At 62.0% G+C, this 54,473-nt stretch carries 62 protein-coding genes and 1 riboswitch (1 of these 63 cut by a window edge); of the genes, 28 read left to right on the top strand and 34 right to left on the bottom strand.

Annotated elements, in window-relative coordinates; genetic code table 11:
* The first annotated feature begins 149 nt into the window (after positions 1-149).
* Entirely contained in the window at positions 150-320 is a 171-nt protein-coding gene (locus BN32_RS26805) for a hypothetical protein (RefSeq protein WP_019198493.1), read from the top strand.
* Complete coding sequence (locus tag BN32_RS12245; protein ID WP_019198492.1) at positions 283-936, top strand: outer membrane protein; 654 nt, start codon at positions 283-285, stop codon at positions 934-936. The genes BN32_RS26805 and BN32_RS12245 overlap by 38 nt, the downstream gene beginning before the upstream one ends.
* Before the next feature lie 283 nt (positions 937-1,219).
* Here BN32_RS12245 and BN32_RS12240 read toward each other — a convergent pair whose 3' ends face one another.
* From BN32_RS12240 to BN32_RS26800, 3 genes are all read right to left on the bottom strand, one after another.
* The gene (locus tag BN32_RS12240; RefSeq protein WP_019198491.1) at positions 1,220-2,173 is read right to left on the bottom strand and encodes a D-2-hydroxyacid dehydrogenase family protein; all 954 of its coding nucleotides are present in this window, start codon (positions 2,171-2,173) and stop codon (positions 1,220-1,222) included.
* 292 nt (positions 2,174-2,465) lie between these two features.
* Positions 2,466-3,809 (bottom strand): NADP-specific glutamate dehydrogenase, encoded by a 1,344-nt coding sequence (gene gdhA, locus BN32_RS12235; RefSeq protein ID WP_019198490.1) that lies wholly within the window; start codon positions 3,807-3,809, stop codon positions 2,466-2,468.
* A 258-nt stretch (positions 3,810-4,067) separates the two neighbouring features.
* Positions 4,068-4,277, bottom strand: coding sequence for a hypothetical protein (locus BN32_RS26800; protein WP_040425670.1), 210 nt, complete (start codon positions 4,275-4,277; stop codon positions 4,068-4,070).
* Between the two features lie 279 nt (positions 4,278-4,556).
* Between BN32_RS26800 and ettA the strand changes: the two genes are divergently transcribed.
* The 8 genes from ettA (at position 4,557) to BN32_RS12190 (ending at position 11,393) form a co-directional block, all read left to right on the top strand.
* Positions 4,557-6,206, top strand: a complete 1,650-nt coding sequence (gene ettA, locus BN32_RS12225) for an energy-dependent translational throttle protein EttA (protein WP_019198488.1) — start codon at positions 4,557-4,559, stop codon at positions 6,204-6,206.
* Positions 6,203-6,640 (top strand): MarR family transcriptional regulator, encoded by a 438-nt coding sequence (locus BN32_RS12220; RefSeq protein ID WP_019198487.1) that lies wholly within the window; start codon positions 6,203-6,205, stop codon positions 6,638-6,640. The genes ettA and BN32_RS12220 overlap by 4 nt, the downstream gene beginning before the upstream one ends.
* 6 nt (positions 6,641-6,646) lie before the next feature.
* Complete coding sequence (locus BN32_RS12215) at positions 6,647-7,183, top strand: MarR family transcriptional regulator (protein ID WP_019198486.1); 537 nt, start codon at positions 6,647-6,649, stop codon at positions 7,181-7,183.
* A 123-nt stretch (positions 7,184-7,306) separates the two neighbouring features.
* Positions 7,307-7,834 (top strand): helix-turn-helix domain-containing protein, encoded by a 528-nt coding sequence (locus BN32_RS12210; protein WP_019198485.1) that lies wholly within the window; start codon positions 7,307-7,309, stop codon positions 7,832-7,834.
* A gap of 154 nt (positions 7,835-7,988) precedes the next feature.
* Complete coding sequence (locus BN32_RS12205) at positions 7,989-8,417, top strand: hypothetical protein (RefSeq protein WP_040426384.1); 429 nt, start codon at positions 7,989-7,991, stop codon at positions 8,415-8,417.
* A gap of 143 nt (positions 8,418-8,560) precedes the next feature.
* A complete protein-coding gene (gene tam, locus BN32_RS12200; protein WP_019198483.1) occupies positions 8,561-9,331 on the top strand; it encodes a trans-aconitate 2-methyltransferase in 771 nt (256 codons plus the stop codon).
* A gap of 141 nt (positions 9,332-9,472) precedes the next feature.
* Complete coding sequence (locus BN32_RS12195) at positions 9,473-10,093, top strand: TIGR00645 family protein (RefSeq protein ID WP_019198482.1); 621 nt, start codon at positions 9,473-9,475, stop codon at positions 10,091-10,093.
* Positions 10,094-10,184: 91 nt separating this feature from the next.
* Positions 10,185-11,393 carry a lytic murein transglycosylase gene (locus BN32_RS12190; RefSeq protein WP_040426382.1) on the top strand — a complete coding sequence of 403 codons (1,209 nt, stop codon included), beginning with the start codon at positions 10,185-10,187 and terminating at the stop codon, positions 11,391-11,393.
* Positions 11,394-11,461: 68 nt separating this feature from the next.
* Here the strand turns inward: BN32_RS12190 and BN32_RS12185 are convergent, their stop codons facing one another.
* The 6 genes from BN32_RS12185 to BN32_RS12160 all read right to left on the bottom strand — a co-directional run bounded on the left by BN32_RS12185 (position 11,462) and on the right by BN32_RS12160 (position 14,992).
* Entirely contained in the window at positions 11,462-11,752 is a 291-nt protein-coding gene (locus BN32_RS12185; protein WP_019198480.1) for a hypothetical protein, read from the bottom strand.
* 277 nt (positions 11,753-12,029) lie between these two features.
* Positions 12,030-12,350 (bottom strand): hypothetical protein, encoded by a 321-nt coding sequence (locus tag BN32_RS12180; RefSeq protein WP_019198479.1) that lies wholly within the window; start codon positions 12,348-12,350, stop codon positions 12,030-12,032.
* Positions 12,351-12,544: 194 nt separating this feature from the next.
* Positions 12,545-12,898, bottom strand: a complete 354-nt coding sequence (locus BN32_RS12175; RefSeq protein WP_244438136.1) for a hypothetical protein — start codon at positions 12,896-12,898, stop codon at positions 12,545-12,547.
* A 317-nt stretch (positions 12,899-13,215) separates the two neighbouring features.
* Complete coding sequence (locus BN32_RS12170) at positions 13,216-13,710, bottom strand: CinA family protein (RefSeq protein ID WP_019198477.1); 495 nt, start codon at positions 13,708-13,710, stop codon at positions 13,216-13,218.
* 57 nt (positions 13,711-13,767) lie between these two features.
* Positions 13,768-14,241: a carboxymuconolactone decarboxylase family protein gene (locus tag BN32_RS12165; protein WP_040425669.1), complete on the bottom strand. Its 474-nt coding sequence runs from the start codon at positions 14,239-14,241 to the stop codon at positions 13,768-13,770.
* 19 nt (positions 14,242-14,260) lie between these two features.
* Positions 14,261-14,992: an SDR family oxidoreductase gene (locus BN32_RS12160; protein ID WP_019198475.1), complete on the bottom strand. Its 732-nt coding sequence runs from the start codon at positions 14,990-14,992 to the stop codon at positions 14,261-14,263.
* Between the two features lie 156 nt (positions 14,993-15,148).
* Between BN32_RS12160 and BN32_RS12155 the strand changes: the two genes are divergently transcribed.
* On the top strand, positions 15,149-16,036 hold the full coding sequence (locus BN32_RS12155) for an AraC family transcriptional regulator (RefSeq protein WP_019198474.1): 888 nt from the start codon (positions 15,149-15,151) through the stop codon (positions 16,034-16,036).
* 8 nt (positions 16,037-16,044) lie between these two features.
* Here BN32_RS12155 and BN32_RS12150 read toward each other — a convergent pair whose 3' ends face one another.
* The gene (locus tag BN32_RS12150) at positions 16,045-16,650 is read right to left on the bottom strand and encodes an MSMEG_1061 family FMN-dependent PPOX-type flavoprotein (protein WP_040426378.1); all 606 of its coding nucleotides are present in this window, start codon (positions 16,648-16,650) and stop codon (positions 16,045-16,047) included.
* 248 nt (positions 16,651-16,898) lie between these two features.
* On the opposite strand from BN32_RS12150, the gene BN32_RS12145 reads away from it, so the two are divergent.
* The 4 genes from BN32_RS12145 (at position 16,899) to BN32_RS12130 (ending at position 20,116) form a co-directional block, all read left to right on the top strand.
* Complete coding sequence (locus tag BN32_RS12145; RefSeq protein ID WP_019198472.1) at positions 16,899-17,171, top strand: (2Fe-2S)-binding protein; 273 nt, start codon at positions 16,899-16,901, stop codon at positions 17,169-17,171.
* A gap of 135 nt (positions 17,172-17,306) precedes the next feature.
* Positions 17,307-17,792: a bacterioferritin gene (bfr, locus tag BN32_RS12140; protein WP_040426376.1), complete on the top strand. Its 486-nt coding sequence runs from the start codon at positions 17,307-17,309 to the stop codon at positions 17,790-17,792.
* A gap of 294 nt (positions 17,793-18,086) precedes the next feature.
* A complete protein-coding gene (locus tag BN32_RS12135) occupies positions 18,087-19,172 on the top strand; it encodes an IS5 family transposase (protein ID WP_040425825.1) in 1,086 nt (361 codons plus the stop codon).
* A gap of 173 nt (positions 19,173-19,345) precedes the next feature.
* On the top strand, positions 19,346-20,116 hold the full coding sequence (locus BN32_RS12130; protein ID WP_019198470.1) for a DUF169 domain-containing protein: 771 nt from the start codon (positions 19,346-19,348) through the stop codon (positions 20,114-20,116).
* Positions 20,117-20,243: 127 nt separating this feature from the next.
* Here the strand turns inward: BN32_RS12130 and BN32_RS12125 are convergent, their stop codons facing one another.
* The 5 genes from BN32_RS12125 to BN32_RS12105 form a co-directional block, all read right to left on the bottom strand.
* On the bottom strand, positions 20,244-20,597 hold the full coding sequence (locus tag BN32_RS12125; protein ID WP_040425668.1) for a hypothetical protein: 354 nt from the start codon (positions 20,595-20,597) through the stop codon (positions 20,244-20,246).
* A 135-nt stretch (positions 20,598-20,732) separates the two neighbouring features.
* Positions 20,733-21,425: a YoaK family protein gene (locus BN32_RS12120; protein WP_019198468.1), complete on the bottom strand. Its 693-nt coding sequence runs from the start codon at positions 21,423-21,425 to the stop codon at positions 20,733-20,735.
* 68 nt (positions 21,426-21,493) lie between these two features.
* Complete coding sequence (locus BN32_RS12115) at positions 21,494-22,432, bottom strand: hypothetical protein (protein WP_019198467.1); 939 nt, start codon at positions 22,430-22,432, stop codon at positions 21,494-21,496.
* 16 nt (positions 22,433-22,448) lie between these two features.
* Positions 22,449-22,676, bottom strand: coding sequence for a hypothetical protein (locus BN32_RS12110; RefSeq protein ID WP_051488459.1), 228 nt, complete (start codon positions 22,674-22,676; stop codon positions 22,449-22,451).
* Between the two features lie 137 nt (positions 22,677-22,813).
* A complete protein-coding gene (locus BN32_RS12105) occupies positions 22,814-23,068 on the bottom strand; it encodes a helix-turn-helix domain-containing protein (protein WP_040425667.1) in 255 nt (84 codons plus the stop codon).
* A 267-nt stretch (positions 23,069-23,335) separates the two neighbouring features.
* Here BN32_RS12105 and BN32_RS12100 point away from each other — a divergent pair, with 267 nt between their 5' ends.
* Positions 23,336-23,602 carry a DUF2277 domain-containing protein gene (locus tag BN32_RS12100; protein ID WP_019198464.1) on the top strand — a complete coding sequence of 89 codons (267 nt, stop codon included), beginning with the start codon at positions 23,336-23,338 and terminating at the stop codon, positions 23,600-23,602.
* 77 nt (positions 23,603-23,679) lie between these two features.
* On the opposite strand, the gene BN32_RS12095 is transcribed toward BN32_RS12100, so the two are convergent.
* The 3 genes from BN32_RS12095 to BN32_RS12085 form a co-directional block, all read right to left on the bottom strand.
* Positions 23,680-23,892, bottom strand: coding sequence for a hypothetical protein (locus BN32_RS12095; protein ID WP_040425666.1), 213 nt, complete (start codon positions 23,890-23,892; stop codon positions 23,680-23,682).
* 208 nt (positions 23,893-24,100) lie between these two features.
* On the bottom strand, positions 24,101-24,799 hold the full coding sequence (locus BN32_RS12090) for a class I SAM-dependent methyltransferase (protein WP_019198462.1): 699 nt from the start codon (positions 24,797-24,799) through the stop codon (positions 24,101-24,103).
* A gap of 89 nt (positions 24,800-24,888) precedes the next feature.
* Entirely contained in the window at positions 24,889-25,104 is a 216-nt protein-coding gene (locus tag BN32_RS12085) for a tRNA-specific adenosine deaminase (RefSeq protein WP_019198461.1), read from the bottom strand.
* 219 nt (positions 25,105-25,323) lie between these two features.
* Here BN32_RS12085 and BN32_RS12080 point away from each other — a divergent pair, with 219 nt between their 5' ends.
* Entirely contained in the window at positions 25,324-25,761 is a 438-nt protein-coding gene (locus BN32_RS12080) for a hypothetical protein (RefSeq protein ID WP_019198460.1), read from the top strand.
* Between the two features lie 43 nt (positions 25,762-25,804).
* Here the strand turns inward: BN32_RS12080 and BN32_RS12075 are convergent, their stop codons facing one another.
* The 10 genes from BN32_RS12075 to BN32_RS12040 all read right to left on the bottom strand — a co-directional run bounded on the left by BN32_RS12075 (position 25,805) and on the right by BN32_RS12040 (position 33,917).
* Positions 25,805-26,272, bottom strand: a complete 468-nt coding sequence (locus BN32_RS12075; protein ID WP_019198459.1) for a DUF6691 family protein — start codon at positions 26,270-26,272, stop codon at positions 25,805-25,807.
* 4 nt (positions 26,273-26,276) lie between these two features.
* Positions 26,277-26,705, bottom strand: a complete 429-nt coding sequence (locus BN32_RS12070; RefSeq protein WP_019198458.1) for a YeeE/YedE family protein — start codon at positions 26,703-26,705, stop codon at positions 26,277-26,279.
* Positions 26,706-26,759: 54 nt separating this feature from the next.
* The gene (locus tag BN32_RS26795; RefSeq protein WP_156946971.1) at positions 26,760-27,902 is read right to left on the bottom strand and encodes a hypothetical protein; all 1,143 of its coding nucleotides are present in this window, start codon (positions 27,900-27,902) and stop codon (positions 26,760-26,762) included.
* 283 nt (positions 27,903-28,185) lie between these two features.
* A complete protein-coding gene (locus BN32_RS26790) occupies positions 28,186-28,704 on the bottom strand; it encodes a hypothetical protein (protein WP_152343820.1) in 519 nt (172 codons plus the stop codon).
* A 245-nt stretch (positions 28,705-28,949) separates the two neighbouring features.
* Positions 28,950-30,881 carry a phosphomethylpyrimidine synthase ThiC gene (thiC, locus tag BN32_RS12065; protein ID WP_019198456.1) on the bottom strand — a complete coding sequence of 644 codons (1,932 nt, stop codon included), beginning with the start codon at positions 30,879-30,881 and terminating at the stop codon, positions 28,950-28,952.
* A gap of 33 nt (positions 30,882-30,914) precedes the next feature.
* Positions 30,915-31,298, bottom strand: coding sequence for a hypothetical protein (locus BN32_RS12060; protein WP_019198455.1), 384 nt, complete (start codon positions 31,296-31,298; stop codon positions 30,915-30,917).
* A 10-nt stretch (positions 31,299-31,308) separates the two neighbouring features.
* Positions 31,309-31,917: a thiamine phosphate synthase gene (locus BN32_RS12055; protein ID WP_019198454.1), complete on the bottom strand. Its 609-nt coding sequence runs from the start codon at positions 31,915-31,917 to the stop codon at positions 31,309-31,311.
* Entirely contained in the window at positions 31,904-32,698 is a 795-nt protein-coding gene (locus BN32_RS12050; protein WP_019198453.1) for a thiazole synthase, read from the bottom strand. Before BN32_RS12050 ends, BN32_RS12055 begins: the two co-directional genes overlap by 14 nt.
* Before the next feature lie 5 nt (positions 32,699-32,703).
* Positions 32,704-32,901, bottom strand: coding sequence for a sulfur carrier protein ThiS (thiS, locus tag BN32_RS12045; protein WP_019198452.1), 198 nt, complete (start codon positions 32,899-32,901; stop codon positions 32,704-32,706).
* Positions 32,892-33,917: an FAD-dependent oxidoreductase gene (locus BN32_RS12040; RefSeq protein WP_019198451.1), complete on the bottom strand. Its 1,026-nt coding sequence runs from the start codon at positions 33,915-33,917 to the stop codon at positions 32,892-32,894. Before BN32_RS12040 ends, thiS begins: the two co-directional genes overlap by 10 nt.
* Positions 33,906-34,015, bottom strand: a riboswitch (TPP riboswitch). (Overlaps the previous gene by 12 nt.)
* 263 nt (positions 34,016-34,278) lie before the next feature.
* Here BN32_RS12040 and BN32_RS12035 point away from each other — a divergent pair.
* Both BN32_RS12035 and BN32_RS12030 read left to right on the top strand, forming a co-directional pair.
* The gene (locus tag BN32_RS12035; protein WP_019198450.1) at positions 34,279-35,754 is read left to right on the top strand and encodes a hypothetical protein; all 1,476 of its coding nucleotides are present in this window, start codon (positions 34,279-34,281) and stop codon (positions 35,752-35,754) included.
* Positions 35,751-37,226 carry a hypothetical protein gene (locus BN32_RS12030; protein ID WP_019198449.1) on the top strand — a complete coding sequence of 492 codons (1,476 nt, stop codon included), beginning with the start codon at positions 35,751-35,753 and terminating at the stop codon, positions 37,224-37,226. The genes BN32_RS12035 and BN32_RS12030 overlap by 4 nt, the downstream gene beginning before the upstream one ends.
* Positions 37,227-37,258: 32 nt before the next feature.
* Here BN32_RS12030 and BN32_RS12025 read toward each other — a convergent pair whose 3' ends face one another.
* The 4 genes from BN32_RS12025 to BN32_RS12010 all read right to left on the bottom strand — a co-directional run bounded on the left by BN32_RS12025 (position 37,259) and on the right by BN32_RS12010 (position 42,415).
* Positions 37,259-37,750 (bottom strand): transglycosylase SLT domain-containing protein, encoded by a 492-nt coding sequence (locus BN32_RS12025; protein WP_019198448.1) that lies wholly within the window; start codon positions 37,748-37,750, stop codon positions 37,259-37,261.
* Positions 37,751-37,970: 220 nt separating this feature from the next.
* Positions 37,971-39,524: a DUF4403 family protein gene (locus BN32_RS12020; RefSeq protein ID WP_019198447.1), complete on the bottom strand. Its 1,554-nt coding sequence runs from the start codon at positions 39,522-39,524 to the stop codon at positions 37,971-37,973.
* 85 nt (positions 39,525-39,609) lie between these two features.
* Positions 39,610-41,166, bottom strand: coding sequence for a FecR domain-containing protein (locus BN32_RS12015; RefSeq protein ID WP_244438135.1), 1,557 nt, complete (start codon positions 41,164-41,166; stop codon positions 39,610-39,612).
* 205 nt (positions 41,167-41,371) lie between these two features.
* Positions 41,372-42,415 (bottom strand): MBL fold metallo-hydrolase, encoded by a 1,044-nt coding sequence (locus BN32_RS12010; protein ID WP_019198445.1) that lies wholly within the window; start codon positions 42,413-42,415, stop codon positions 41,372-41,374.
* Positions 42,416-42,420: 5 nt separating this feature from the next.
* Here BN32_RS12010 and BN32_RS26785 point away from each other — a divergent pair, with 5 nt between their 5' ends.
* Together BN32_RS26785 and BN32_RS12005 are read left to right on the top strand one after the other, a co-directional pair.
* The gene (locus BN32_RS26785; RefSeq protein WP_152343821.1) at positions 42,421-42,645 is read left to right on the top strand and encodes a hypothetical protein; all 225 of its coding nucleotides are present in this window, start codon (positions 42,421-42,423) and stop codon (positions 42,643-42,645) included.
* Between the two features lie 142 nt (positions 42,646-42,787).
* Positions 42,788-44,005 carry an extensin-like domain-containing protein gene (locus BN32_RS12005; RefSeq protein WP_040425665.1) on the top strand — a complete coding sequence of 406 codons (1,218 nt, stop codon included), beginning with the start codon at positions 42,788-42,790 and terminating at the stop codon, positions 44,003-44,005.
* 17 nt (positions 44,006-44,022) lie between these two features.
* On the opposite strand, the gene BN32_RS12000 is transcribed toward BN32_RS12005, so the two are convergent.
* A complete protein-coding gene (locus tag BN32_RS12000; RefSeq protein WP_019198443.1) occupies positions 44,023-44,664 on the bottom strand; it encodes a TetR/AcrR family transcriptional regulator in 642 nt (213 codons plus the stop codon).
* 259 nt (positions 44,665-44,923) lie between these two features.
* Between BN32_RS12000 and BN32_RS11995 the strand changes: the two genes are divergently transcribed.
* The 5 genes from BN32_RS11995 to BN32_RS11975 all read left to right on the top strand — a co-directional run bounded on the left by BN32_RS11995 (position 44,924) and on the right by BN32_RS11975 (position 51,591).
* On the top strand, positions 44,924-46,168 hold the full coding sequence (locus BN32_RS11995) for an HlyD family secretion protein (protein WP_040426368.1): 1,245 nt from the start codon (positions 44,924-44,926) through the stop codon (positions 46,166-46,168).
* 42 nt (positions 46,169-46,210) lie between these two features.
* Positions 46,211-47,803, top strand: coding sequence for a DHA2 family efflux MFS transporter permease subunit (locus BN32_RS11990; protein ID WP_019198441.1), 1,593 nt, complete (start codon positions 46,211-46,213; stop codon positions 47,801-47,803).
* A gap of 58 nt (positions 47,804-47,861) precedes the next feature.
* Complete coding sequence (locus BN32_RS11985) at positions 47,862-48,998, top strand: thiolase family protein (RefSeq protein ID WP_019198440.1); 1,137 nt, start codon at positions 47,862-47,864, stop codon at positions 48,996-48,998.
* Positions 48,995-49,357: a Zn-ribbon domain-containing OB-fold protein gene (locus BN32_RS11980; RefSeq protein WP_019198439.1), complete on the top strand. Its 363-nt coding sequence runs from the start codon at positions 48,995-48,997 to the stop codon at positions 49,355-49,357. Before BN32_RS11985 ends, BN32_RS11980 begins: the two co-directional genes overlap by 4 nt.
* A gap of 428 nt (positions 49,358-49,785) precedes the next feature.
* On the top strand, positions 49,786-51,591 hold the full coding sequence (locus tag BN32_RS11975; protein WP_040426366.1) for an ABC transporter ATP-binding protein: 1,806 nt from the start codon (positions 49,786-49,788) through the stop codon (positions 51,589-51,591).
* Positions 51,592-51,687: 96 nt separating this feature from the next.
* Here the strand turns inward: BN32_RS11975 and BN32_RS11970 are convergent, their stop codons facing one another.
* The gene (locus BN32_RS11970) at positions 51,688-52,896 is read right to left on the bottom strand and encodes a GGDEF domain-containing protein (RefSeq protein ID WP_019198437.1); all 1,209 of its coding nucleotides are present in this window, start codon (positions 52,894-52,896) and stop codon (positions 51,688-51,690) included.
* A 414-nt stretch (positions 52,897-53,310) separates the two neighbouring features.
* Here BN32_RS11970 and BN32_RS11965 point away from each other — a divergent pair, with 414 nt between their 5' ends.
* Together BN32_RS11965 and BN32_RS11960 are read left to right on the top strand one after the other, a co-directional pair.
* Positions 53,311-53,850, top strand: a complete 540-nt coding sequence (locus BN32_RS11965; protein ID WP_019198436.1) for a FecR domain-containing protein — start codon at positions 53,311-53,313, stop codon at positions 53,848-53,850.
* Between the two features lie 6 nt (positions 53,851-53,856).
* On the top strand, positions 53,857-54,473 hold the start of the coding sequence (locus BN32_RS11960) for a CHASE2 domain-containing protein (protein WP_019198435.1). Its footprint extends 1,288 nt past the window's final position; only the first 617 of its 1,905 coding nucleotides appear in the window; its start codon is at positions 53,857-53,859; its stop codon lies beyond the right edge, outside the window.

The following is a 54,473-nucleotide window of genomic DNA, read 5'->3' as shown; positions in this document are numbered from 1 at the left end:
TCGTTTGGGGTATCCCAGCATCGTTTGGAAAGGAGGGCTCTTCTGGCTAATGACCGGGGGTGTTGCCCGTGCGCTACATCATTGCTTTCAGACCCTCCGTAACCTGTTGCCAGTTTTTTGAGCGTTTATTTTTCTTGAGGAGGGATTTGATGAAGAGGCTTTTGATCGCTGCTGCCGTTGCAGTGCTCGGCGCAGCCAGCGCACGGGCTGCCGATATCTCCGCCCGGACGTATACGAAAGCGCCTGTCGCTCCGATCGTGAGCTACAACTGGACCGGCTGCTATGTCGGCGGCAACGTCGGCGGCGGCTGGCACCATTGAACAAAACGCCAATAGCAATACTGCGGGCGTTCCGTTCGTACCGCCGCTCGCGTTTGGCAGTTCCGAAGGAAGCGCTGTCATCGGCGGCGTGCAGGTCGGCTGCGATTATCAGTTCGCTGGAAACTGGGTCGTTGGCGTGCAAGGCATGTTCGACTTCGGCGACATCAACAGCAGTAATGTTTCCTCTGATCCGCGACTGACTCCGTTGAGGGTGTTTCAGCAGACGACCACGAGAGACGTCTATACCGGGACCGCTCGCCTGGGCTACCTGTTCGCTCCGCAGGTGCTCGGTTACGTAAAAGGCGGTGGCGCATGGACGCGCGTCGACACCGAGGTTTTCAGCACGATCCCATTTCTCTTTCTTTCGGAGACCGCGCGTAGCAATCGCGCGGGGTGGACGGTTGGCGGCGGCCTGGAATGGATGTTCGCTCCGAACTGGTCGGTGTTCGCTGAATACAGCTATATGGACTTCGGCCGAACGAACATTGCGTTCGCGAACGCGCCGGGCACTTTTGGCGCGCCAACACTGAACGAGACGCGCCTGACGCTGCAGACAGCCCTTGTCGGTGTGAACTACAAGTTCAACTGGGGCGGCCCGGTGCTCGCCAAGTATTGATCGCTTCTCGCTCCGGTTTTCAGACCTAAGCCCGGCCTTGCGCCGGGCTTTTTGCTGGCCGGGGTCAGTTGACTTTTCCGTTACTTGAATACCGTAACTTGTCCGGTGTTGTAATCGGGGTACAGCCATACCGCGGCCGATGTGGTGATATCCGGGGCAGCAGGAGGGCAATCTTGCCCTTCTCAATATGAACTCAGTTTATTTCGTCGGACTTCTACTGAAATTCGTTTTCCTCCCGGTAACTCAAGCCCGACCTCGCGCCGGGCTTTTTGTTTGTGCGGTGTTAGCTCATCACCCGCACCGGCGCGCCCTTGAGCCACGCGGCGATGTCTTCGACCATGTCGCCGTAGTAGCGGCGGTAGTTATTTTCCGTGACGTAACCGATGTGCGGCGTCAGAACGACATTGCCGAGCTTGCGCAGCGGATGATCGACCGGCAGCGGTTCCCGCGAAAATGTGTCGAGACCCGCGCCCGCGATCCTCTTGCGCTGAAGCGCATCCAGCAGCGCGGCTTCGTCCACGATCGGGCCGCGCGCAGCATTGACGAGATAGCTTGTCGGCTTCATGCGCGCGAGATCCTCGGCCGTGATCAGCCCGCGCGTGCGCTTGCTCAGAATGAGATGAATGCTGACGATGTCGGCGGTGGCGAACAGCTCGTCCTTGGTGGCGTAGGTTACGCCCGCGGCGGAGCAGGCGTCCGGCGTCAGGTTCTGGCTCCAGGCGATCACCTTCATGCCGAGCGCTTTCGCAATCGTCGCCACCTTCGTTCCCAGCTTGCCGAGGCCGACCACGCCGAGGGTCATGCCTTCGACATCCTGTCCCATGGTGGTCTGCCACGGCTCGCCCGCATGCATGCGGGCGTTCTCGAAACCGATTTTGCGGGTCAGTTCCAGCATCAGGCCGATGGTCAGTCCCGCGGTGGCGTTGCCGACGCCGCCGGTGCCGCACACCGTGATGCCGCACTCTTTCGCGGTCTCCAGATCGAACGCAGCATTGCGCATGCCGGATGTCAGAAGCAGTTTCAGCTTTGGCAGCGCGGTCAGCACCTCGCGGCTGAAAGCCGTGCGCTCGCGCATGGCGCAGACGATTTCGAAATCCTGCAAGGCGCGCACCGCCGCGTCGCTTGACGCGAACGGCTTGTCGAACACGGTGATGTCGATCTTATCCTTGAGCGGCGACCAGTCCGCGAATGTCAGTGCGACGTTCTGATAGTCGTCGAGTATCGCGCAGCGATGCATTCTGCCCTCGTGTTCCGTTCTTGTTGGGTGTCGATCGGGACCGATCATCCGCGAGGCGGATATGGTCGCGCGCAATCGGACTTGGTGCAAGCGACGACTGCACAATGCGGCGTCGTCCCGGCGAAGGCCGGGACCCATACTCCCTGTCGCCAGATTTTATGCGGGGTGCTGGTATCGCTGTTCACCGGAGAGGCCGGTGGTTATGGGTCCCGGCCTTCGCCGGGACGACTTGGCTAAATCCGACCTCTCCCCGCAAGCGGGGAGAGGTGAGTATCGTGCAAGCGTGCCGGTGTCAGACGATGCCGAGCGCGCGCATGGATTCGGCGACGCGGATGAAGCCCGCCACGTTGGCGCCCAGCACGTAGTTGCCCGGCGAGCCGTAGGTGTCGGCCATTTCCGCGCAGCGGTCGTGGATGCTGTGCATGATGGTGGCCAGACGTGCTTCGGTCGCCTCGAACGTCCAGGAGTCCCGCGACGCGTTCTGCTGCATCTCCAGCGCGCTGGTGGCGACGCCGCCGGCATTGGCGGCCTTGCCGGGCGCAAACAGAATGCCTGCGTCGAGGAACGTCCGGACTGCTTCCGGCGTGGAGGGCATGTTGGCGCCTTCGCCGACCGCGATCACGCCGTTCTTCACCAGCGTGCGCGCGTCCTGGCCGTTAAGCTCGTTCTGGGTCGCCGACGGCATCGCCACGTCAGCGGGCACATCCCAGATCCGTCCCGCCGGAACGAATGTCGCGCCGTTGCCGCGCGCCTTCGCGTAATCGGCCACGCGGCCGCGCTTGATTTCCTTGATCTCCTTGAGCAGGTCGAGATCGATGCCGGCCTGGTCGACGACGTAGCCGTCGGAATCCGAGCACGCGATGACACGGCCACCGAGTTCCGACACTTTCTCCATCGTGTAGATGGAGACGTTACCCGCACCCGATGCGATCACCTTCTTGCCGTCGAAGCTCTGGCCGCGCGTGCGCAGCATGCGCTCGACGAAATAGACCGCGCCATAACCGGTGGCCTCGGTGCGCACCTGCGAGCCGCCCCAAGTGAGGCCCTTGCCGGTGAGCACGCCGGATTCGTAACGGTTGGTGATGCGTTTGTACTGGCCGAACATGTAGCCGATTTCGCGCTGACCGACGCCGATGTCGCCGGCCGGCACGTCGGTGTATTCACCGAGATGACGATAGAGTTCGGTCACGAACGACTGGCAGAAGCGCATGATCTCGCCGGCGGAGCGGCCCTTCGGATCGAAGTCCGAGCCGCCCTTGCCGCCGCCGATCGGCATGCCGGTCAGTGCATTCTTGAACGTCTGCTCGAAGCCCAGAAACTTGATGGTGCCGAGATAGACGGTCGGATGAAAACGGATGCCGCCCTTGAACGGGCCGAGCGCCGAATTGAACTGGACGCGGAAGCCGCGATTGATCTGGACCTGACCCTTGTCGTCGACCCACGGCACGCGGAAAATGATCTGCCGCTCAGGTTCGCAGATGCGCTCGATCAGCGCGTCCTCTGCGTAGTGCGGATGCTTGGCGACGACGGCTCCGAGGCTGTCGAGCACTTCGCGTACGGCCTGGTGGAATTCTTCTTCGCCTGGATTGCGGCGTAGAACATCAGCGAAAATCGGCTGAAGCTTTTCATCGAGCATTTAATCTTACACCTATGGTTTTTAGGTACGACAACGCGTAACCGCAGGCGAAGAGGGGGCTCCTCTTCGCCTGCGGTTGAAAAACTGTCGTTTGCGCCCGGCGCGCGCTGATGTCCTACGAACCACGCGGGGCAGCGTCAATCCATGCGCTGCGCGAGGATTTAGCCGCTGTCGCGGCATAGCTCGCGAGGCGGGGAACTTCGCTGCCGGTGGTCAAGATGAGCAAATTTGTCGCAGTCTGCGACCGAACAGCGTCCGTCAGACGCGTTGCTGCTTCTGCTTGCTGGCGCAGGCCGGACCGGGGCCGCGCATGTAATGCTGTTCCGGGTGATAGGGGTGGAAGGCCGCCTTGATGAAGGTGCGCCAGAAATCGCTGATCTCCGCGAGCATACGCCGGGGGGAATGGGCCGGGAGCGGGGCGGGGATATCCGCGATGCGGGTTGTGATCGGTGTGCTGTGCGTCGTCATGGCTTCTGCTCGACGATCTGTAGTGCTGATTCTTGACGCCTGAATATCGGTCGCGGCGCGCCGGTCCGCGGTTCGAAATCACAACTTGCGAGGATTCGATTAAAAAGCCGTTTTCGTCGTGGCAACGGCCTGACGGCGCTGGAAATTCCGCTCCATAGCCTTTCCAAAACCCTACCTTTGGGAGGCTCGCCGGTTGCCCTTTGCGGTTCCCGCAGTTACATCAACGGCAGCAAATTTCCCGCGTATTCCCGCTCAAATCCGACGGTTCCAAGGATCACGATGGCTCGCCAGTTCGTCTATTTCATGCAGGGTCTGACCAAGGCCTATCCGACCCGCAAGGTGCTCGATAACGTCCATCTCTCGTTCTATCCGGACGCCAAGATCGGCGTGCTCGGCGTCAACGGCTCGGGCAAGTCGACGCTGCTCAAGATCATGGCCGGCCTCGACAAGGATTATAACGGCGAGGCCTGGGTCGCCGAGGGCGCGCGCGTCGGCTACCTCGAGCAGGAGCCGCAACTCGACCCCGCCCTGACGGTGCGCGAGAACGTGATGCTCGGCGTCGCCAAGCAGAAGGCGATCCTCGACCGCTACAACGAACTCGCGGTGAACTATTCCGAAGAGACCGCCGACGAGATGACCAAGCTGCAGGACGAGATCGAGGCCCAGGGCCTGTGGGATCTCGACAGCAAGGTCGATCAGGCGATGGACGCGCTGCGCTGTCCGCCGGACGATGCCGACATCTCCAAACTGTCAGGCGGTGAGAAACGCCGCGTGGCACTGTGCCGTCTGCTGCTGGACCAGCCGGACCTGCTGCTGCTGGACGAACCGACCAACCATCTCGACGCGGAATCCGTGTCGTGGCTGGAAGGCCATTTGCGCAACTATCCCGGCGCGATCCTGATCGTGACCCATGACCGCTACTTCCTCGACAACGTGACGAGCTGGATTCTCGAACTCGACCGCGGCAAGGGCATTCCTTACGAGGGCAACTATTCGCAGTGGCTTGTGCAGAAGCAAAAGCGTCTCGCGCAGGAAGGCCGCGAAGACGTCGCGCACCAGAAAACGCTGGAACGCGAGCAGGAATGGATCGCCTCGTCGCCGAAAGCACGTCAGGCCAAATCCAAGGCGCGTTACCAGCGCTATGAGGAGTTGCTCAAACAGGCCAGCGAGAAGCAGACCCAGACCGCGCAGATCACCATTCCTGTCGCCGAGCGTCTCGGCCAGAACGTGGTGGACTTCGAGGGCCTCAGCAAGGGATTCAACGACCGCCTGCTGATCGATAACCTGACCTTCAAGCTGCCGCCGGGCGGCATCGTCGGCGTGATCGGCGCCAACGGCGCGGGCAAGACCACGCTGTTCAAGATGATCACCAAGCAGGAGACGCCCGACGCCGGCACCATCACGGTGGGCGAGTCCGTGCATCTCGGCTACGTCGACCAGTCGCGCGATGCGCTCGACGGCAAGAAGACCGTGTGGGAGGAAATCTCCGGCGGCAACGACCAGATCCTGCTCGGCAAGCGCGAAGTGAATTCGCGCGGCTATTGTTCGTCGTTCAACTTCAAGGGCGCGGACCAGCAGAAGAAGGTCGGCGCGCTGTCGGGCGGCGAACGCAACCGCGTCCATCTCGCCAAGATGCTGAAGTCCGGGGCCAACGTTCTGCTGCTCGACGAACCGACCAACGATCTCGACGTCGATACGCTGCGCGCGCTGGAAGAGGCGCTCGAGGATTTTGCCGGCTGCGCCGTTATCATCAGCCATGACCGCTGGTTCCTTGACCGCATCGCGACCCACATGCTCGCGTTCGAAGGCGACAGCCATGTCGAATGGTTCGAAGGCAACTTCCAGGACTACGAGAAGGACAAGATGCGCCGTCTCGGCCAGGACTCGGTGATCCCGCATCGCGTGAAGTACAAGAAACTGACGCGGTGAATGCTCCACTGAACAGCGACCTCGATGAACAGGAGCGGGCGCTCCTGGCCATGGACGTTGCCTGGGTCCAGTGGCGCTCGGCGTTTCGACAGAAGCTTGTCGCCGGCGGCGACAGGCCGGTGCGAAGTATTTTCGAAGCGGACATGATCTTCGCCATCGTCGCGCACCACGCGCTGAAGGGGCGGCCGGTCACGCTCAAGGAGCTTGCGACCTATTTCGGATCGATCGCCACCGAGGCGACGGTGTCCCGGCATATCGATGACATGGTGACGAACGGTCTGGTCGAGCGCCGCCTCGACGCGAACGACCGCCGCCGCATGTTTCTGATTCCGACGCGGCGGCTCGAAGGCATCGGTCACGAATTCGAGCAGGCGCGGCTGCGCATCATGCGCGAGCACGGCTTTGTCTGGAATGGCGGCAACAAAGCGGGGTAAGGATTCGTGGGGGACGACGACAACAAGGTGACGTCCGAGGAAATCGGCGCGAGTCCAGCGGTCACATTCAATCTCGACGACTGCACGATCGATGCACAGGAGCGCGCCGCTCTCGGAATCGATGTCGCATACGTTCAGTGGCGCGCGGACTTTCGCCGCACGGTGATCGCCGCCAATGTGCTGAACCGGCCGTGGCGCAGTGTGTTCGAGGCCGACATGATGTTCAGCATCGTCGCGCATCGCTGGCTCGCAGGGCGCGCGATCACGCACAAGGAACTTGCGACTTATTTCGAGATCTTCGTGACCGAAGCAACAGTTTCGCGCCATCTCGATGACATGGAAGAAAGCGGCATGATCGTGCGTCAGACCGATCCCGATGACCGTCGCCGCATCTTCCTCTTGCCGACGCGGCGGCTGGAAACCATTGGTCACGGATATCTGCAGGCGCGTATTCGCATGATGCGTGAACACGGCTTTGTGTGGAATGGCGGTGAAGCAGCCGGTGGGGCGAAGGCGATTGATCCCGCCAGGGCGCCGGAATGATCGTCGCGTGAGGGCAGGGTAGCGCGTCAGAAGGTAGCAACGGCCATGCGTTGCAACCATGGTGCAATCGATGGGAATCCGGCTACGGCTATTGTCATGACGAATCGGCAGGCCAGGTAACGCATGACGTGGGTGCCCAAGAAACTATCACCCGAGACAATCGGGGCGGCATCGCCGGCGTCCTTGATCGAATGTCCCGACACCATTCTCGATGCACCGGAACGGGCTGTTCTCGCCTTGGACATGGCATGGGTGCAGTGGCGATCGGATTTCCGGCGCACCGTTGTCGCCTCCGGCATCCTGCGTCGCCCGTGGCGCAGCGCGTTCGAGGCGGACCTGATCTTCAGTATCGTCTCGCATCGGTGGCTGACGGGACGCCCGATCACGCTCAAGGAGCTTGCGAGCTACTTCGAGCAGTTCGCTACTGAGGCAACGGTCTCCCGCCATATCGACGACATGGAAGAGGCCGGCATGATGGTGCGGGCTGTGGATACAAATGATCGCCGCCGTTTTTTCCTGATGCCGACGGAGCGGCTTGAGGTCATCGGCCGCGAATTTTTGCAGGCCCGGGTTCGCACGATGCGGGATCACGGCTTTGTGTGGGTCGGCGCCGACACGATCGACCAAAAAACTGCAATCGATCCTGCGTGATCCCTGCGTGCGGTGTCGCTATAGGCCTCGGCCGAGAGAATGGATCACCATTCTCCGCCATCGGGATTGAAGCGCCTGCCTGTCGAACACGTAGCGCGCAAGCGCACCTTTTCGGTGCGTGATCCCGGTGGCCTTTCAGCCACCGGAGAAGATCATGATTATTCGTTTCGTTGCGTTTGCACTCACGCTCCTGTTGCTGACGCCGGGTTCGGTGCTGTCAGTGGTCGCCGACGATGTTGGTTTGTCGGCGGCGGAGAGGGCGACGAACATCAAGGCCTATGAGGCACGCAAGGCGCAGGGACGTGTCCCGGACAACGCGAACCAGCGCGGCGCGCGTGGTGCAGGTCAGCGGCAACAACAGCAAGAGCAGCAGGCGATGCAGCGTGCCAAGCGATGTCAGGATGCGATCAACGACGCGCAGAACACCGCGGTGGGAACGTCGGTCCTGTCGGGCGCCATCGGGTTCCTGCCGTTCGGCGGCGCTGCGTCCGGCGTGGCGAGTGCGGCGGCAGGCATGGGCGCGACGGCGGCTGGCGAAATCGCACGCCAGAAGGCTGCGGCTGCGGTTCAGGGAAATTGCTGAGACATCGCTGATACGGCTCGTGAAATCTGGCCATCGCTGATCGGCTGACGTAGAAGGGTCATCCGATACAGATCTGGCGCGTATTCTTTCCGCAAAACCGGTATCCACTTTTGCGGAATACGCGCGGGCGTTGGAGTTTCACGATGTCTGACTGGGATGCCCAGCAATACCTGAAGTTCGAGGACGAACGGACGCGCGGGGCGCGCGACCTGCTGGCGCAGATTCCGATCCAGGATGCGCGGGGCGTGGTGGACATCGGCTGCGGCCCCGGCAATTCCACCGAACTGCTGGCCAGACGATGGCCGCAAGCGCGTATCACCGGCATCGACACATCGGCGGATATGCTGCGTCAGGCGCGCGAGCGGTTGCCGCAGCATACGTTCATTGAAGCGAACATCTCGCACTGGGCACCGCCGGAAGGGACCGACGTGCTGTTCGCGAATGCGATTTTTCAGTGGGTTCCAAACCATCTCAAACAGCTCATGCGGCTGACCATGGCGCTGCCGCAGGGTGGTGCGCTGGCGGTGCAGATGCCCGACAACATGGACGAGCCGTCGCATGTCCTGATGCGCGAGGTCGCGCGCCTGCCGCAGTTTCACACCCAGCTCGCGCACGCACTGGAAGCGCGGGGCAGTCTGCCGAAGCCGGGCGTCTATTACGACGCGCTGCAGCCGCTGTGCAGTCGCATCGACATCTGGCATACGGTCTACAATCATGTGCTGGACGATGCATCCGCCATCGTCGAATGGGTCAAGGGCACGGGGCTGCGCCCGTTCCTCGATCCGCTCGAAATGCCCGAGCGCAAGGAATTCCTCGAGGCCTATCGGGCGCGCATCGCCGCGAGTTACCTGCCGCAGGCCGACGGCAAGGTGCTGCTGCGCTTCCCGCGAATTTTCATCGTCGCGGCGAAATAGCCCGGCGATCCGGCTTGCCGGGCAAATTGTCGCCATTGTGACGGGACAAGGGCTGTAGCTGCGACCGATGGATGCCGCGCGCGCCCGCGCCGAATCTGCCATGGTCCGCCATCAGTTTCTGTTCCGCCGGAGCCATTTGACATGAGTTTGACCCCCGAAACGCCCCTGCCGCCGCGCGGCGATGCTTCGCTGCGCCCGATCCCGATGCTGATCTTCGGATCGCGCTGGCTGCAGCTGCCGCTCTATGTCGGCCTGATCGTCGCCCAGGGCGTTTATGTCATTCTCTTTTTGAAGGAGCTCTGGCATCTCATCGCCCACTCGTTCGATTTTTCCGAGCAGCAAATCATGCTGGTGGTGCTCGGGCTGATCGATGTGGTGATGATCTCGAACCTTCTGGTGATGGTGATCGTCGGCGGCTACGAGACCTTCGTATCGCGGCTCCATCTGAAGGGGCATCCCGACGAGCCGGAATGGCTCAGTCATGTCAACGCCAGCGTGCTGAAGATCAAGCTGGCGATGGCCATCATCGGCATTTCCTCGATCCATCTGCTGCGCACCTTCATCGAGGCAGGCAACCTCGGCGGCGCCGGCCGCACCACGAATTACACCGAGGCGGGTGTGATGTGGCAGACCATCATCCACGGCATGTTCATCCTGTCGGCGATCGGCATCGCCTATGTCGATCGCATTTCGAACGGGCCGGTGCTCGTGCCGGAGGGGCACAACGGCCAAAATGGTCATAACGGGCACGGCAAGCATTGAAGCCGTAACGGGAAAGGCAACGTCATTGCGAGCGGAGCGAAGCCATCCAGAAGGAATGATCGTCAGGCGACGGCTGGATCGCATCGTCGCGATGCTCCTCGCAATGATTGTCTCGCTGGCGCCCGTGCAAATCCTCGCCGCCGACGCGGCGTTCACGCAGTTCGTCGCGTCGCTGTGGCCGGAAGCGCAACAGGCCGGCGTTTCGCGGGCGGTCTTCGATCGCGAAACCCGCGCGCTGGAGCCGGACTACAAGCTGCCGGATCTGCTGTTGCCCGGCCGTCCGTCCACCGGTGCGCCGTCGCAGGCGGAATTCGTGCAGGTGCCCGCGGACTACGTGAAGGAAGCGAGCATTGCGCGGCTTGCCGCCGAGGGACAGCGGCTGATGATCCAGCATCGCGCGACGCTCGCCGCCATCGAGCAGCGCTTCGGCGTCCCCGGTGCGATCATTCTGGCGATCTGGGGCCGCGAGACCGATTACGGACGCCATGCATTGCCCTATGACGGTCTCCGCGTGCTGGCGACGCAGGCCTATGTCGGCCGCCGCAAGGATCAGTACCGCGGCGAATTCATCGAGGCGCTGAAGCTGATCCAGAACGGCGATGTGACGCGCAAGAACCTGCGCACCTCATGGGGCGGCGCAACGGGGCTGACGCAGTTCCTGCCGTCGGAGCTTCACAAGCACGGCGTCGATTTCGACGGCGATGGCCATATCAACATCTGGACCTCCGTGCCGGATGCGCTGGCGTCCGCGGCTCAGCAGCTCAAGAACAAGGGCTGGCAGCCGGGTCTGCGCTGGGCCTATGAAGTGCTGGCGCCGCGCAACGCCGATTGCACGCAGGGCGTGCCCGAAGTGACCAAGCCGATCTCGCAATGGGCGCGCGAGGGATACATCCCGGTGCGGGGCTTGCGTCTCAGCGCAGCCGAGCAGGCGCAGAGCGCGTCGCTGCTGCAGCCGGAAGGAATCTACGGGCCGGCGTTCCTCACCACGAAGAATTACTTCGTTATCAAGGAATACAATTTCTCCGATCTCTACGTGCTGTTCGTCGGTCATCTCGCCGACCGCATGGCGAATGGCCCGCCGTTCGCGACGCCGTGGTCAGCCTCGACGCAAATGCGCAGCACGGATGTCGAGACGATGCAGAAACATCTGACGCAGATCGGCCTCTACAGTTCGAAACTCGATGGCAAGGCGGGCATGCAGACCCGTGCGGCGCTTGGCGCCTATCAGAAGAAAGCGGGGCTGAAGGTCGATTGCTGGCCGAGCGCCGACGTCCTGCGCGCGATGAGCGCGGGCCGATAAACAAAAACCCGGCCACGAGGCCGGGTTTTGAAATTCATGTCTCACGAAACAACCGTGAGAGATTCAGATCAATCGCAGACTTGAACGCGGCGGACGCGCCAGCCGTAGCCGTCCCAGAAGCGCTCGCGCACGAGGCGGCAGGCGGGTTCTTCGACGTACACCGGGCCGGGAGCATAGCCGTAGCCATATGCCGGACGGCTGTTGGCGATCGCGCCGCCAATAATGGCGCCGCCCAGAAGGCCGAGGCCCACGCCGGCAGCCACACGACCGCCGTCGTGGGCCTTGGCGGCGGGCACCGCAGTAGCAAGCGAGCCGGCGATCGTTGCGACCGCGAGGAACGCCGAAAGAACCTTCTTCATGTTTATCTCTCCTCAGATCACGCCAGAGCCTGGCGCAAGGCGATTGGTCTGCAAGGATCCAATGACGGAACTTAAGATATCCCGATTTGGCCCCTGTTTGAAAGGTCCGGCGCCATCCCGCACCGGCGATTCAGCGGATGTCCCGGCGCGAATATAGCGGATTCTGGCACCCGGCCTTCACAAAAAAATGCCCCGTAAGGGCGTTTTCGCCCTTCGGAGCGCTTCCTTGTTTCAAGCCGGGGCGGCTAAAAAATGGCCGCCCCGGCGGGGAGTTGTGTCAGTTGCAGACCTGAACACGGCGGACGCGCCAGCCGTAGCCGTCCCAGAAACGTTCGCGCTGCATGTAGCAGCCGCCACCGTAATAGGCCGGGCCTGCGCCGTAATAGCCGTAGCCGGGACCGTAGTAACCGCCGCTGTTGGCAATCGCCGCACCGGCGATGGCGCCACCGAGAAGGCCGAGGCCGATGGCGGCACCGGCGCCACCATGACCGTGGTGATGATGACCGTGGTAATATTGCGCCTGCGCGGCGGGCATCGCGGTTACCAGTGAACCAGCGATCGTTGCGACCGCAAGGAACGCCGAAAGCACCTTCTTCATAGCTTTCCCCTTTCATCGTCATCGACAACGAATGTCGACGACGATGGTTGCAGATGGGCCTTGAACGGGAACTGAATGGCGGGGCCGGATTTCCGCCATGATTAGGCGCGGCGCAACGAAGAACGGCGCCCGCAAGGTGCGAAGCGCCGGTGGAATTTTTCGAGAGCCGCGCGGAAAGTCCGCGTGGCGTGTGATCAGAACAGCGAAGCGTACTGCTGCAATCCGGCCTGCTGCACAAGGCTCATCGCGGTGCGCTTCTGGTCTTCGTCGAGGCGGGCGAACAGGGCGGACGCGGCCGGCGCGAAGCGGCGCACGGCGGCTTCGTTGACCTGCGGTTCGCGCGCGAGCACGCGGAGCGCGCTGGCAACGGCGGGCCAGTACTTCACCTGCTCTGCCTTCAGCTTCAGCGCTGTGCGATAGCGCAGGATGGCGACTTCGCTCATCGCCGACTGGTACATCGAAACCTTTTTCTGCGGGGCGGCGACTTCGGTGCCCACCGACGCGGTAAAGTCCTGGGCGGAGACCGGTGCACCGATGGAAATTGCCAACGTGGCAACAACAGATGCAATCGCGATTGGCAATTTTCGCATTTCTCTCACTTCGGTGTGTGGAATGATAGGCGCGGGGTACGTGCCATATGTGACCAAAATGCGATCCATTGGGTTAACAATTCCAGAAAATGCGGGGCAACGCCTTGTTAAGGTTTAGGGGCCGAATTTGTTCCGCAAAATCAGTGGTTTTTTTCCGCGTGTAATACTTGCTCACCAAAGGTGAAGCGGTTCCGTGGTTAATTCCGGAACCTCAATCGGTGAATCCGCCGATAAATGCTGGATAATTCACATCGGCGGGCGCGATGCAGTTTCGTTCAGTCGGCGGATTCGAGTGTTTGCGCCAGCAATTCGAGTGCGCGAAGCGAGAACGCGCGCATGTTGGCGACGCGATCGCTGCTGCCGGTTTCCAGCGTGATCACGCTCATTCGCGGTCCCGCGACCGCCATGCATGAATGTCCCGCGGCATCGCCGTAGCGATTGCCGGAGGGGCCGGTGGCGCCGGTCTCGCTCAGGCCCCATGTCGTGTTGAGAAGTTCGCGCGCGCGGTTCGCGAGCAGGGCGGCATAGGGCTCGGTCGCGCCGCGCAGGCCGATGTCTTCCATCTCTTCCTTCGTGATGTTCACCAATGCCGCCCGCGCACGCGGCGTGTAGATCACGCCGCCGCCGCGATAGTAGGCCGATGCGCCGGGCACCGCGAGCAGCGCCGCGGAAATCAATCCGCCAGTGGACGACTCCGCGACGGCGATAGTTTCCTTTCGCGCGATCAAGGACGCAGCGATTTTTTCCGCCAGCGGCAGCAGCTTTTTCATGAGATCATCCAATCTGTAGGCCGACGCACCACCTAGCACACTTCGATGCGCGCGCAGTTATTGACGGCTTTCCAGTCCGGCTCGGCGCTCCGCGAAAAGCGCGGACAGCGTCTGCGAAGCGGCAATCGCACGAGGAAAGCCGGCGAGAACGGTCACGGTGTAGACGATCTCCTTCAGTTCGTCCTCGGACACACCCAGATTGAGCGCATAGCCCGCATGAATTTTCAGGAAAGCCATGTCGCCCGTGGCGGCGAGCGCCGCAACCGCTGCGAGCTGTCGCGTCCGGCTGTCGAGCCCCGGACGCGACCACACCTCGCCGAGTGCATAGCTCTGGGTCGCGGTTGCAAGAAAGGGAAACTCCTGCCGCATGCGCTCGAGGGCGGGCTGCGCCTGACCCTTGTTAAGGTTTTGGATGACCGCATCGCCGCGTTCGAGACGATCGCCGGGCGCTTGCGCAGCGGCTGAAGCCGCCATGATCGCCTGCAGTGTGCAAGCCGCAATCAGTCGAAAGATAACGTGAGACGGTCTCATGATGCTCTTCTTTCCGTGTCTACACACTCGCCGTTGGACGCACGACGATCTCGCTGGTATCGACATCGGCAGGCTGGGCAATGACATGAGCGATCGCAGCGGCGATGGCCTCCGGCTTCAGGGCGATCTTTCGGTAAGCGATCATGGCGTCGGCGGCGACCGGATCGGTGATCGTATCGGCCAGTTCGGATTCCACGACGCCGGGGTAAACGCAGGTGACGCGGATTCTGTCGTTCTCCTGCCGCAGGCCGTCGGAGATCGCACGCACGGCATATTTCGTCGCGCAGTAAACCGCGGCGGTCGGCACCACGGAAAGCCCGCCGATCGAAGACACGTTGATGATTTGCCCTGAACCCTGCCGATTCATGACGGGCAGAACGGCGGCGACGCCGTAAAGAACACCCTTGATGTTGACGTCGATCATGCGGTCCCACTCGTCGACCTTCAGCGAATTCATCAGGGACAGTGGCATGATGCCGGCATTGTTGATGATGACGTCGATCCGCCCGAAGGCGGCAATCGCCGCGTCCACAAATGCGTTCACGCTGGCGCGATCCGTCACATCGAGCGCTTGCACATTTACGGTGCCGCCTCCGACGCGGATTTCGCTCGCCAGCGTTTGCAGCCGGTCGGTTCTGCGTGCGCCGATCATCAGCCCGGCGCCAGCCGCGCCAAGTTTGCGCGCGACGGCCTCGCCGATGCCGCTGCTCGCGCCGGTGATGAGGATGACCTTGTCCTTGATGCCTGACATTTTCGCTGTCCTTCCGCCCGAAGCCAGCCTCCGGGATGGTCCAAGATCGCTCCAGGTGGCGGCCGGGCGGTAGAACGGAAGTCCGGATGTCTTGCATGATCCTCCGGATCGGACGCTGCAGGCTTGCTGTGCGACGAGGATCGTGGATGATGGGATATGCTCGATTGCGATGATCTTGCCGCGCAAATCATAGGTCACGCGCCCGGCGACGGTGTGTTCGACACGCCGCTTGCGCGCGTGTTCCTTATCCGATCCTCGGCGCTGACGGAGCCGGTCCAGACGCTTTATGAGCCGTCCTTCTGCCTTGTCGCGCAGGGCCGGAAACACGCGACTATCGGTAACACCGCGCTGTCGTACGACCGCTCCAGCTTCCTTGTCGTAGGCATGGACCTGCCGCTGATCGGCGCGGTGGTGGAGGCAGAGCCGGATGCGCCGTATCTGTGCATGCAACTCGTGCTGGACCGCGCGGTGCTCGCCGATCTCATCGCGGGGCAGCTGGGGTGCACGGAGGCGCGCGAAAATGCGGCGCTGGGGACCAGCGTGGCCACTCCGGAACTGATTGACGCGGCGACGCGGCTTCTCAGGTTGATCGATGCACCAGACGATGCGCCGGTGCTCGCGCCGCTGATCGAGCGCGAGATCCTGCACCGGCTGTTGACCGGGCCGCGCGGCGCTATCCTGCGCCAGATCGGCAATGGTGAGAGCCGTCTCAGCCAGATTCACCGCGCGGTGAGCTATATCCGGCAATCCTATGCAGACGCCTTTACGGTGGAGGATCTTGCGGACATTGCGGGCATGAGCGCGTCTACGTTTCACGAGCGCTTCCGCGCGATCACGTCGATGAGCCCGCTGCAATTCCGCAACCTGATCCGCCTGCAGGAGGCGCGCAGGCTGATGGTGATGGAAGGCCTTACCGCAGCGGAGGCGGGATTCAAGGTCGGCTACGAAAGCCCCTCACAGTTCAGCCGGGACTTTGTGCGGGTTCACAAGGTGTCGCCCCGAAAACACGTCGAGGCGTTGCGCGCGTCAGGCGCAGTTGCCTGACAGGGCGATCAAAGCTGCGTCTCGAAGCGGGCTTCGACCTGTTCCTGGGTTTCGGGTGTGCCCTGGCCGGTCTGCTCGTGAATGACTTCGCTGATGCTCGGCTGCGCCGAGCGCGCGACGCGGGAGTCCGGCGACCACAGCCTGGAGCGCATCAGCGCCTTGCCGCAGTGGAAATAGGCTTCGCGGACAGCGATATCGAGCACGGCGCGGGGCGGCTTGCCGAACTCGATCATGCTGGCCAGCAGATCCGGATCGGCCGAGAGCTTTGCCTCGCCGCCGACGCGCAATGTTTCGTCGAGGCCCGGCACGAAGAAGATCAACTGTACATAGCCCGAGCCGGTCAGCAGGTTGCGGAAGCTGTCGATGCGGTTGTTGCCCGGACGGTCCGGCATCAGGAGGCGGGTCTCGTTCTCGATGTGCACGAAGCCGGGATTGCCGCCGCGCGGCGAGGCGTCAACGGTGCCGTCGGGGCCGGCGGTCGCCAGCACGCAGAACGGCGACATGCCGATGAAGTTCGCGGCGTGGCGGTCGATGCGTGGCAGTTGTTTCGCAATCACGCGCTCGGAGGGTGGCGCGTAGATGGTGCCGAGGTCGTCAGGTCCGATATGCGCCACGCCGTGCTCCCATTTCTCCCGATGCTGACGTTTAACCCAATCCGCCGCGTCGTGCATTTGCGGGTTTGCCATCAGTTGGCAATCGCTGATGCTGTCCATCTGCGGCACCAATTTAGATTGATTCCAGATTGTGCGCGAAGCCGTCCGGCCAGTTTGGAATAGCTTAAAAGTAGCTGTTTTCCTTTTGCATCGGGGGCGTTGCTCCAATACCTGTTGGTCAACAGTCCTTACAGGTTCTCTAGGCATCCATGATTGTTTGTTCCTGCAACGTCCTGACTGACCACGACGTGCGTGACGTTGTGACCCGGCCTACGGATTTTCCGCGCACGGCTGGGCAGGTCTATGGCTGTCTGGGCTGCAGCGCCGAATGCGGCCGCTGCGCGCGAACCATCAAGAAAATCATGGACGAAGCGCTGGGCGCCTGCGCCAAGGCTTGCTGCTCTGGATGCCCCCACAGCCAGCATGAAGCGGCGAACGAAGACCAGCCGCCGGTGGTCCTTGTGGCCCAGGCCGCCTGCTAAGTACCTCCATAACTTCAAGTTTTCCCCAGCCCACCCTGGTCCCTCCAGCCGGGGTTGTGCTTGGCCAAAATCTCATTTAGAACGTTTCTAAATTGAATTTGACCGTCCAACGACGGTTCCACGATGGAGTGCGACATGAAGGGCGATCCAAAGGTCATCGAATTCCTGAACAAGGCGCTGCGCAGCGAACTGACTGCCGTCAGCCAGTTCTGGCTTCATTACCGGATGCTGGAAAACTGGGGCCTGAAGGATCTCGCCAAGAAGTGGCGCAAGGAATCCATCGAGGAAATGGAGCACGCCGACAAGCTGATCGACCGCATCATCTTCCTTGACGGCTTCCCGAACCTGCAGGTGCTCGATCCGCTGCATATCGGCCAGAATGTGAAGGAAGTTCTGGATTGCGACCTCAAGGCCGAGTATGCGGCACGCGAGCTTTACGAGAAGGCCGCGACCCACTGCCATAGCGCGAAGGACTACGTCTCGCGCGACCTGTTCGAGAGCCTGATGAAGGACGAGGAAGGTCACATCGACTTCCTCGAAACCCAGATCGACCTCGTCAAGAAGATCGGCGTTGAGCTTTACAGCCAGAAACACATGGGCGGCCTCGACGACGGACACTGAGCGCGTTGGTCTTGCTCAGTACGAACGTCTGCATTCAGGCGTGATTTTTTAAACGGGTCGTCCCGGCGAAGGCCGGGACCGATACTCCCTGAGTCCCCGTTTTACCGGCGGCATGCCCGCAACATTTTTCTAAAACGAGAAGTCTGTGGTTATGGGTCCCGGCCTTCGCCGGGACGACGCACGATTGTGTGCGCATTCGCGAAAAATGCTCTAGCAGTCTGCTGAAGAACCCCCTCGCCACGGAGGAGGCTTGATGATTCACTTTTATCATCTCGAATCGGCGGAGAGATGATCATGCGGGGCAGGTTTACGGATCAGGGCGGCCTATTTTCGTACATCGCGCCGGATAAGCGTGTGCCGGCGAACCATCCGCTGCGGAAGGTGCGGGAACTTGTCCGGGATGTTTTGAGTGATTTGAACCGCAGCCTTGGGAGGCTCTACGCCAGCGAGGGACGTCCTTCGATCCCTCCGGAGCAATTGCTGAGCGCCTTGCTGCTGCAGGTGTTCTACGGCATCCGCTCGGAACGCCAGTTGATGGAGCAACTGGACTACAATCTTTTGTACCGCTGGTTCGTGGGACTGTCGCCGGACGATCCGGTCTGGGACCCGACCACCTTCACCAAGAACCGGGAGCGGCTGCAGAACGGCGATGTGTTCACGAAGTTCATGACCAGGCTTCTGAACCATCCGCAGGTCAAGCCGCTGCTGTCGGACGAGCATTTTTCGGTGGACGGAACGCTGATCGAAGCCTGGGCTTCGCAGAAAAGCTTTCGCCCCAAGGACGGTAGCGGCGACGATGATGATGGCGCCAACTTCCACGGCCAGAAGCGCAAGAACGACACCCATGCGAGCACCAGCGACCCGGACAGCAGGCTTTATCGCAAGGCAGCCGGACGGGAGGCCAAGCTTTGCTATATGGGCCACGCCACCATGGAGAACCGGCATGGGCTGGCGGTGGCCGGCAGGGTCACGCATGCCAATGGCACCGCCGAACGCCGGGCTTCGGAGACCATGCTGAAGGCGAGACGCAAAGCCGCAGGCCGCCGCATCACGGCCGGTGAGGACAAGGCGTACGATACGGCCGATCATGTCGCCAATCTTCGCGCCATCGGCGTGACGCCGCATGTGACACAGAACCAGGCCGTCACCAAAACCGGCAAGAACCGCAACAGCGCCATCGACGAACGAACCACGCGGCATCCAGGATATGGCATGTCGCAATCACGCCGGGCGATGGTCGAGTGCATCTTCGGATGGGGCAAGCAGCATGGGACCATGCGCAAGACCAAACATCGTGGCATCGCTCGCGTCGCCGCCGACTTCCTGCTCAATCTGATCGCCTATAACCTGATCCGCATTCCCAAACTGCTTGCCGCTTAGCCACCCCGCGTCAGGGTACACCCCAACACCAGACTAGAAAATTACATCCAACTCCACCCGCGCCGCCCCAACAACGACCGAACGACCGGCGAGAATACGAAAACTCTCTATTTCGAGGTTTTTCAGCAGACTGCTAGCCTTGCCGATAACAAGAAGCATCCGGGAGAAACGCGATGACCTATGACTGGCCTGCGATTGTCGGCGACCTCGACTCGCTGCTGAAGCTGCGCTCGATTCCGTTCGGCATGAAGATGTTCGCGCGGCGCGAGGACATGGAAGCGATTCCGAAAATCCGCAGACCGCAGTCGGTTCACACGCTGGACCAGATTGTGGCGCAGGCGGCGCGGATCGGCTGGACGGTGGGCATCACCAGCGACGATCTGGTCGGTGCGCAGTGCCGTGCCGTGGTCGGCCTCGGCGGCGCCAAGACCGATGCGTGGCAATCGGGCCAGCACATGACAGGCGTGTGGTTCTCGACGCAGCAGGATGCGCAGGCGCATCAGGAGGCGATGCATTGCGTCCCGGACGGACAATACGATGCGCTTGCAGTCGGGCCGCTGTCGTCCGGCAAGCTCGATCCGCCCGACAGCGCGCTGTTTTATGCGACGCCCGGCGCGATGATCTATTTCATCAACGGGCTGCAATGGTCCGGCTACAAACGCTTCGACTGGAGCGTGGTCGGCGAATCCGCCTGCGCGGATTCATGGGGCCGCGCGCTGACGACGCGGTTGCCGAGCCTGTCGATCCCGTGTTTCGCCGAGCGCCGTTATGGCGGCGTGCTCGACGAGGAAATGCTGATGGCGACGCCCCCGGAATATCTCGTCAGCGCCATTGCCGGCATGAAGGCGCTGTCGAAGAACGGCTTCCGTTATCCGTTCGCGCAGTACGGCGTGCAGCAGGACGTGCGCGCGGGCATGGCGGTGAGTTATCCGGGCAGGGCGTAGGTGATTTCGTCATCCTCCTGAGGCGCGCGCCGCGCTTGGCGAGCCTCGACGGATGGCGGTGCCGTCCTCCTCCTTCGAGGTTCGCAAGTGCTCGCACCTCAGGATGACAACGGCTCAATCGTATGCCTCACGACCCATCCGCCGGCACGAAACACGTGATCTCGATGTTGCCGCGGATCGTCACGTACCACACCACCGCGCCGCCGGTCGGATTGCCGCCGGTGCGGATCACGGCTTTTTCCGGCACCGGCCACCACGTGCCTTCGATCGGCACCCAGTAACTGCCCGCACGCACATCGTAGTCGGTGCGGTGCCCGTCGGAAACGTCGCAGCACGGCACGCCGGCCGGGCTGCGCGCATCCCTGAACCATTTGCGTATGTGCTCGGGGACATCGCCGAATTGCCCGCGATCGACTGCGAGCGCCGTCGCGGCGGACAGTATCAGCGGAATCATCAGGGCAAGGCGAGCAGGCCACCTCATGCGATCCTCCGCAAAGCAGGAATCGCCGGGGAGTTTCGGACGGTCGGGCAGAGGCGTCCAGACAAACCCGCGCGAGGTATGGTGTTCGTCCCGCGCATTGTTGAGGCACGATGCAGCGCAACATCGCAAGCGGGTTTATGCCGCGCGTGTTTCCTCGATCCGGATCACAGAGGCGGCAAGACCGACGGCGACCGAGAGCGCCAGGCACCAGAAGCCGACATAGACATACATCACGGCGGCGACCGCGCAGCCGAATGCGAAGAAGCAGATCGCGAGCGCAAGGTGGCTGAAGCGGGTCCGCACCTGTATGCGCTGTTCGGGCTTGGCGCCGGTGAGGAGATCAACGGCGTCGAGCGTGACCTGCACGGTGGAGCCGGTCATCATGGTGGAGGGCGGCAGGCTGGCCATATGCACGCGCTGAACTGCGTTTTGCATCGCCATCGCGCCGACGCCGGCGAAGCCGGTCAGCAGCGCCATCGGCGTGTTGGCGTCCGGAAACGGACCGAAGCGCACGGCGAGAACAAAGAAGGCAAGCAGCAGCGCGACCTTGACGCCCAGCAGGATCTGCATCGCGGGCAGGCTGTGCGCGCGCAGCGCGATGCCGGCCAGCCGCGCCAGCGCGATCACCAGAATGAATTCGGGGAGCGCGAGAATCTTGCCGACGATCCCATGGCTGCCGTGGACCAGCGCCGCGCCCAGCGTGACGAAATTGCCGGTGACATGCGCGGTGAAAAGACCGGCGAGGCCGAGGAAGCCCGCGGTGTCGACGAAGCCGCCGTTGAACGACAGCAGCGCCGCGACGACATTCGCCTTGCTGATTTTCGTCATGAGTTTGCCCCGGCCCGATGATTCACAGGCTAGAGCGTTTTCCGGTCAGGTGGAATGTGGCTTTGCCGTCAGTCGGCCAGCCCGACCGCTTCGCGCACCGCTTCGACCGGCTGGATCGCGGCCGCCCAGAAATTCCACTCCGGGCCGAACAGGTCGAGCGTGGTGTCCTCGCCGCGCGCCCACGCATAGAAAAACTCTTCCGGCTCGAACGCGCCGGTCGCCGCACCGGCGACATCGTTGAGCGGAATGCCGAGATGCCAGCTCAGGATCACCGGCAGTACGTGGCCTGCCATCGCGTGGCTGCGATGCATGGTCGCCGTCAGTGTCGATGTCAGCAGTTCGCCGCGCGGCGACGTGTCGTAGCCCGCGAGCACATGGGTTGAATCGTGCGGCATCGCGAATTCGAAATTCAGCGCGGTCGGCTCGCCGGGATAGGCGTAGCCGTTGGCCTGATAGAACATCGCGAATGCGTGGCCGAATGTATCCACCGGCAGCCGCTCCAGCGCGTGGAAGCGTGTCGCCAGCGCGGGATCCGGCTGCGCATTGTAAGGCTGCAGCCACGGTCCCATTTCCGCGGTGTCCCATGCGCGGCCCGTCACGCTCTCGAGGTTGGCGTGGATCATGTGAGCCTTGGCTTCTTTCATGTCGCCCAGCGCCAGCCGTGCCAGATCGTTGACGAAGTCGTCGCGGACGCCGAGCTGATCCGCAAGTTTCACCACCGCGCTCAGCTTGGCTTGATCCAGCGTACCGCCCACAAACGCCATGACGGCTGCGAAGCTCACCGCCTGCGCGGCAAGCGCAGGATCGGCAACCAGTTCGGCCTGCCGGTGGGGGCTGAGCGGCGTCAGACCGGCTAATCCGAACTGCGGCTCGAGATGAAAGATGTAACGGGTCGCGGCGGCGATGGTCTCGTGGTCGATCGCGTCCGGGAGTCCCTCGGTCGCTGCAATGCCGAGCATCACGGCGAGCGTGCTGCGGGCCTGATCCAGCGTTGCGGGAATGTGCATGGGTCTTGTTGCGATCCTATCTGAACTGTTTCCGGCAGAGCGGACTGAGCTTCCTGAAGTTCTTCTCCATGCAGGCCTTGATGCGATTCACGTTGGGGACGAACTCGCGGCAGAACTTCATCGCGTCCTGACGGCAGGCGCGGCGCTGGTCCGGTGTGCCTTTAGCGTCGGCGGCGGACGGAGCGGCGGCGAGAAGCGCGATCGCTGTGCAGGCGATACGTGCCGTGGTCATTGGTGGGGTCATGGTGAGGTTCCTTGATATGGAACCGTAACCCGATCATCAATGCCCATCAAACGGTAAACCGCGCCGCGCGGTTTCTGGCTTTATCGTTTGGGCATGATTCTTTCCGAAAGCCGGTCCCCACTTTTCGGGAACATGCCCTAATGATGTGCCGGCACTTCGACGCCCTGTGCAGAATATTGCCGGATCTTGTTGCGCAGTGTGCGGACCGACACGCCGAGCACGCGCGCGGCGCGGGTGCGGTTGCCATCGCAGCGTGCGAGCGTTTGCAGGACAAGTTCGCGCTCGATTTCTCCGACCGTGGCACCGATCAGCAGCGGAACCACCTGGTTCGGCGCCATGGCGGGTGCATCCGGCAATGGCTCCAATGTGGATGGCGATATGTTCTGGCTCATCGAGACCTCCCGACCAACGTCTGCCCCTAGATGCAGACGATTGCGTTACTGATCTCAGCCCCGGAAAAGGGTGGGCCGATATGGTTAACAAAGTCCTAATTCTCCAATAACCCATTCAAGGAACTGGAGAATTGGAACCCGATGGAACCGCAAGGGATTGCTGGATAAATTGGATATTCCCCAGGACCGTGCCTAAAATTTGCGCGTCTCCCGGTCTGGAATTAGGTGAAATGCCTGGCCGTGCAGGCTTCAGGAAGGGAGTGCATCATGTGCCGCAACATCAAGACGCTGTTCAATTTCGAGCCGCCGGCGACCGAGGATGAGATTTACGCTTCGGCGCTGCAGTTCGTGCGCAAGCTATCGGGCTTCAATGCGCCGTCGAAGGCCAACGAAGCAGCGTTCGAACTGGCGGTCGCGGAAGTTTCGGCCAGCGCGCGAAAGTTGCTGACATCGCTGCACACACATGCGCCCGCACGCGACCGCGAGGTCGAAGCGGAAAAGGCGCGGGAGCGAAACAGGGCACGGTTCGGCTGACCACAGCCAACAGGTCCCCCTGAAGCGCCGCGAAGTCGCCACCGTCAGGTTGCCTTGGCGTTGCGAAGCCGCTGGTTTCAGTGCGGCAGCGCGATTGGCACAAAGCGCGGATCGCTCGACGCGGCCCGCCGATCGATTGCAGCCACCCGCATCAGGGCTTCAAGCTTCAATAAAAAGATTTCCGCCAACATTGTCATAATCCATTCTTGACCGTCTGGCAGTTGGGCGCCGAGCGAACGGCGGCGTTCAATGTCTGATTCAAACGTATGCCTGACAGCCGGTGTTCGCAATGATCTTGCCGCCGGCGGACAAGAAGTTAACGGTGCGCTCAAACGTTCGGGCTGGTGCCCTGAATCCGACGTTCGCCCCGGCCCTTGGTTCGCAAGTCCGCAAAAGAGCGCGCTGAAAGGATATTGCGGACTTGCGAACCGCCTGAAACGTGTCGCCGTGTTGCAGTCATATCCTCGGCCGCTGAGGCCGACACGTCGGACCGTGGCATCACGCCGCGCGTTGCGCCAGGAAGCCCCAGTCCCACGGCAGTTGCTTTGAGCCGCGCGGCTTGCGCAGGCCGTCCACCGACCAGGGATAATACACCTTCGCGATGCGGGTGATCTCGAATCCTTTTTCGGACACGGTGGAGATCAACTCCTCGCGCTCGTAGAACTTCTGCCAGACGCCGTCGCGGCTCACGAGCCCGCCCGCCTTGATCTTGTCTGCCGATGCCCCGAGCTTGTTGACCATCAGCTGCGATTCCATCGACGGCACCACGACCAGCGCATGAGCCGACGGCTTGGTCACCGCGGCGAGGGTCGCCCACAGCGCATCCCGTTTGGCTTCGCGCGGCGAGGTGATGACGTTCAGGCAGACGGTGAGGTCGGCGACCGTTCCAAGAACGTCCGCGGACTTGCAGACATCCATCGCCATCCATTTTGCGTTCGTCATCTCCGCACAGCGCTTCTTCGCGCGCGCGACGATGCGCGGCGCAAAGTCGATACCGGTGATCCGCTCGAAGCGATGTCCGAATTTCTTGACGAAGCTGCCGACCCCGCAGCCGAGATCGACCAGCTCGAGATCTTTCCGCGAGCGGCAGGCGGCGGCAACGAAGCGCGGCATCTGGCTGCCGGTTTCATCGGTGACGATGTCGCAGACCATCGTTTCAAACTTGGCTGCGTGAAGATCCCATTCGACTCGATTCACAGAAACCTCCAGTTGGTCATTGTGAAGCCGAATCGATTAAACAACAGAAACGGCCGCGGCGATACGCGCTGCGGTGCCTAATCTGTTGATCAATAGCGTGTCTTGCTCGGCAGGTTCTGGTATTCGACCCAGACCTTCTGCGCATCGCCGCGCATAAGTTGCGCCACGCGAACAGTTCGCTTGGCATATGACTGCTTCATATCCTGATTGATGTTCGAGTCGTCGAACAGGTCGGCGTAATCGCTCCACGATGCCGCGTAGTAGATCTTGTCCACGCGCGCCCAGTACGCGGTCGAGTAGCACATCGGGCAGGGCTCGCAACTGTACTTCAGTTGTGTTGCTGGAGTCTCGCTAACTGCGCTGCGAAATGGTATCAGCGGCGGCTTGCGGGCGGTCGCAAAACGCCTGCCGAAACGGGATGCGAATGCTAGAATCGAACCACCAAACTTGATTCGGTTTTGCCGATCCGTTTTGCAGCATCTGCTGTCCGCACTGCTTACCCTCACCAATCCGGAGACTCCATTATGCGTCTGTCATCTGCCATTCGCGCCGCGCTGATCGCTGTGACGGCCCTTATAGGAGCCGGTCTGTCATCCGCCCATGCCGACAGCGGCACGGTGTCGCTCGTCATCTACAAGGCCGGATGGTTCATCGGCGGCTCGGGCGGCAGCGGTACGCTGAACTTCCGGGGTAGGAGCTACGCGCTCTCCACCGGCGGGATCGACTACGGCCTGGTGTTCGGCGGATCGAAGACCGTGCTGCGCGGCCGCGTCAGCAACATCAACCGGCCGTCGGATGTCGCCGGTGTTTACGGTGCGGCGGGCGCAGGCATCGCGGTCGGCCGCGGCGCGCGCGCGATCGTGCTCACCAACCAGAAGGGCGCAGTGCTCGAACTCTCCGGCCAGCAGACCGGGTTGATGGCGAATGCGGATCTGAGCGGTCTCGCGATTACGATGAAGTAAACCGGGCGCTGCTGTTGGCGGCGTGCGCAAGCGCCGCCGATAGCTAGCCGTCGGTGGATGTTGCGATGGCGGTCTCGCTCAACCCGGGCTTGGCCGCCTTTTGCTTGCTCCACATGTCCTGACCGATCATCCCGGCGGCCATCGCGGCGACGAACACGATTACCGGCAGGCCGAGACCGGCGAGATTGACCAGCGCCGGGCCGGGACAAAGCCCGACCAGACCCCAGCCGATGCCGAACAGCACTGCGCCCGTCACCAGCGGCGCATCGATGTCCTTGCGCGTCGGCCAGAGGCTTTCCGCCGCAAAGACAGGTGCGCCACGCCGTTCTGCCAGCGCGAAGCCCATGCTGGCGACCGCGACGGCGCCGGCCATCACGAACGCCAGTGTCGCGTCCCATGCGCCGAAGATGTCGAGAAAGCCGAGCACTTTCCCCGTCTGCGTCATACCGGAGATCAGGAGGCCAGCGCCGAAAATGAGTCCGCAGGCAAAGCTCACAAGAACGAGCGGCATGATCTCAGCCTCCGATGACGTGACGCGCGATGGCGACGGTGATGATCGCCGCCGCCATGAAGACCGCGGTGGCAACGAGCGAGCGCGCGGACAACCGCGCGGTCCCGCACACGCCGTGACCCGAGGTGCAACCGCCGCCCATCCGGCTGCCGAAGCCGACGAGCAGACCGGCAACGACGATCACGATCAGGCTTGCCGGCATCACGGGCGAGGGCAGTGCCGCGCCGGTGAAAAACGACGCGATCAGCGGCGCTGCAATCAGGCCCGCGACGAAGGCGAGCCGCCAGCCGCGATCGCTCGTCGCGGGCGAAAGAAGTCCGCCGAAGATACCGCTGATCCCGGCGATGCGTCCGGTCAGCAGCATCAGCATGGCCGCGGCGAGCCCGATCAGCGCACCGCCGAGAAGACCGGAGAGGGGGGTGAGGTTATGCATGGGGGGCGGCCTTTGCAATTTCGCCATTGCGAAAAATCATCGCTTCACAATGGGCTAAAATTTGAAAGCAAACTCCGAAAGGGTCGCGGCCTGCTTTATTCGAGGAATATCTAGAAGATTCGTCTTTGTCGCCACGTCAACAAGGTCTAAGTGCCAATACTGATCTTTGCCAATCCCCGTGGAGCGAAGATTGGGCAACTGCGCTCTTACAAAACGTAACGGTAATGCAAAACATGTTCTTGTGTCTGCACACCCGAGAAGAAGAAATCCATCTCTGGATCCTTCCAACCAGCGGTTCCAGATCTCATGGTACCCAAACCAATACTTTCGTTTTCCCTTTCCTTCGTAGCGGCTTGAAAATGTGCAGACTACGCGTAGAGCTCCGGAAGAATCTTCAAAATAGCTCTTCGTGATCTGCTGAAGAGTAGTTCCTTTTCCCTTAGCGAAGGCCGATACAGCTTCTCGTTTTAAGAGTGGCACATTTGAATTTGAGATATTTCTCAAGGCACTGTGTTTTTGAAAAATTAATCCCGCGAATCTGAGATCAAAAAATTTTAGAAGGGAGGCTAGTTGTTCCGTCATGCTGCGCCAATCTTCATCGCGAATTTGGCTTTTGAGTTCTTCCGGAACCAAGACGGACGTTGAATTGCCGTCGGTAATGGCAAGAACTTTAGATGCAAGTTTTCCAAAGTCGAATTTGCGTCGAGTTTTTCGTGATTTGTGCAGCCAATCTCTAATTTTCGGAGAAAGTACGTTTGTATCTAACCAAGCATTGGCGCCTGCTCGCCCCACATTCTCTGCCAATAAGTCGTGGACTGTCTGAACGGCAGCTTCCTGCCCATCTATTTGACACGCCGCTACAACTTGCAAGAGAATATAGGGGCTGTTCTCTATTTCTATTTTTCTTTCATGAAACTGAGATCGTATATCTTCTATCGATCCTGAAAGTGGGCCATTCTTCAAACCAAAGTACCAGAAGGCGGAATCTCCAACTTTCTTATCTACATTAATGTCGATTGCTTTGATTTCGACAGAGCTAAAGAACGGTTCAAACGATTCGATGTAATTCTGCTCGTCGACGATTTGAACAAGAAGATGGTTCGATTGCTCCGGGTCAATAAAAACGGGCACACAAAATCCGTCGCTTTGTCCTGTGGGGCTGATGACCCCATAAAGTTGTGCTGCTTTTGTGGTCACTTTTTCAAGATGCCTTGCTTAATATAAAAATGGCGAACGACGTCGCTAAGGCGAGGTATCTGGCTTGCGGGAGTTAAGTTTGCTCCATCGGTGTACGGGAGGATGTGGACATCTAGAGAATGCAACTTGGCTTTAATAGCCTTGTCTTTCAAAAATGAGCTCGGTACGACGATGCCTAGTAGATTGCCGCTCAGTTTGATGAACTTGTCGAATACTATCTCAACAGTAGTCGATCTGTCGTCTCGATCGTTCTTTCCTCGATATGTTACCAGCTCTTTGTAGCTCAGAGCTTCGAATTCATTGCTGTTGATTTACATTCCGGTGACGGAATCTGATCGTAGTAGCTTTTGTTGTCGCCGAAGAAAAATGCGACAAGCTTGCCGATCCTTTTATAAGATGGCTCCAGGCCGAAATCTGTCACCGACATTCGATGATGGGTAACGTCTAAATATCGCTCACCTTTGAAGCCGCCAGAATCGAAAGGAAAAGCCGCGATGGCCTCTTCAGAAACCGACGGTTTGAAAATAAAGATGATTGGCGCGTAGGCAGCTAAGCTGTTAGCTTGGGTTTCCCCATTCTTGCGGTATGCTGGTCGGCCATAGAAATGATATGAAAGATCGTGGTCAAGGACGGGGCAAAAGCGGGGCTTAATTTCTTGATCATCAATGATGTCGCGAAGGTCGAATGCGTCCGTCGTGTGCGTGAGCGGTAGGGGCTTTTCTGAAGACGTCGCTTTGCTTTCTATGAAACGCTCAAAATGAGTTCTTCCCGCCGCAATTATCTTATGGCGTGCCTTCATCATTTTCTTCTCTCGCTGGATTGAGCCGTCCCGTCTGCATGATCTTCACGGCGTTTCGGGCTTAATACAAGCGATTCTCCGTCGCTTCCCCCGCGTCCTTCCAGCACATCTGATTAGCGGGGCGGATAGGTTCGCTCCAGATCGGTCAGCGGCGGTGAGTTTCGCCGCGAAGGCTGCGCCCGACAAAGCAACGGCGCTGAGAACCCCCAGCGCCGTTGCGATCTTGAGCATGGGTGGCGTCGAGCGCCTCACAACACCTTATTACTTTCCTTCACGGCTTCCGCCTCGACATAGACCTGTCCGCCCATCTTGACGAACTTTTCGCTCATCTGGGCCATGCCGTCCTCGATCACGCCCGAGATCGTCATGCCGACGCCGGGCAACTTGCCGTCGAGATTGAGCGCGGCCTTTTCGTTGTCGCCAAGCGTTGCCGCGTAGTCGCGCACGTCCTGCGTGATTTTCATCGAGCAGAACTTCGGTCCGCACATCGAGCAGAAATGCGCGACCTTGTGCGCTTCCTTCGGCAGCGTCTCGTCGTGATAGCTGCGCGCGGTGTCCGGATCGAGGCCGAGGTTGAACTGGTCCTCCCAGCGGAAGTCGAAGCGTGCGCGTGACAGCGCGTCATCGCGAATCTGCGCCGCCGGATGGCCCTTGGCGAGATCGGAGGCATGCGCCGCGATCTTGTAGGTGATGACGCCGACCTTGACGTCGTCGCGGTTGGGCAGGCCGAGATGCTCCTTCGGCGTCACGTAACAAAGCATTGCGCAGCCGAACCAGCCGATCATCGCCGCACCGATGCCCGAGGTGATGTGATCGTAGCCCGGCGCGATGTCGGTGGTCAGCGGCCCAAGCGTGTAGAACGGCGCTTCGCCGCACTCCTTGAGCTGCTTGTCCATGTTGATCTTGATCTTGTGCATCGGCACATGACCGGGGCCTTCGATCATCACCTGACAGCCCTTCGCCCACGCGATCTTGGTGAGCTCGCCCAGCGTCTCGAGTTCGGCGAACTGCGCGCGGTCGTTGGCGTCCGCGATCGAGCCGGGACGCAGGCCGTCGCCCAGCGAGAACGACACGTCATACTTTCGCATGAGGTCGCAGATTTCCTCGAAGTGCGTATAGAGGAAGCTCTCCTTGTGATGCGCGAGGCACCACTTCGCCATGATCGAGCCGCCGCGCGAGACAATGCCGGTGACGCGGTTGGCGGTGAGGTGGATATAGGGCAGGCGGACGCCGGCATGAATGGTGAAGTAATCCACGCCCTGTTCGCACTGCTCGATCAGCGTGTCCTTGTACAGTTCCCATGTCAGCTTGACCGGATCGCCGTCGCACTTTTCCAGCGCCTGATAGATCGGCACGGTGCCGATCGGGATCGGCGCGTTGCGCAGAATCCATTCGCGGGTAGTGTGGATGTTGCGGCCTGTCGAGAGGTCCATCACGGTGTCCGCGCCCCAGCGGATCGCCCACACCATTTTGTCGACTTCTTCCTCGACCGATGACGTCACAGCGGAGTTGCCGATATTGGCGTTGATCTTGGTCAGGAAGTTGCGGCCGATGATCATCGGCTCCAGTTCGGCGTGGTTGATGTTGCAGGGGATGATCGCGCGGCCCCGCGCAATCTCACTGCGCACGAATTCCGGCGTGATGAACGCGGGCACTTCTGCGCCGAAGCTTTCGCCGTCCGCAAGCGCGGCTTCCGCACGCTCCAGTTTCTGCTTGCGCCCGAGATTCTCGCGGTTGGCGACGTAGATCATTTCCTTGGTGATGATGCCCTTGCGCGCAAACTCAAGCTGGGTGATCGGCGCATCGCCGACGCCGCGGATCGGCTTGTGGTGCGCCTTGAAGGCGGCTGCGGCGTGCTTCGCGCCGACATTGCCGTTGTCTTCCGGCTTGATGTCGCGCCCTTCATATTCCTCGACGCCGCCGCGCTCCTTGACCCATTCGATGCGCGCGCGAGAAAGACCGGCATTAACGTCGATAATGACGTTCGGATCGGTGTAGGGACCGGAGGTGTCATACACCTGCAGGTTCGGCTCGCCCGCGCCTTCGGACAGGATGATCTCGCGCAGGGGGACGCGGAGGTCCGTCGCCTCGTCCGGCGTGACATAGATCTTGCGCGACGACGTCAGGCCACCGGTGGTGACGGCTGCCTTCAGGTCGGCTGTTGCGATTGGCTTGTTCATGGTGCGTCTCCCGTTTGGGTCAGTTTGGTTGTTTCAGCGGTATCCGAAAAAGCAAAATATCAATCCGATCGCGACCCAGATCGCGCCTGCGGCAGCAGGCATGTAGGATTGATTCATCATGGCGCGGCCGCGCTGCACGACGAACTGTGGCGCAATCAGGCGGATTGCTCCGCCGATGGCAGTGAGCCAGCCGAACAGCGTGATCAGTCCGCGCCAATCCGCGGTCCAGACATTATGTGTGACAACGATCGCGACGCCCGCGAGCATGGTGAGAAGACCGCTGATGAACATCAGGGCGCGGTTCGCCATGAATTCGTCGGCCATGTCGCGGAACGCGCGGCCATTGATCAACACCGCGATTCCGACCGCGAGCATCACCGGCCCGATCAGTCTTGCGATGAGAATCGACGTGTTCATCGCCGCTTTCCTAGACTGCTTCTGAATAATCGGTGAGCCAGGCGCGCACGCGTGCGTCCGGATCGGCGTTCTGGGTCACGTCGCTGACGACGGCGACGGAATTCGCGCCGGCGGCGAAAATCATTTCGGCCTGTTCGAGCTTGATGCCCCCGATTGCGACCAGCGGAATCTCGCCGATCAAAAGCTTCCAGGCGGTGATGCGCTCGATGCCCTGCGGCGCGAAACGCATCTTCTTCAGCGTCGTCTCATAGATCGGGCCGAGCGCGATGTAGTCCGGCTTGTAAGCCAGCGCGTTGTCGAGCTCGGTCTCGTCGTGGGTGGACAGGCCGAGCGTCAATCCCGCGCGGCGGATCGCGTGAACGTCGGCGGTGTCGAGGTCTTCCTGGCCGAGATGCAGATGCTGCGCGCCGGCCTCGATGGCCGCGCGCCAATAGTCATTCACCACGAGCTTGGTCGGGGTGCCCTTGGTGACGGCGAGCGCTTCGCGGACGATGGCGAGCGCAGCCACATCGTCGAGATCCTTGGCGCGCAGTTGCACGGTGCCGACGCCAAGCTTCGTCAGTCGCGCAACCCACGCGACGCTGTCGACCACGGGATAGAAACGATCAGGATACGGCATGCCAGAACGGTGTCCCTACGACAGGGGTTGAAGGAGAAGCGAAATCGCGTGCGCCCATCAGACCGGCTTCATAGCCGGCGCGGCCGGCTTCAGCGGCGAGACGGAACGCATTGCCCATCGCGACCGGATCGTCGGCCTTGGCGATGGCGGTGTTGAGCAGCACGGCATCAAAGCCGAGTTCAAAGGCTTCGGTGGCGTGCGACGGCGCGCCGATCCCGGCATCGACAACCAGCGTAATGTCGGGGAGGCGGGCGCGCAGCAGCTTCAGCGCGTCGCGGTTGGTGATCCCACGCGCGCTGCCGATGGGCGATGCCCATGGCATCACCACTTTGCATCCGGCATCGACCAGCCGTGAGGCGACGCTGAGATCCTCGGTGCAATAAGGAAACACCTCGAAGCCGTCCTTGATCAGGATTTGCGCAGCTTCAACGAGGCCCACCACGTCGGGCTGCAGCGTCTCGTCGTCGGCGATGACTTCCAGCTTGATCCACGGCGTATTGAACAGTTCGCGCGCAAGCTTTGCGGTGGTCACGGCCTCGCGCACGCTCTTGCAGCCCGCGGTGTTCGGCAGCACGGTCACTTTCAGCTCACGGATCAGCGACCAGAACTGGTCGCCAGTCTTGCCGCCAGCGGTCTCGCGGCGCACCGACACAGTGACGATCTCGCTCGCCGCGGCGCGGATCGCGTCCTGCATGATCTTCGGCGATGGATACAACGCGCTACCGATCAGGAGGCGTGAGGAGAATTCCTTGCCGTAGAAGTTGACTGTCTTCGCAGCCATAACTGTTACCCTCCCTGCCGGGGCGTGAGGATTTCCACTGCGTCATTGTCATTCAGCGGCGTTTCAGCCCAGCGCGCACGCGGCACCACGTCGTAGTTTACCGCGACGGCCAGATGCGTGCCTTCGTAGTCGAGTTCGGCCAGCAGCGCATCGACGCGCGTGGCTTTGGTCTCGACGCGTTCGCCGTTGACGATCAGGAACATTGCATCACCTCGTTGTCGATGGCGCCGCGCTCGACATAGGTCAGCGTCAGCTCTGCAAGGGCTGGCGCCAGCAGGAAGCCGTGGCGATAGAGCCCGTTGACGGAGATGCGCGTGGCCTCAACGGCGATGCGCGGCAGGTTGTCGGGAAATGCGGGGCGCAGGCCCGCGCCGAATTCGAGAATGCGGGCCTCGCCGAACGCCGGATGCACCGCGTAGGCGGCGCTGAGCAGTTCGAGCGCGGAGCGCACGCTGACGCCAGTGTCCTCGCTCTCGATCGAGGTGGCGCCGAGCATGAAGCGGTTGCCGTCGCGCGGGATCACGTAGAGCGTCCAGCGGGGATGGAGGAAGCGGACCGGACGCGACAGCTGCACGTCGGGCGTCTCGATCACGATCATCTCGCCCTTGACGCCGCGCAGATCGGGATGCCGGTTCCGTGCACCGAGACCCCGGCAGTCGATCACGATGCCGTTCTCGCCGGCGAGATCGTCGGGCTCGCAGTCGCTGCCGAATTTGATCGTGCCGCCGGCGGCGGTGAGCTTGGCATGGAGCTGGGGCAACACGCTGCGCGGCTCGACATGGCCTTCGCCCGGAAAGAACAGCGCTTCACGGAAACGTCCGTCGAGGGAGGGTTCGAGTTCGGCGATGCCATCGGCATCGAGGCGGCTGTGGTCGGTCGTCAGCCTGGCGAAGCGGTCGAAATCGGCGCGGTCGCGCGGATGCGCCACCACCAGAGAACCGTTGAACGGCGTCTCCGGGACATGCTCGCGCCACAGGTCGAGCGAGCGGATGCCGAGCCGCGTGATGACGGGCTCGGAGCCTTCGCGCTCGCACCACGGCGCCAGCATGCCGCCGGCCCAGTGGCTGGTCGCCTGCATCATGGCTGCGTCGCCGCGCTCGTGAACCGTGACGTCGTAACCTGCGCGCGCGAACAGCAATGCCTGCCATGAGCCGGCAATGCCCGCGCCAACAATGTTGATGGAAGATTCTCCTCGCGGAGATTTGGCTTTCTGTAGCATCCCTGTCCCTTCGCCGGCATGACCCGGATCAGGTTCAAAGGGTCACCGCGCATTCTGCGGTATCTCAGCTCCACGCCGGAGCCCCCCTCGGAACAAACATACGATAGACCCGATGCCCCCGGGTTTCAATGGCCGGACCTGCGATGTGGCATGGCTTTTCCGCATCGTGGAAACGCGTTTTCGCATCTCGCATCGCAAATTAGCGCAGGGCGAGGTGCGGGTAAGGGTTCGTTGACCTTGCCGCGATGCGATTGACGCCATTTCGCGCTGGTTTCCGGCGAGAGCTTGGCAGCCGAGTTTACCCGGAATTATGCCGCCGGTGGTTAGGTCGGGAACTCGTTTCCACGATTCAGGTCTGACCATGAGCATCGCCGGCGTCAACGGCATCGGACAGCAGCCGGGTGCGGCCGAGAAGGTTCTCGGCCAGATTCCGGCATGGCTGTGGGTCGGCGCAGGGCTCTTCCTGTTGTTCGTGATCGGTGGCAACCGGGCGCTGCAGGACGCCGACACCTACTGGCAGATCGTGGTCGGACAATGGATTATCGATCATCGTGCGTTGCCGACGGTCGATGTGTATTCGTTCACCAAGGCCGGTGCGCCTTGGATCGCGTCGTCGTGGCTGACGCAGGTGCTGTGGGCCGGACCCGTGATTCTCGCGGGGCTCGGAACAGCGGCGGCGTTCGCGCTGCTGACCCATGTCCTGTGCAAGCGCTTTGCGGCGACGCATGCGGTCATCGTCACGATGGCGGCGACGGTATTGTCCGCGCATCATTTTCTCGCGCGTCCGCATCTTCTGGCGCTGTCGGTCATGGTGGCGTGGGTTGCCGGCCTGGTAAACGCAAGCGACGAGCGCAGGGCGCCGTCGCTCTGGCTGCTGCCGCTCATTGCGCTGTGGACCAATCTGCACGGCGGTTTCGTGCTGGGGCTGGCGCTGATTGCGCCGTTCGCGCTGGACGCTGTGTGGAATGCGAATGCGCCGCAGCGAGTGTTGCTGACGCTGCGCTGGGCGGCGTTCGGTCTGTGTGCCGTCGTTGCAAGCCGGATTACGCCCTATGGATGGAATTCGCTGCTCGCCGCGCGCAGGATTCTCGATCTCGGCAATGCGATGGCGCAGATCCCCGAATGGCAGCCGGCGGATTTCAGCAGCATCGGCCCGTTCGAAATCTGTCTGCTTGCGGCGCTCGGATTGGTGCTCTGGCGCGGCATCGTGCTGTCGCCACCGCGAATCCTGCTGGTGCTCGGCCTGTTGCACATGGCGCTGTCGCACAATCGCAACATCGAAGTGTTCGCGCTGTTGACGCCGCTGGTGCTGGCAAAGCCGCTGTCCGCGCGGTTTGGCCGGACCGGCGGTGCACGCAAGTCGCACGGTGTCGTGGGCATCGTTGCCGTTATCCTCGCGGCGTCGGCGGCGACCGCGGCTTTCGCTTCCCTTTATGCGTTTACGCCGATGGTCAGAGAGACCCCCGCTGCGGCGGTCGATGTGCTCAAGGCCCGCAAGGCGGAGCGGATTCTGCACAATGCGCGCTTCGGCGGCTATCTCATCACACAGGGCATTCCGGTGTTCTTTGATGGCCGCGACGAACTATACGGCGACGATTTTCTGGTCAGGACATTTGATGCGCTGGCGCTCAAGAATGTCGACTCATTCCTCGGCCGGCTCGAAACCCACAGGATCGACGCTACGCTGCTGACGCCGGATACGCCGGCAGCCGGGCTGCTCGATCGTCTCGTCGGCTGGCAGCGCATCTACGCCGACGAGGTGGCCGTCGTCCACATCCGCAAGCCGGGCGGCGCTGCCGATTCCAGACTCAAGCCCGCCGAAGGTGCGCGGCAATGAGCGTACAGACCATCGATGCCGCGCGAATGCAGCGGCAGATGCTGCCATGCGTGCTCGGCGTGTGCCTCTTCGCCGGACTGCTTGTGCTGGGCAATCGGCTGCTGGCCGATCCCGACACATACTGGCAGATCAAGATCGGCCAGTGGATTCTCGATACCGGATCGCTGCCGCGGACCGATACATTTTCTTTCACGATGTCCGGTCAGCGGTGGATTTCGACGCAGTGGCTGGCGCAGGTTTGTTTCGCGGCGGCTTTCTCGCTTGCAGGATGGGCCGGGCCCGTCATCCTGACGGCCGCGTCAATCGCCGCGGCATTCGCAATCCTCGCGTGGTTTCTCGGACGGCGACTCGATACGCCGGCCGTGCTTGTCCTGCTGATGGCGGCATTGGCGATCGCATCGCCGCATTTCCTGGTCCGGCCCCATGCGCTTGCGATGCCGGTGATGGTAGCCTGGATCGCCGGGCTGATCGCGGCAGCCGATCGCAGTGAAGCGCCGTCGTTCTGGCTGCTGCCGCTTACCGCGCTTTGGGCGAATCTTCACGGCAGCTTCATTCTTGGCCTTGTGCTGATCGGACCGATTGCGCTGGATGCCGTCCTGAAGGTGGAAGCGCCCGCGCGGGTTAGGCTACTGCTGCACTGGTTTCTGTTCGGGCTCGCCGCGCTGGCCGCGAGCTGCATGACGCCGTACGGCTTCGACGCGGTGCTTGCTGCCCGCAACATTCTGAACCTTGGCGCGGCGCTGCCACTCATCACCGAATGGCGGCCAATGGATTTCTCCCGCCTCGGGGCTTTCGAGGTGTGTCTGCTGCTGGGTCTGGGTGCGGCGCTGCTCAAGGGAATAACGCTACCGCTAATGCGCGTTGTGCTCGTTCTCGGGTTGATTCACATGGCGCTTGCGCATGTACGCAACGCGACGGTGCTGGCGTTGCTGTTGCCGATCGTGCTGGCCGCGCCGCTTGCGGCGCATTTGGGGCATCCGCAGGCGCCGTCGCAGAACAGCGCGCGCTCACGCGCAATGGCCGCCTTGGCGACAGGTGTGTTCGTCATCGTCATCACTCTCGTCGCGCTTGCGATGGGCCGATACGCGCCGGCATCCGGTATTGCGCCGGCGGTGGCCGCATTGAAGGAGCGCGGCGTGTCGCGTGTGCTGAACGATTACGACTATGGAGGTTATCTGATCTGGGCCGGGATTCCGGTCGCGATCGACGGGCGAACCGAACTGTATGGCGAGCGCTTCATGGTAGAGCTTGATCGCGCCATGACCCTGAAGAGCCCGGATGCGCTGTTCGATATGCTCAAGTCACATCGCATCGACGCCACGCTGTTGCGGCGGTCGACGCCGGCCGCGCAGTTGCTCGATCATGTCGATGGCTGGAAGAAGATTTTTGCCGACGACGACGTCGTGGCGCATGTGCGCGATCCGTCAGCTCGGCATTCGGCCGGGCCAGAAATAAAGCCGGCTTCAAATTGAAGCCGGCTTCGGTCTCGCATCAGTGATGTTCGTTAGTGACGGTAGCGCCGATGCCTGCGCGGAATTTCCTGCGCATTCGCATCGAACAGCATGATCGACGGCTCAGCCTGCGCCTGAATCTGCTGCCGCGGCAGCAATCCCTGACGCTTCGCCGCGTAGTAATAGCCACCGGCATAATAGGCGACCGCGCGGTTCTGGTCGCCGCCCGCGGCGCGATAAGCGCCTGCGAGATATTTCACGGCGTAGGTCAAATTGGTGTCGGGATCAAGAAGGCCCTGCGCGGTGCCGGTGTAGCCGACGCCGCGCGCGGTCGCGAGCTTGATCTGCATCATGCCGTAATTGCCCTTGCTGACGGCGCGCGGATTGTAGCGGCTTTCGCGTACGATCACGCGATGCACGAGTTCCGCAGGAACGCCGTTCGCAGCCGCGTGGCTCGCAACCAGGGCCTCGTAGTTGGCGCGTTGCGCGCTGGCGGGATGAATCAGCATCATCGCCGCTGCCGCGGCGAGCAAAATTTGTTTCATGATGTCTGTCCTCGGCGAAATGGAAAAAGAATTCAGCGTGGAACGCAATGCCAACGCGACGAATGGCCCGGCTCAACGGCAACAGGCACGAAGGTTCCAATGCGGAATAAATGTGGAGAGAAAGTGTCACAAGACCCGGCGAGGGAACTCGCCGGAATTAATGCACTGATATGAGTAGCTTGGAGCTATGCGAACGCGCGGACGAGCTATGCGCGAACGTTCACTGCAAATTCGGCAGCGATGTCACCGCGACGCTGATCGAACCTTCCGCCTCGGCGATGATCCGCAGCGTATTTGAATCGAAGGCGATGCTGCCGAGCCGCACGCTCGACACCGACGCCTCGACACGAATGCCTTCATCGTTCTTGCGCATGTCCGACACGATCGCCGAAATCTTCTGCTGCGCGTTGGCCGCGAAAGTTTTCAGGTCGATGGTGGCGCGTTGCTCCAGCGCGCTCTGAAGATAGGGGATCGCGGGACGCGCCGCGGCGCCAAGCAACCCGAATGCCGAGTCGGATTCCACCGCGAGTTCGAGATCGGTCAGCCGCAGGATCTGTTGTGCCCGATCCATCACCGGGCGGCCCCAGATATGAATCGTGGCTTCGCCGCCGAGACCAAGAAAGCTCTTTTTCTCCTTGGCGTTGACGAGCAGGGAAATCAGCAGCCGCTGACCGGCGGCGGCGACGCTTGCGCTTTTGACCGTGACATCGACCGAGCCGCTGCCGTCTTCCGGAAACTTGCGGCCTTTCAGTTGCGTTTCGACGATCTTGTTTACTTCGGTAAAAGGCAGATCGATCGGCACACCGATGCTGATGCGGCCGCGATCCGGTGGCGGAACGATGTCGAGATTTGCCGGGAAGGGGCAATCCGGCTTGGTTTCCGTGGGCAGCACACGCGTCTCTGCCTGCAAGCCGAGCATGAAGTTCACCGAGTTGGGATCGATGCGAGGCTGCGCAGCCATTGCCCGCACCGGCCGCATCTCCAGCCACAGCGTCGGCATTCCCTTTGCCGCCGGCGGAAGCGGGATCGAACGGCAGAGTTTTGCCCACTCGCGCCGCGCGTTCTGCTCAAGCGAGCGGTCGTTGCGCAGCTGCGCCTGCAACAGCGCTATCTGTTCGTTGACGGTCTTGTCGATCAGCGGCTTGACCTGTGCCGGCACCGCGACCTTGGCGCCTGCAATCGTGAGGCTGCTGTCGCCGAGCGTGACCTGCGCCGCCAGTTTCGGATCGATGCGCCATTCCCTCAAGACTTCAGGCCGCGATGTGATCGCGACGTTGCCGTGGATCGCGGCGCTGGCGTTGAGTTGCTTGATCGACACGCTGCCGAGTTGCTTCACCGCGTTGTCGCCGAGCACATTTCCCAGCACATTGCCAAGTGCAGTGCCGCTCGCCGCCGACAGCGAGCCGAGCACAGTCAGCTTGCCGTCGAGCGGCGTCGATAGCGACAGCGCGTTCTGTACGCCCGATGCGGCGATCGGGCCGCGTGTCACGGTCCAGCTGATATCGGCGTTCTGAAGAATCTGGCTGATGGGATTTTCGGCCTTGCCGCCGATGTTGCGCGGCGCGGCGCGGTCGAGCCCGTCGCGCAGCGCAGCGATCGACACGGAGATCGGCGTCAGGATTTCAGAATTGCGCGCCATCGGCAGCAGCGGCGGCAGTTTTGCCAGCACCGGCTTCTCGACAGTCGCCGGCCAGAACCGGTTCATCGCATAAAGGCTGAGGGCGAACGATGCGGCAAGCACCGCCAGTCCAAGCAGAATGAATTTCAGGCGCATAACGACTCCGGCCGCATCATAATCGTGATGCTACAGCCCGCGTCCGATACACGCCACCCCGCGCGTCAGAGTAGCCCGGATCGACTTACCGCAGATCTCTCGGAAGCAGCTTGTCCTTCGGGACTTGCGGCAACTTTTTCTGCACTGCCGGAACGCCCGGCTGTCCTGGGCGCGGCACTGCTGACGGCATGCGCTGAGCCGGCGCTTGCGGAATGCCGAGCCGGCTGGGCACACCGAGCCGGTTGAGGATGCCAGCCGGACCTTGCATCGCCGGTGCACTTGGCACAGCCGCCGGCCGTTGCAATCCACCCGGCATGCCGGGCTGCCGCGCGATGGCCGGTGGGTTCGCCACACCCGGCTGATTCGGCAGAGGCGGTCGCGAACCGATCTGACCGGGAGCACCGGGTGTGCGCTGGAATCCGCCAGGCTGCGGCGTGCCGGGCGTTCTTTGAAGACCGGGCTGATTTGGCACCCCGGGCTGTCGCTGCAAATCGGGCTGCAAATTGCCGCGCTGTCCCGGCGGATTTTGCAGGCCCGGTCGTGCCGGCTGGCCGGGTTGATTCAGGCCGGGGCGATTGGGTTGTCCCGGTTGGTTGGGTTGACCCGGACGATTCAATCCCGGTTGCTGCCGCTGACCGGGCTGGTTCAATCCCGGTTGTTGCCGTTGTCCGGGCTGGTTCAGTCCAGGCTGCCGTTGTTGTCCGGGTTGGTTCACTCCGGGCCGCTGCTGGCCGCCTTGATTGAAGCCTGGCCGTCCGAAGGCCGGCGGACGATTCGGATTCTGCATGCGGAAATCGCGCTGCTGCATCACGACGCGCCGTCCAATGTCCTGCATGTTGTGAACGCGCTGTATGAATCCGCGATCGCGCGCGATCATTTGCGCAGACATCACCATCGGCATCGCGGACATCCGCATGCCGAAGCCGGGCACCATCGTGCCGCGCACGGTGAATCCGCTTGCAGCCTGCGTCAGCATACCGAGCGGCGCGCCGTCGCGCGCCTTGAGTTCGATGCGGCCGACCCTGCCGTCGGCATCGGGGTAGAGCTTGACGCCGACATTGGTTGCATTGGCGGCTGCCGCGCCTTCAGGCACTTCAACGACGCCGGTGGTGCCGCGAATGCCGAGCGTCGCGGTCGGTGTTTCGATTTTCATGTCGCCGGTCTTGGCAACGGCAGCAGCGACGAACGCCATGGTGCCGCACGTGACGTTGATCAGCGCGGCGTTGTCCTTAGTGCCTTCCTGATAGATGAAATTATCCACGACGATACGCGAACTTGCGGAGAGATTGAGCGTGGTGTCGTCGCTGAATGTCACGCCGAGCGTCGAGCTCTTGCCGGTCTGAAGAATGTCACCCTTAAAGATATCGTCTTGCAGCTTCAGTGGACCGGTCATGCCGTTGCGCGTGACCGTTGCGGTGCCTTTCAGGATGGCGACGTTGCCGGCGGGCTCATCGGTCGCCTGCTGCGATGTATCGGCTGCCGGTTGATCGGCCGGTGCGGGCGGACTGGTTTGCGGTGCAGGTGCAGGTGTCACAGATTGGGCGGGCGCCGCCTGAGCGAGCCGGACGGTTTGTGCGGCATGCGCGGGCGCTGAGGCGAGGCCGCCGTATAAGATCGACGCAACGAGCAGGGCAGAACGCATCAAAATATTCACCTGCTCAAGGACCAATCGGGAAAGCCGGGCAATATGATTACTTTTTGACAGTCCTCGCAGGGCGATGCAACGCCGGGCACCCCGTTGGAGCAGGCTTTCCGTTGCAATTATGGGGCGGAATAGGTTGGCGCTTCCCCGCATGCGTGCGTCTTGTGTGTACGCAGGAGTGCGAAAGGTTCAAAAGCTGGTGTGGTCAGCCATCGCGCGCGATACGGCCGCCGGCGACGCGCCAGGCTTCGATCCCGCCCTGGATATGGCGGGCGCCGGCGAGTCCGGCCTCCTGCGCAGCCTGCACCGCCATCGCAGAACGTTCGCCGAACGCGCAATAGAACAGCAGCTGATTGCTGGTTGTCGTGCCGAGCTGGTGAAGGACACCGCCGGGCTTCACGTTATCTTCGAGTGCGGGATAGGGCGCGTGCAGCGAGCCCGGAATGACGCCGTGCTTTTCGCGTTCACGGCGCTCGCGCAAATCGATCAACACAACGTCCGGCCGTCCGACGATGTCCTTGGCTTGCACTGCAGTTACCGCCCAGCCGCGCCGCGCAACTTCGTCCTGCGCCAGACCCATATGAAGGTTCGCCGGAACGGCCACGTCCATCATCTTCGGATTCGGCAAGTGAAGACTGTTCATGAGATCGACGTATTGATCGACCGACTTGACCTGTAGGCGCGGATTGCAGGCTTTCTCTTCGCCGATGGTGGAGACGGTGTCTCCCTTGTAGTCGTGCGCCGGAAAAATCAGCGTCTGGTCGGGCAGCTTCAACAGGCGGCCAAAAATCGACTCGTACTGCGCGCGCGGATCGCCGTTCTGGAAATCGGTCCGGCCGGTACCGCGAATGAGCAGCGTGTCGCCGGTGAACACCCGGTCGGGCAGGATGAAGCTGTAGGAATCGTCGGTGTGGCCGGGCGTGTAGAGCACATCGAGGCTGAGGCCTTCGATGTCGATCTTGTCGCCGTCGGATACACGCATCGACACGACGTCCACGCCGCTCTGCTCGCCCATCACGGTGATGCAATGGGTCTTGTCGCGCAGTGCGCCGAGCCCCGTGATGTGATCGGCATGGATATGCGTATCGACCGCCTTGATCAGCTTGAGATCAAGGTCCTGCAAAAGCTGGATATAGCGATCGACCTTCTCCAGTACGGGATCAATGATCAACGCCTCGCCGCCGCGCCGGCTTGCAAGGAGATAGGTGTAAGTGCTGGAAACGCTGTCGAAGAGCTGACGGAAAATCATGAAACATGATTGCAGATTTCCGCGCGCGCGATCAAGGGCTGACCGCCTCACTCAATCCGGTGATCCTGTCAGTTCGACGCATGATGCGTAAGATCAGGACGGTTATCTGCCTAGAACATGCCCAGCACGATCGCGCCGACGAGGATGAGCGACGCATAAGCGGCAACGACGCTCAAAGGTCCGACGATGGTCATGGGTGTCCTCCCTTGGCTCAACGCTGGGTCATGTAACGCGGACGCTACCAAGACGTTCCCCGCCCCAAAAAGGCAGGCCAGCTGTCGCATTACCGGTCGCGGCGGGAGATCATGGTTAAAAAACTTTGAATAACAATGCGTTGAAGAGTCCTTAATTATCTTCGGTGAACTTGCGCGGATGACGCGTGGAGTTAGTTGGTTCGTAGTCGGCTCCCTTGTCCTCGTTGCGCTGGCTGGTTGCGGCCGCGGTTTCATGACCGCGGAACGAGAACCCTGGCGGGCCGAGGCAGAGAAGGCGTGCCTGAAATCCGGTGCGGTCAAGGAGACCGCGGATCTCGTCCGCATCGATCCGATTTCCGGACCGGGCGCCTGCGGCGCCGAATTTCCGTTGAAAGTGGTCGCGCTCGGTGACCCGATGAGCAGCCTCGGTTATGCGGACGATCTGCGTCCGCCCGGAAGCATCGGCAATCAGCCGCGCTGGCCGGTGTCGCAGCAGCCTTCGTCCTATCAACAGCCGTCATACGCGTCGCAGCCGCCGTCGTATCCATCGCAGCAGCCGTATCAGGCGCAGCGTCCCTATCCATCGCAGTCCGGCGCGCCCATGCAGCTGAACGCGCCGGGTGTCGCGCCGCCTAACGAGGAAGATATCGAGGCCGCATCCGACGCACCGTCGCCTGCACCCAGCCGCGCGCCGCGCGCACCTTACGCCGCGCAGCCGTATCCTCCCGCGAGCCAGCCCTACACGCCGCCGCGTCTCGGCCCGTCGCAGGGATCTGCGGTGAACAGGTTCGGTTCGGTCACGCTCAAACCCGCCGCGACGCTGGCCTGTCCGATTGTGTCCGCGCTCGACCGCTGGCTGGCGGACTCTGTTCAGCCCGCCGCGCAACGCTGGTTCGGTTCTCCGGTCGCGGAAATCAGACAGATCTCGGCTTACTCATGCCGCGGCATGAACGGCAACTCGCGCTCGCGTATTTCAGAACACGCCTTCGGCAACGCGCTCGACATCGCGTCGTTCACGCTTGCGGACGGAAGGCGCATTTCGGTCAAGGACGGCTGGAAAGGCTTGCCGGAAGAACAGGGATTCCTGCGCGATATTCAGGGCGCAGCGTGCCAGCAGTTCAACACCGTGCTGGCGCCGGGTTCGAACGTCTACCACTACGATCACATTCACGTCGACCTGATGCGTCGCGCAAGCGGCCGCGTTATCTGCCAGCCCGCCGCCGTGTCGGGCGAGGAGATTGCGTCGCGCGCGGCGCCGCGCGGCGGATATGCGGGACGCGATAACGGCATCACCGGCTCGATCGGGAACAGGGTCAAGAGCGTCTTCGCACGCGGCCCGCTATCGAAGGAAGACCGGGAGTCGATCGAAGACGAGTCCCGCGTCAGGGAGCGCTGATTTCAGCCGCTTTTGTTTCAGCTTTTTTTGGGGGCACGATAGCCGGCGAGGAAGAGCCGCGTTGCGCTGTCGACCACCGTTGCGATCTGTTCCTTCGTCGGCGCAGGCTTGGCCTGAAAGACGTAGGGCTGGAACAAGGTCGCCTGACACATCATCATGAACTGCATCGCGGCCAGTTCGCAGTCGTCAATCGCAAGTTCCTTCACCTTCACCCGTGCCCTGAGGTACTCGGCCATGAGGTGATTGGTGTGGGCGATCACGCGGTCATAAAACCGGCGGCCGACATCTGGCATCCGTTCCGCGATGGCCATCACGGTTCTGACCGCCGAACCGCCATCCGGCCGGCACACGATTTCGATATAGGCGCGGCCGAAAGCGCGCAGGCTGGTTTCGGCGTCTAGCGAGGGATCGAAATTGAACGCCGTCTTGCCATGGTCAAGGCTTTCCCGCTCGACAATGGCCTCGAACAGCGAGTGCTTGTCGGTGAAATAGACGTAAAGGGTGCCCTTGGAGACCCCCGCAGCCCGCGCGATCTCGTTCATGCTGGCGCCGTCAAAACCCAGATCCATAAAGACCCGCCGCGCGCCATCCATGATCTGGTGGCGCTTCGCGCTGTCCTCGTCGCCAGAGGCGACTGTAAGGTGGGTCTGAGCAACCATTTGTTTAGTCTGTTTTTTCGTTTGGCTGTGGATCGCACCGCCGGAAAGGGTGCGGGAGTACGGTCTACGATATCGAAGGATCGGTTCAAAATTACCATTGACCGAACCGTTCGGTCAATGGTAATTTTGCCGCATGCTGGGTCCCGAAGGCGAAAACGCTTTCGGAAAAACAACCAAAAGGCCCGCGCAGACGCTGAGGAATTGCCGGCGCGCGAGCGCCTCCCGGATTGCGCTGTTTTGATACTTTATGGAGGCCGCGATGGCCGTGCCTGCCCGAGACCAGGTCGCAAGGGTTGTTCACCCGGAGCCTGACGCATCCGAGACTGATGTATCGCGTACTGCGGGCATCGAGCAGCGTGCACGTCCGGTCGAGCAACCTGCGACGGATGCACCCGAGGCAGCGCCGCCCGCGGACGCGAAGGTCGAATCCGCGAAGCCGAAGTCTCCGACACGCAGGCGCGTTCTGGTCGGCGTCGGCGCGGTTGCGATCCTCGCAGGCATTTACTTCGGCTATCACTACATGGTCGTCGGCCGTTACATGGTCACGACGGATGACGCCTATGTCCGCGCCAACAACACGACGATGGGCGCGAAGATTCCCGGGCACATTGCAAAAGTCATGGTGGGCGACAACGCGCGCGTCGGCGCGGGCAATGTCGTCTTCATGATTGACGACGGTGATTACCGTCTGGCCGTCGAGAGCGCACGCGCCAAGGTCGACACCCAGCAGGCAACCATCGAGCGCATCGGACGCCAGGCCAAGGCGCAGGAAAGCGCGGTCGAGCAGGCGCAGGCGCAACTGGTTTCGGCAGAGGCCGCCATCAAGCGCGCGGAGGCTGACTTCGCGCGTCAGGAAAGCCTGAGCACAAAGGGCTTCGCCTCGAAGGCGACCTTCGATGTTTCGCAGGCCGGCCGCGATCAGGCTCAGGCCGCGGTGCAGGGTGCCAAGGCCGCGCTCGACGCGGCACAGACGCAAGTCGATGTGATCAACGCACAGAAAGCTGAAGCCGAGGGCCAGTTGCAGGAATTGCGCTCGGCGCTCGCTAAAGCGGTGCGCGATCTTTCGTTCACCACGGTGCGTGCGCCGGTCGACGGCATCTTCTCCAACCGCATCGTCAACGTCGGCGATTATGTGCAGCCGGGGCAGCGGCTCGCCAATGTCGTGCCGATCGACGACGTGTACATCGACGCCAACTACAAGGAAACGCAGCTTGGCCGCCTGAAACCCGGCCAGCATGTGTCGATCACGGTCGATGCGGTCTCCGGCCGCACCATCAAGGGCATCGTCGACAGTCTCGCGCCGGCGTCCGGTTCGGTGTTCACGCTGCTGCCGCCCGACAACGCGACCGGCAACTTCACCAAGGTGGTTCAGCGCGTCCCGGTTCGCATTCGCGTGCCGTTCTCGGTGGCGCGGGAAAACCTGTTGCGGCCCGGCATGTCGGTGGTGACCACGGTCAACACCAAACCCTCGCCGGACGGGGTCGATCCGATCGCCGCCCGATAACCGCGTGCGGGATTGCGCATCGCTGATCGCAGGGACAGTGTGATGGCGTCAAACACCGCATCGCCGACCATGGATGGCGCCCCGGCTGTATCGGCGCCGGAGGAAACGATCAGCACGCGCCGGCTGATTGCATTCCTGATCATGGTGTTCGGGATGTTCATGTCGATCCTGGACATCCAGATCGTTTCGGCATCGCTGTCTGAAATCCAGGCCGGTCTGTCGGCCAGCACCAGCGAAGTCGCGTGGGTGCAGACCTCGTATCTGATCGCCGAGGTGATCGCGATCCCGCTGTCGGGCTTCCTGTCGCGCGCGCTCGGCACACGCCTGCTGTTTGCGATCTCAGCCGCTGGATTTACCGTGGCGAGTTTCATGTGTGGCATGACCTCGACCATCGAGCAGATGATCCTGTGGCGTGCGATTCAGGGGTTCGTTGGCGCAGGCATGATCCCGACCGTGTTCGCGTCGGCCTATTCGGTTTTCCCGCGCAGCAAATTTCATATCGTCGGCCCGATCATCGGCCTCGTAGCAACGCTGGCGCCGACCATCGGCCCGACGGTCGGCGGCTACATCACCGACCTGATGTCGTGGCACTGGCTGTTCTTCATCAATATCATCCCCGGGATCGCCATCACCATCGGCGTGCTGGCATTGGTCGACTTCGATGAGCCGAATTTCGAACTGCTTCAGCATTTCGACTGGTGGGGTCTCGCTGCGATGGCCGGCTTCCTCGGCTCGCTCGAATACGTGCTGGAGGAAGGTCCGCGTAACGACTGGCTGCAGGACGAGTCCATTTTCTTCTTCGCGATCGTTTGTGTTCTGTCCGCGGTAGCCTTCTTTTATCGCGCGCTGACGCAGAAGGAGCCGATTGTCGATATCCGCGCCTTTACCGACCGCAACTTCGCGCTCGGCTGCATGTTCTCGTTCTGCGTCGGCATCGGCCTCTATGGCCTGACTTACGTCTATCCGCGTTATCTGGCCGAGGTGCGCGGCTACAGCGCGCTGATGATCGGCGAGACAGTGTTCGTCTCGGGAGCGGCGATGTTCGTCAGCGCGCCGTTCATCGGACGGCTGATGACCAAGGTCGATTTGCGTCTGATGATCGCGGCGGGGTTGCTCATTTTCGCGCTCAGTTCATGGATGATGACCGGGATCACGCGCGATTACGATTTCTATGAATTGCTGGTGCCGCAGATCCTGCGCGGCGTCGGCATCATGATGGCGATGGTACCGGTGAACAACATCGCGCTCGGAACGCTGGCGCCCTCGCGCCTGAAGAATGCGGCAGGGCTGTTCAACCTGACGCGCAATCTCGGCGGCGCGGTGGGGCTCGCCCTCATCAACACCGTGCTCGACAGCCGGACCGACCTGCATATTTCGCGGCTCCATGACAAGGTCACCTGGGGCAATGCGACGGCGGTCGAGACGCTCAACATGCTGACCCAGAAATTCCAGGGCGCGGGCAACGCATCCCTGATGGCGCTGAAGCAACTGTCGCAGATTGTGCACCGGCAGGCGGTGGTGATGAGCTTCGGCGATGCCTTCTTTATTCTGGCGTGCTTCTATCTTGCACTGAGCTTGCTCGTGTTCTTCGTCAACAAGCCCAACATGATGGGCCCGCCGCCGGACGCGCATTGAAGTCCTGCCGCGCTCGTGGCACATCAGTCACGGACACAGCAACGGCAAGCGCGGGCACATGAGCTTCATCAGCGGCGTCGGACTGACGGCATTCGGAAGACATGAAGGCCGTTCGACGCTCGACCTGATGAGCAAGGCAGCCGAGAGCGCGCTGTCCGATGCAGGCCTCAGGCGCGGCGACATCGACGGTCTTCTGACCGGCTATTCCACCACCATGCCCCATCTGATGCTGGCGACTGTGTTTGCCGAGCACTTCGGCGTGCAGCCGTCTTATGCCCACGCCATTCAGGTCGGCGGCGCCACGGGCCTTGCGATGGCGATGCTGGCGCATGAACTGGTCGAGGCCGGGGTCGCGAAGACAATTCTGGTCGTCGCGGGCGAAAACCGCCTCACCGGACAGGCGCGCGACTCAGCGATGAGCACGCTGGCGCAGGTCGGCCATCCCGATTACGAAGTGCCGCTCGGTCCGACCATTCCGGCGTATTATGGCCTGCTCGCGTCACGCTACATGCACGACTACGGCCTGACGCAGGAGGACATGGCGGAATTCGCTGTGCTAATGCGCAGGCACGCGATGCTGCATCCGGGCGCGCAATTCCACGACCCGATCACGATCGCTGACGTGATGGCATCGCGCGAGATTTCCTCGCCGCTGAAGCTGCTGGATTGTTGCCCGGTGTCCGACGGCGGCGCGGCTTTCATTGTCAGTCGCGAGCCGACCAGCGATCATCACGTGCGCATCAAGGGCTGCGGGCAGGCGCATCTGCACCAGCATGTCACGGCAGCGCGCAGTCTGTCGGATGTTGGCGCTGCAGTGGCGCTGTCGCGCGCGCAGGCGAAGGTCGGCGTCGATGTGCGTCATATCAAGTATGCCGGCATCTATGACAGCTTCACCATCACGCTTGCTATCCTGATCGAGGAGCTTGGCCTCGCCCCGCGCGGCGAAGCGGCTGCCCGCGTGCGCAACGGCGACTTCGGCATCGGCGGCGCGTTGCCGCTCAACACCCACGGCGGGCTCCTGAGCTATGGCCATTGCGGCTGCGGCGGCGCGATGGCGCATCTGGTGGAGACGCAGTTGCAAATGACGGAAAGGGCAGGGCCGCGGCAGGTGCGCGACGCTTCATTGGCGTTGTTGCACGGCGATGGCGGTGTGATGTCGTCCCATGTCAGCATGTTTCTGGAGCGGGTGCGATGAGCGAAGTGACCGAGCTGAGGGGCTGGACCGATGGCGCAGGCGCGATCCTGTATCAGTCGTGCGGCGCGTGCCGCCATCTCTGGTATTTCCGACGCGCGTTCTGTCCTTCGTGTGGCGATGCTTCGCCGCAGACTCGCAAGGCGAACGGCAACGGCGTGGTTTATGCCGTCACCCTGGTGCGCCGCGCGGCGACGCTTGAGGCCAAGGTCCATGTGCCGTATGCGATTCTGCTGGTCGATATGGCGGAAGGCTTTCGCATGATGGCACATGGCGACAGCGATTTGCGCATTGATGACAACGTCATCGCGGAATTCAGGCCGTTCGCCGGCTTGCGCACGCCGTATTTCGTCAAGGCCTGAGTAAAATTGCCAGCGTGCGGCGTGTCGCCGCGCTTACATTGCCGGATTTTAAACAGCCGGTACAAAATTTGCCGCAATTATTGCCCAAAAGATCATCAGCGGCTCACGCAACGTGAGTCTGCATTGCTCGAACGCGGGAGGATCGCATGGATTTGAAGTTTGCGTTTATCGCGACCCCGCGAGTCATGCGCATTCGCGCCTGGGCATCCGGATACCCCCTCGGTTAACCTCGCGGTCCTCCGCGTAAGGTGATCGGCTGCCATCGGTTCTCCGATGGCCTGCTTGAGGTCGTCCGGTTCGAGTTGTCACGAACCCTGCTGACCAGCTTCCACAACCTGATTCTTTACACGTGACGATTGCGCGCGGCGTTGCCGCTGCGTCGTCCATATTTCTGGAGTCGGCTTGCGCCTGCGCAGCCGAAACATGTCATGACTCATTCTCGTAACAAAAGGCCATCCGCCCTCCGTGCGGTGCTTCCGTTCGTCTTCCGTCACTGGCGCAATCAGCCAGTGCGGCTGTTCGTGGTCTCCAGCGGCCTGATCGGCGTGGCGGCGGCGGATGTCTTCATGCCGCTATTCGCGGGGCGACTGGTGGACGCCGTAACACTTGCGGCGACCAATCCGGCCGCTGCTCAGCGCGGTGCCATGATCGCATTCGGTGCGATCTTTGCGCTCGGTCTTGTGGCGCTGGTGCTGCGTCTGATCGGGTTGAAAGCCATCCTGCCGTTCACGCTGCGCATCATGTCGGATGTGGCGCAGAACGCCTTCGTGCGGATCCAGCGGTTCTCCACGGACTGGCACGCCAACGGCTTCGCGGGCTCGACCGTGCGCAAGATTACGCGCGGCATGTGGGCGCTCGACCTGATGAACGACACCATCCTGATGGCGCTGGTGCCGTCGCTGGTGGTGCTGGTCGGCTCGACCATTCTGGTCGGATGGCACTGGCCGGTGCTCGGCGCGGTGATCGCGATCATCACGGTCATCTATGTGGGCATGACGGTCGCGCTGACGGCGAACTACATCGCGCCTGCCGCGCAACTGTCGAACGCGCTCGACACCAAGGTCGGCGGTACGCTGGCCGATGCGCTGACGTGCAACGCGGTGGTGAAGTCGTTCGGAGCGGAGAACCGTGAGGATGCGCGGCTTGCTGGCGTGGTCAGCAAGTGGCGCCGGCGCGCGGGCCGAACGTGGTTACGCTACACCTATGTCGGCATTGCGCAGAATGCGGTGCTGGTCGTGATGAGCGCCTGTGTGATCGGCGGCGTGCTTCTCTTGTGGATGGCGGGCCGTGCCACGCCGGGCGAGGTGACTTATGTGGTGACGACCTACTTCGTTATTCACGGCTATCTCGGCGACATCGGCCAGCACATCAGCCATCTCCAGCGTTCGGTCAACGACATGGAGGAACTGGTGGCGATCCACGACGAGGCCATCGGCATTGCCGATGCGCCGGACGCCGTGCCAATGAAGGTCGCCGGTGGCGGCATCGTGTTCGACGATGTGACGTTCCACTATCGCGGGCACGACACGCCGCTGTACGACCGGCTTGCGGTCAACATCAAGCCCGGCGAGCGCGTCGGTCTGGTCGGCCGCTCCGGCTCCGGCAAGACGACGTTCGTCAAGCTGGTGCAGCGGCTGTACGACGCAACCGGCGGACGCGTGCTGATCGACGGTCAGGATGTCGCAAAGGCGACGCAGCAATCCCTGCGCAGCCAGATCGCCATCGTGCAGCAGGAGCCGACCCTGTTTCACCGTTCGCTGGCCGAGAACATCGGCTATGCGCGGCCGGGCGCGACCATGGCGCAGATCGAGGAAGCGGCGCGGCTTGCCAACGCGCATGAGTTCATCATGCGGCTGCCAAAGCGTTACGAGACGCTAGTGGGCGAGCGCGGCGTGAAACTGTCGGGCGGCGAACGTCAGCGTGTGGCGCTGGCGCGTGCCTTCCTTGCGGACGCGCCGATCCTGATCCTGGACGAGGCCACGTCAAGCCTCGACTCGGAATCGGAGGCCTTGATTCAGGAGGCGATGGACCGCCTGATCCAGGGCCGCACCGCGATCGTGATCGCGCACCGGCTCTCCACGGTGCGCAGCCTCGACCGCATCCTGGTGTTCGACCGCGGCCGGATCGCAGAGGAAGGGACGCACGCGTCGCTCGCCAGGCGTCCCGGCGGCATCTACCGCTCGCTGTTCGAGCGGCAGGTGCTTGAACTCGACCGCATGTCGGCGGCGGAGTGAAGCGAACGTCATTGCGAGCGAAGCGAAGCAATCCAGGACTTTAAAGGAAGGAACTGGATTGCTTCGTCGCTTTGCTCCTCGCAATGACGGTGGGGTCTAACGCAGGTTCGCCGTCTTGCGGTTGACGTCGCGGCTGTCCCGAAAGTCGTCGCCGTCGATCAGTGAGGGAACGAGGTGCGGCGCGACCGTGTAAACGGCATAGCCGCTTCTCGTTCGCTTGGCCTGATAGAGCGCCTGATCGGCACGGATGAGCAAATCATCTGGCGTCAGCTGTTCGTCAGACAGCAGGGCGATGCCGACGCTGGTGCCGATCTCGATGGTGTAGCCGTTGATGTTGTAATAGCTGCTGAGGTCTTCCACGATGCGGGACGCCAGCCCGGTCGCCTGTTCGCGCTCCGCCACGCCGGTCTGCACCAGAATGAACTCGTCGCCGCCCAGCCGCACCAGCAGGTCGCTCGCTCTGGTGAGGCGCGTCAGCCGCCGGGCAACCTCTCTCAGGATCGCGTCGCCGGCGGGATGGCCGTAAAGATCGTTCGCTGCCTTGAAGTGATCGAGATCGAGGCTGTGGACGGCGAGGCCGTAACCGCTGCGTTGCGCGTCGGCGATGATGGATTCGAGATTTTCATTGAGCCCGAGCCGGTTCGACAGGCCCGTCAGCGCGTCGAGCTGCGCAAGGCCCGCGAATTTTCGCTTGAGCGTGAGCTGGCTGACGATGGTTTCGTAAGCGTGCTGGATCACGTCGACCGCACCGAACAGAAAGATGACCGTCGTCAGTGCGAGACAGATGTAAATCACTCCACCCTGGATGATGCAGGCGATCGCCGGTGGAACGGAAACAATCAGCACACTGGTAAACGCAAGGCGTGGCCGATAGGCGACGCGCGTGATGGTGCCGGCGGCATAGGTCGACAACACTCCGACGATCAGCATGTGGACCGTTGGGTCCGGCAGCATGAAGCATCGCACGCCCAGCGCGCTGACGACGACGGCTGTCGCGATGCTTCGTACTGCAAATCGCGTTTCCCACACCGTAGCCGTTGCACGGGTGAGAGGTTCTGCTTTCGCCTCGCGATGATAGCGGCGGATCATCAGGATGCGTTCGGCTGAAATCAACAGGCCGATGATGGTCAGTGAGAGTACATACGGATCACCGGTCTGCGCGAAGATCGCCCAGCCAACCACGCACTGGCTGATCGCAAAGACGACGATCAGCGGCGTGGCGCTGAACAGGTTGCCGATCAATTCGACATAGATGCTCTCCGGGAGGCGGCGCTCGCGGAACAACAGCAGCGGTGAAAAAGTCATGCGGTCCGCAATTCATCAAGCGCCCGGTCTCGATGGGCCATCATCGCTTCTAGCGGCGCCGGGTAAAATGAAGGGTCCGCGGAAGGTTCAAAGTTGAGGGAACTGGAACCTTGATTGGGCGTGATGGGAAGGGAATCCTGAGCAGGAGGCTTCCCGCGGGCCGAGCCATGCATCCGGCCTTCATGAGGTGCGCTTCGGGAACAACCCCGAATGTGACGCGCTTCACACGCGAGGTCGCGGTTCGCGGCCACCTTGGGATGCGGTTGCATTCAACACGATGCCCGACGGCGCAATTTCTGTCTCCGCAGCGAGAAATTCGTGCTTAGGTTCCGCAATAAGGCCGCTTGCTGCATTCTCGAAATTGGAATTGCCGTTCCCTGGTGTTCTCGGATCAGGCGCAAGGAGGCATTCGTCATGAACAAGGTGAGCGAGGCGCTTCGCTATCTGGCGGGCGCCATCTTCGTCAGTGCGGTGTGTGTTGGCAGCGTTGCGGCGCAGCCGGTGGGCGCAGGCTGCACGCTGGATCAGGCGGCATTTGCCGGGCGACAGGTTCTGCGCTGCGCGGGAGGTCTGACTATCACCGTGGAGAGCGGTGCTCAATACTCGCTCCTCGATCGTGACGGGAACGGAAAAGCCGACGCTGCGCGTCTGAGCAGCCGCGCGTTGCTGCTCGACGCGCCCAAGGGCAGTCTGGGCAAGGCGGGCTTCCAGGTCCTGACGCCGCAAGCCATCGCAGCAGTGCGCGGCACGAAATGGGCGGTGGATGCAGATGGAAGCAAGACATCCGTGTTCGTCGCGCGCGGTCGCGTCTCGGTGCGGCGGCCGGATTCCGGGCGTGGCGTCGTGCTCGGCGCCGGTGACGGTGTCGATGTGGAAGCAGGCACCGGTCCGCTGACCGTCAAGCGTTGGGCGCCCGCTCGGGTCCAGGCTCTGATGGCGCGCTTCGGACAGTAGACGCCGATGAAGCGACTGCGGCTCCCGACATTGGCGGCGCTCGCTCTCGCGGGTTTGTGGGGACTCGGGCTCGGTCTGGTTCATTTGCGCGGAGACGCATGGTTCCTCGATCGTTTCGAAGCGACGATGACGGATCTTCGTACGCTGGTTCGCGGAAAAACCAACCCGCCTGATCTGGTGAAGATCGTTGCCATCGACGATGACGTGGTGCGGAAGGAGGGTGGCTATCCGCTTTCCCGCGCGGCTCTGGCCAGAATCATCGAGGGGCTCGCGCAATTCGAACCCAAGGTGATCGTGATCGATCTGCTTCTTGTCGATCCGGGACCGGAGAGCGGCGATCAGGCGCTGGAGCAGGCGCTGGGTCAAAGCCCGAGTGTGATTGCCGCCGCCGCGGTCTTTGCACAAGGCAAGCAATGGATTGCATCCGGGGATGACGGTCCGCTCGCGGGCGTGCCGAGCGCCGACCGGTTTCTGCTACCGTTGCAACGGTTCGTTGATCGCGCGGCGGTCGGCGTGGTCAATGTCGCGACCGATCAGAGCGGAACGCCTCGCTTCTTCCCCATGCTCTTCAGGCAGGGCAATCGCATCGAAGCGTCGCTGCCGCTGCGCGTCGCGGCTGTCGC

It is taken from the genome of Afipia birgiae 34632, from assembly GCF_000308295.2.
Taxonomy (GTDB): domain Bacteria; phylum Pseudomonadota; class Alphaproteobacteria; order Rhizobiales; family Xanthobacteraceae; genus Afipia; species Afipia birgiae.
Note: the sequence above shows the minus strand (reverse complement) of the source record. Positions and strands in the feature narration are given on the sequence as shown.

Bases quoted from the DNA above. Each gene is read 5' to 3' on its own strand.
- BN32_RS12080 (WP_019198460.1), top strand. From the start codon at position 25,324: ATGCGTCTGTCATCTGCCATTCGCGCCGCGCTGATCGCTGTGACGGCC.
- BN32_RS12050 (WP_019198453.1), bottom strand. From the start codon at position 32,698: ATGGCTGCGAAGACAGTCAACTTCTACGGCAAGGAATTCTCCTCACGC.
- BN32_RS12245 (WP_019198492.1), top strand. From the start codon at position 283: ATGTCGGCGGCAACGTCGGCGGCGGCTGGCACCATTGAACAAAACGCC.
- BN32_RS12190 (WP_040426382.1), top strand. From the start codon at position 10,185: ATGCTCCTCGCAATGATTGTCTCGCTGGCGCCCGTGCAAATCCTCGCC.
- BN32_RS12005 (WP_040425665.1), top strand. From the start codon at position 42,788: ATGACGCGTGGAGTTAGTTGGTTCGTAGTCGGCTCCCTTGTCCTCGTT.
- BN32_RS12180 (WP_019198479.1), bottom strand. From the start codon at position 12,350: ATGAAGAAGGTGCTTTCGGCGTTCCTTGCGGTCGCAACGATCGCTGGT.
- BN32_RS12025 (WP_019198448.1), bottom strand. From the start codon at position 37,750: ATGAAACAAATTTTGCTCGCCGCGGCAGCGGCGATGATGCTGATTCAT.
- BN32_RS12170 (WP_019198477.1), bottom strand. From the start codon at position 13,710: ATGAAAAAGCTGCTGCCGCTGGCGGAAAAAATCGCTGCGTCCTTGATC.
- BN32_RS11965 (WP_019198436.1), top strand. From the start codon at position 53,311: ATGAACAAGGTGAGCGAGGCGCTTCGCTATCTGGCGGGCGCCATCTTC.
- BN32_RS11980 (WP_019198439.1), top strand. From the start codon at position 48,995: ATGAGCGAAGTGACCGAGCTGAGGGGCTGGACCGATGGCGCAGGCGCG.
- BN32_RS12055 (WP_019198454.1), bottom strand. From the start codon at position 31,917: ATGCCGTATCCTGATCGTTTCTATCCCGTGGTCGACAGCGTCGCGTGG.
- BN32_RS12195 (WP_019198482.1), top strand. From the start codon at position 9,473: ATGAGTTTGACCCCCGAAACGCCCCTGCCGCCGCGCGGCGATGCTTCG.
- BN32_RS12060 (WP_019198455.1), bottom strand. From the start codon at position 31,298: ATGAACACGTCGATTCTCATCGCAAGACTGATCGGGCCGGTGATGCTC.
- BN32_RS12155 (WP_019198474.1), top strand. From the start codon at position 15,149: ATGCTCGATTGCGATGATCTTGCCGCGCAAATCATAGGTCACGCGCCC.
- BN32_RS26785 (WP_152343821.1), top strand. From the start codon at position 42,421: ATGATTGCAGATTTCCGCGCGCGCGATCAAGGGCTGACCGCCTCACTC.
- BN32_RS12110 (WP_051488459.1), bottom strand. From the start codon at position 22,676: ATGACCCCACCAATGACCACGGCACGTATCGCCTGCACAGCGATCGCG.
- BN32_RS26805 (WP_019198493.1), top strand. From the start codon at position 150: ATGAAGAGGCTTTTGATCGCTGCTGCCGTTGCAGTGCTCGGCGCAGCC.
- BN32_RS12240 (WP_019198491.1), bottom strand. From the start codon at position 2,173: ATGCATCGCTGCGCGATACTCGACGACTATCAGAACGTCGCACTGACA.
- BN32_RS12040 (WP_019198451.1), bottom strand. From the start codon at position 33,917: ATGCTACAGAAAGCCAAATCTCCGCGAGGAGAATCTTCCATCAACATT.
- BN32_RS12135 (WP_040425825.1), top strand. From the start codon at position 18,087: ATGCGGGGCAGGTTTACGGATCAGGGCGGCCTATTTTCGTACATCGCG.
- BN32_RS12120 (WP_019198468.1), bottom strand. From the start codon at position 21,425: ATGACGAAAATCAGCAAGGCGAATGTCGTCGCGGCGCTGCTGTCGTTC.
- BN32_RS12000 (WP_019198443.1), bottom strand. From the start codon at position 44,664: ATGGTTGCTCAGACCCACCTTACAGTCGCCTCTGGCGACGAGGACAGC.
- BN32_RS12185 (WP_019198480.1), bottom strand. From the start codon at position 11,752: ATGAAGAAGGTTCTTTCGGCGTTCCTCGCGGTCGCAACGATCGCCGGC.
- BN32_RS12205 (WP_040426384.1), top strand. From the start codon at position 7,989: ATGATTATTCGTTTCGTTGCGTTTGCACTCACGCTCCTGTTGCTGACG.
- BN32_RS12160 (WP_019198475.1), bottom strand. From the start codon at position 14,992: ATGTCAGGCATCAAGGACAAGGTCATCCTCATCACCGGCGCGAGCAGC.
- BN32_RS12145 (WP_019198472.1), top strand. From the start codon at position 16,899: ATGATTGTTTGTTCCTGCAACGTCCTGACTGACCACGACGTGCGTGAC.
- BN32_RS12130 (WP_019198470.1), top strand. From the start codon at position 19,346: ATGACCTATGACTGGCCTGCGATTGTCGGCGACCTCGACTCGCTGCTG.
- BN32_RS12115 (WP_019198467.1), bottom strand. From the start codon at position 22,432: ATGCACATTCCCGCAACGCTGGATCAGGCCCGCAGCACGCTCGCCGTG.
- BN32_RS11970 (WP_019198437.1), bottom strand. From the start codon at position 52,896: ATGACTTTTTCACCGCTGCTGTTGTTCCGCGAGCGCCGCCTCCCGGAG.
- bfr (WP_040426376.1), top strand. From the start codon at position 17,307: ATGAAGGGCGATCCAAAGGTCATCGAATTCCTGAACAAGGCGCTGCGC.
- ettA (WP_019198488.1), top strand. From the start codon at position 4,557: ATGGCTCGCCAGTTCGTCTATTTCATGCAGGGTCTGACCAAGGCCTAT.
- BN32_RS11985 (WP_019198440.1), top strand. From the start codon at position 47,862: ATGAGCTTCATCAGCGGCGTCGGACTGACGGCATTCGGAAGACATGAA.
- BN32_RS12100 (WP_019198464.1), top strand. From the start codon at position 23,336: ATGTGCCGCAACATCAAGACGCTGTTCAATTTCGAGCCGCCGGCGACC.
- thiC (WP_019198456.1), bottom strand. From the start codon at position 30,881: ATGAACAAGCCAATCGCAACAGCCGACCTGAAGGCAGCCGTCACCACC.
- BN32_RS12015 (WP_244438135.1), bottom strand. From the start codon at position 41,166: ATGCGTTCTGCCCTGCTCGTTGCGTCGATCTTATACGGCGGCCTCGCC.
- BN32_RS11995 (WP_040426368.1), top strand. From the start codon at position 44,924: ATGGCCGTGCCTGCCCGAGACCAGGTCGCAAGGGTTGTTCACCCGGAG.
- BN32_RS12125 (WP_040425668.1), bottom strand. From the start codon at position 20,597: ATGAGGTGGCCTGCTCGCCTTGCCCTGATGATTCCGCTGATACTGTCC.
- BN32_RS12165 (WP_040425669.1), bottom strand. From the start codon at position 14,241: ATGAGACCGTCTCACGTTATCTTTCGACTGATTGCGGCTTGCACACTG.
- BN32_RS12070 (WP_019198458.1), bottom strand. From the start codon at position 26,705: ATGCATAACCTCACCCCCCTCTCCGGTCTTCTCGGCGGTGCGCTGATC.
- BN32_RS12030 (WP_019198449.1), top strand. From the start codon at position 35,751: ATGAGCGTACAGACCATCGATGCCGCGCGAATGCAGCGGCAGATGCTG.
- BN32_RS12035 (WP_019198450.1), top strand. From the start codon at position 34,279: ATGAGCATCGCCGGCGTCAACGGCATCGGACAGCAGCCGGGTGCGGCC.
- tam (WP_019198483.1), top strand. From the start codon at position 8,561: ATGTCTGACTGGGATGCCCAGCAATACCTGAAGTTCGAGGACGAACGG.
- BN32_RS12210 (WP_019198485.1), top strand. From the start codon at position 7,307: ATGACGTGGGTGCCCAAGAAACTATCACCCGAGACAATCGGGGCGGCA.
- BN32_RS26800 (WP_040425670.1), bottom strand. From the start codon at position 4,277: ATGACGACGCACAGCACACCGATCACAACCCGCATCGCGGATATCCCC.
- BN32_RS12105 (WP_040425667.1), bottom strand. From the start codon at position 23,068: ATGAGCCAGAACATATCGCCATCCACATTGGAGCCATTGCCGGATGCA.
- BN32_RS12085 (WP_019198461.1), bottom strand. From the start codon at position 25,104: ATGTGCTACTCGACCGCGTACTGGGCGCGCGTGGACAAGATCTACTAC.
- BN32_RS12010 (WP_019198445.1), bottom strand. From the start codon at position 42,415: ATGATTTTCCGTCAGCTCTTCGACAGCGTTTCCAGCACTTACACCTAT.
- BN32_RS11990 (WP_019198441.1), top strand. From the start codon at position 46,211: ATGGCGTCAAACACCGCATCGCCGACCATGGATGGCGCCCCGGCTGTA.
- BN32_RS11975 (WP_040426366.1), top strand. From the start codon at position 49,786: ATGACTCATTCTCGTAACAAAAGGCCATCCGCCCTCCGTGCGGTGCTT.
- thiS (WP_019198452.1), bottom strand. From the start codon at position 32,901: ATGTTCCTGATCGTCAACGGCGAACGCGTCGAGACCAAAGCCACGCGC.
- gdhA (WP_019198490.1), bottom strand. From the start codon at position 3,809: ATGCTCGATGAAAAGCTTCAGCCGATTTTCGCTGATGTTCTACGCCGC.
- BN32_RS12075 (WP_019198459.1), bottom strand. From the start codon at position 26,272: ATGCCGCTCGTTCTTGTGAGCTTTGCCTGCGGACTCATTTTCGGCGCT.
- BN32_RS12020 (WP_019198447.1), bottom strand. From the start codon at position 39,524: ATGCGCCTGAAATTCATTCTGCTTGGACTGGCGGTGCTTGCCGCATCG.
- BN32_RS26790 (WP_152343820.1), bottom strand. From the start codon at position 28,704: ATGATGAAGGCACGCCATAAGATAATTGCGGCGGGAAGAACTCATTTT.